Annotated in this window: 60 protein-coding genes and 1 pseudogene (2 of these 61 running past the window's edge); 40 read left to right on the forward strand and 21 right to left on the reverse strand. The window is 67.9% G+C overall.

The genetic code is table 11. The features are described from left to right. A protein-coding gene (locus tag BN4348_RS56130; protein WP_066917295.1) for a F420-dependent hydroxymycolic acid dehydrogenase crosses the window boundary here: on the reverse strand, window positions 1–28 show its beginning. The gene continues 1,064 nt to the left of window position 1, outside the view; only the first 28 of its 1,092 coding nucleotides appear in the window; it begins with the start codon at window positions 26–28; the stop codon falls past the left edge of the window. Window positions 29–80: 52 nt separating this feature from the next. Between BN4348_RS56130 and BN4348_RS56135 the strand changes: the two genes are divergently transcribed. Together BN4348_RS56135 and BN4348_RS56140 are read left to right on the forward strand one after the other, a co-directional pair. Next, a complete protein-coding gene (locus BN4348_RS56135; RefSeq protein WP_066917362.1) occupies window positions 81–686 on the forward strand; it encodes a GNAT family N-acetyltransferase in 606 nt (201 codons plus the stop codon). 46 nt (window positions 687–732) lie between these two features. Further along, window positions 733–1,089: a hypothetical protein gene (locus BN4348_RS56140; RefSeq protein WP_066917296.1), complete on the forward strand. Its 357-nt coding sequence runs from the start codon at window positions 733–735 to the stop codon at window positions 1,087–1,089. Between the two features lie 37 nt (window positions 1,090–1,126). Here BN4348_RS56140 and BN4348_RS56145 read toward each other — a convergent pair whose 3' ends face one another. Further along, complete coding sequence (locus BN4348_RS56145) at window positions 1,127–1,801, reverse strand: TetR family transcriptional regulator (protein ID WP_066917297.1); 675 nt, start codon at window positions 1,799–1,801, stop codon at window positions 1,127–1,129. A gap of 70 nt (window positions 1,802–1,871) precedes the next feature. On the opposite strand from BN4348_RS56145, the gene BN4348_RS56150 reads away from it, so the two are divergent. Genes BN4348_RS56150 through BN4348_RS56165 form a run of 4 tightly spaced genes read left to right on the forward strand, consistent with a single transcriptional unit; the run spans window position 1,872 to window position 5,718 of the window. Further along, entirely contained in the window at window positions 1,872–2,966 is a 1,095-nt protein-coding gene (locus tag BN4348_RS56150) for a ferredoxin reductase (RefSeq protein ID WP_066917298.1), read from the forward strand. 26 nt (window positions 2,967–2,992) lie between these two features. Then, window positions 2,993–4,099, forward strand: a complete 1,107-nt coding sequence (locus BN4348_RS56155) for a fatty acid desaturase family protein (protein WP_066917299.1) — start codon at window positions 2,993–2,995, stop codon at window positions 4,097–4,099. Window positions 4,100–4,153: 54 nt separating this feature from the next. Beyond that, complete coding sequence (locus BN4348_RS56160; RefSeq protein WP_211145786.1) at window positions 4,154–4,678, forward strand: SRPBCC family protein; 525 nt, start codon at window positions 4,154–4,156, stop codon at window positions 4,676–4,678. After that, the gene (locus tag BN4348_RS56165) at window positions 4,678–5,718 is read left to right on the forward strand and encodes an LLM class flavin-dependent oxidoreductase (RefSeq protein ID WP_066917301.1); all 1,041 of its coding nucleotides are present in this window, start codon (window positions 4,678–4,680) and stop codon (window positions 5,716–5,718) included. The genes BN4348_RS56160 and BN4348_RS56165 overlap by 1 nt, the downstream gene beginning before the upstream one ends. Here the strand turns inward: BN4348_RS56165 and BN4348_RS56170 are convergent. Together BN4348_RS56170 and BN4348_RS56175 are read right to left on the reverse strand one after the other, a co-directional pair. Further along, window positions 5,715–6,818 carry a DUF1214 domain-containing protein gene (locus BN4348_RS56170; protein WP_066917302.1) on the reverse strand — a complete coding sequence of 368 codons (1,104 nt, stop codon included), beginning with the start codon at window positions 6,816–6,818 and terminating at the stop codon, window positions 5,715–5,717. The genes BN4348_RS56165 and BN4348_RS56170 overlap by 4 nt on opposite strands. Then, entirely contained in the window at window positions 6,815–7,390 is a 576-nt protein-coding gene (locus tag BN4348_RS56175) for a TetR/AcrR family transcriptional regulator (protein WP_066917303.1), read from the reverse strand. Before BN4348_RS56175 ends, BN4348_RS56170 begins: the two co-directional genes overlap by 4 nt. Window positions 7,391–7,418: 28 nt before the next feature. Here BN4348_RS56175 and BN4348_RS56180 point away from each other — a divergent pair, with 28 nt between their 5' ends. Both BN4348_RS56180 and BN4348_RS56185 read left to right on the forward strand, forming a co-directional pair. Continuing rightward, window positions 7,419–8,654 carry a sulfotransferase family protein gene (locus BN4348_RS56180; RefSeq protein WP_066917304.1) on the forward strand — a complete coding sequence of 412 codons (1,236 nt, stop codon included), beginning with the start codon at window positions 7,419–7,421 and terminating at the stop codon, window positions 8,652–8,654. A gap of 33 nt (window positions 8,655–8,687) precedes the next feature. Next, window positions 8,688–9,578, forward strand: coding sequence for an alpha/beta fold hydrolase (locus BN4348_RS56185; RefSeq protein WP_066917305.1), 891 nt, complete (start codon window positions 8,688–8,690; stop codon window positions 9,576–9,578). A gap of 73 nt (window positions 9,579–9,651) precedes the next feature. On the opposite strand, the gene BN4348_RS56190 is transcribed toward BN4348_RS56185, so the two are convergent. Both BN4348_RS56190 and BN4348_RS56195 read right to left on the reverse strand, forming a co-directional pair. Continuing rightward, window positions 9,652–9,864: a TOBE domain-containing protein gene (locus tag BN4348_RS56190; protein ID WP_066917306.1), complete on the reverse strand. Its 213-nt coding sequence runs from the start codon at window positions 9,862–9,864 to the stop codon at window positions 9,652–9,654. Window positions 9,865–9,901: 37 nt separating this feature from the next. Then, window positions 9,902–10,516, reverse strand: a complete 615-nt coding sequence (locus BN4348_RS56195) for a TetR/AcrR family transcriptional regulator (RefSeq protein WP_066917363.1) — start codon at window positions 10,514–10,516, stop codon at window positions 9,902–9,904. 128 nt (window positions 10,517–10,644) lie between these two features. Here BN4348_RS56195 and BN4348_RS56200 point away from each other — a divergent pair, with 128 nt between their 5' ends. Continuing rightward, window positions 10,645–11,961: a cytochrome P450 gene (locus BN4348_RS56200; RefSeq protein WP_066917364.1), complete on the forward strand. Its 1,317-nt coding sequence runs from the start codon at window positions 10,645–10,647 to the stop codon at window positions 11,959–11,961. Window positions 11,962–12,014: 53 nt separating this feature from the next. Here BN4348_RS56200 and msrA read toward each other — a convergent pair whose 3' ends face one another. Then, a complete protein-coding gene (msrA, locus tag BN4348_RS56205; protein WP_066917307.1) occupies window positions 12,015–12,527 on the reverse strand; it encodes a peptide-methionine (S)-S-oxide reductase MsrA in 513 nt (170 codons plus the stop codon). Between the two features lie 83 nt (window positions 12,528–12,610). On the opposite strand from msrA, the gene BN4348_RS56210 reads away from it, so the two are divergent. From BN4348_RS56210 to BN4348_RS56220, 3 genes are all read left to right on the forward strand, one after another. Further along, entirely contained in the window at window positions 12,611–13,114 is a 504-nt protein-coding gene (locus tag BN4348_RS56210) for a nuclear transport factor 2 family protein (protein WP_066917365.1), read from the forward strand. Next, complete coding sequence (locus BN4348_RS56215) at window positions 13,115–14,146, forward strand: NAD-dependent epimerase/dehydratase family protein (protein WP_066917308.1); 1,032 nt, start codon at window positions 13,115–13,117, stop codon at window positions 14,144–14,146. Between the two features lie 74 nt (window positions 14,147–14,220). Then, window positions 14,221–14,601, forward strand: a complete 381-nt coding sequence (locus BN4348_RS56220) for a DUF427 domain-containing protein (protein WP_066917309.1) — start codon at window positions 14,221–14,223, stop codon at window positions 14,599–14,601. On the opposite strand, the gene BN4348_RS56225 is transcribed toward BN4348_RS56220, so the two are convergent. Beyond that, on the reverse strand, window positions 14,595–14,996 hold the full coding sequence (locus BN4348_RS56225; protein WP_066917310.1) for a nuclear transport factor 2 family protein: 402 nt from the start codon (window positions 14,994–14,996) through the stop codon (window positions 14,595–14,597). The two genes, BN4348_RS56220 and BN4348_RS56225, sit on opposite strands and share 7 nt — an antisense overlap. A gap of 60 nt (window positions 14,997–15,056) precedes the next feature. On the opposite strand from BN4348_RS56225, the gene BN4348_RS56230 reads away from it, so the two are divergent. Together BN4348_RS56230 and BN4348_RS56235 are read left to right on the forward strand one after the other, a co-directional pair. After that, entirely contained in the window at window positions 15,057–15,968 is a 912-nt protein-coding gene (locus BN4348_RS56230; protein ID WP_066917311.1) for a DNA-3-methyladenine glycosylase family protein, read from the forward strand. A 73-nt stretch (window positions 15,969–16,041) separates the two neighbouring features. Continuing rightward, window positions 16,042–16,590: a Dps family protein gene (locus BN4348_RS56235; RefSeq protein WP_066917312.1), complete on the forward strand. Its 549-nt coding sequence runs from the start codon at window positions 16,042–16,044 to the stop codon at window positions 16,588–16,590. On the opposite strand, the gene BN4348_RS56240 is transcribed toward BN4348_RS56235, so the two are convergent. Beyond that, entirely contained in the window at window positions 16,587–18,554 is a 1,968-nt protein-coding gene (locus tag BN4348_RS56240) for a chloride channel protein (RefSeq protein ID WP_084454660.1), read from the reverse strand. The two genes, BN4348_RS56235 and BN4348_RS56240, sit on opposite strands and share 4 nt — an antisense overlap. Before the next feature lie 237 nt (window positions 18,555–18,791). On the opposite strand from BN4348_RS56240, the gene BN4348_RS56245 reads away from it, so the two are divergent. The 8 genes from BN4348_RS56245 (at window position 18,792) to BN4348_RS56280 (ending at window position 26,776) form a co-directional block, all read left to right on the forward strand. After that, entirely contained in the window at window positions 18,792–19,754 is a 963-nt protein-coding gene (locus BN4348_RS56245; protein WP_066917314.1) for a pirin family protein, read from the forward strand. Window positions 19,755–19,756: 2 nt separating this feature from the next. Beyond that, on the forward strand, window positions 19,757–20,392 hold the full coding sequence (locus tag BN4348_RS56250) for a TetR/AcrR family transcriptional regulator (RefSeq protein WP_066917315.1): 636 nt from the start codon (window positions 19,757–19,759) through the stop codon (window positions 20,390–20,392). 83 nt (window positions 20,393–20,475) lie between these two features. Further along, window positions 20,476–21,417, forward strand: coding sequence for a class I SAM-dependent methyltransferase (locus BN4348_RS56255; RefSeq protein WP_066917366.1), 942 nt, complete (start codon window positions 20,476–20,478; stop codon window positions 21,415–21,417). A gap of 15 nt (window positions 21,418–21,432) precedes the next feature. Further along, window positions 21,433–22,374 (forward strand): class I SAM-dependent methyltransferase, encoded by a 942-nt coding sequence (locus BN4348_RS56260; RefSeq protein WP_066917316.1) that lies wholly within the window; start codon window positions 21,433–21,435, stop codon window positions 22,372–22,374. Further along, complete coding sequence (locus tag BN4348_RS56265) at window positions 22,375–23,301, forward strand: class I SAM-dependent methyltransferase (RefSeq protein ID WP_066917317.1); 927 nt, start codon at window positions 22,375–22,377, stop codon at window positions 23,299–23,301. Window positions 23,302–23,447: 146 nt separating this feature from the next. Then, the gene (locus BN4348_RS56270; RefSeq protein WP_066917318.1) at window positions 23,448–24,887 is read left to right on the forward strand and encodes an aldehyde dehydrogenase family protein; all 1,440 of its coding nucleotides are present in this window, start codon (window positions 23,448–23,450) and stop codon (window positions 24,885–24,887) included. 54 nt (window positions 24,888–24,941) lie between these two features. Beyond that, a complete protein-coding gene (locus tag BN4348_RS56275) occupies window positions 24,942–25,802 on the forward strand; it encodes an SDR family oxidoreductase (RefSeq protein WP_066917319.1) in 861 nt (286 codons plus the stop codon). 5 nt (window positions 25,803–25,807) lie between these two features. Further along, a complete protein-coding gene (locus BN4348_RS56280) occupies window positions 25,808–26,776 on the forward strand; it encodes an NADPH:quinone oxidoreductase family protein (RefSeq protein ID WP_066917320.1) in 969 nt (322 codons plus the stop codon). Between the two features lie 7 nt (window positions 26,777–26,783). Here BN4348_RS56280 and BN4348_RS56285 read toward each other — a convergent pair whose 3' ends face one another. The 4 genes from BN4348_RS56285 to BN4348_RS56300 form a co-directional block, all read right to left on the reverse strand. Continuing rightward, a complete protein-coding gene (locus tag BN4348_RS56285; RefSeq protein WP_066917321.1) occupies window positions 26,784–28,481 on the reverse strand; it encodes a PE-PPE domain-containing protein in 1,698 nt (565 codons plus the stop codon). 173 nt (window positions 28,482–28,654) lie between these two features. Next, entirely contained in the window at window positions 28,655–30,316 is a 1,662-nt protein-coding gene (locus BN4348_RS56290; protein ID WP_066917322.1) for a PE family protein, read from the reverse strand. A gap of 99 nt (window positions 30,317–30,415) precedes the next feature. Next, window positions 30,416–31,249, reverse strand: a complete 834-nt coding sequence (locus BN4348_RS56295) for a tyrosine-protein phosphatase (RefSeq protein WP_066917323.1) — start codon at window positions 31,247–31,249, stop codon at window positions 30,416–30,418. After that, window positions 31,242–32,462 carry an acyl-CoA dehydrogenase family protein gene (locus tag BN4348_RS56300; protein WP_066917367.1) on the reverse strand — a complete coding sequence of 407 codons (1,221 nt, stop codon included), beginning with the start codon at window positions 32,460–32,462 and terminating at the stop codon, window positions 31,242–31,244. Before BN4348_RS56300 ends, BN4348_RS56295 begins: the two co-directional genes overlap by 8 nt. Window positions 32,463–32,611: 149 nt before the next feature. Between BN4348_RS56300 and BN4348_RS56305 the strand changes: the two genes are divergently transcribed. Genes BN4348_RS56305 through BN4348_RS56320 form a run of 4 tightly spaced genes read left to right on the forward strand, consistent with a single transcriptional unit; the run spans window position 32,612 to window position 35,991 of the window. Beyond that, window positions 32,612–33,073, forward strand: coding sequence for a nuclear transport factor 2 family protein (locus tag BN4348_RS56305; protein WP_066917368.1), 462 nt, complete (start codon window positions 32,612–32,614; stop codon window positions 33,071–33,073). A 56-nt stretch (window positions 33,074–33,129) separates the two neighbouring features. Then, the gene (locus BN4348_RS56310) at window positions 33,130–34,233 is read left to right on the forward strand and encodes a Re/Si-specific NAD(P)(+) transhydrogenase subunit alpha (protein WP_066917324.1); all 1,104 of its coding nucleotides are present in this window, start codon (window positions 33,130–33,132) and stop codon (window positions 34,231–34,233) included. A 10-nt stretch (window positions 34,234–34,243) separates the two neighbouring features. Next, complete coding sequence (locus BN4348_RS56315) at window positions 34,244–34,570, forward strand: NAD(P) transhydrogenase subunit alpha (RefSeq protein WP_066917325.1); 327 nt, start codon at window positions 34,244–34,246, stop codon at window positions 34,568–34,570. Next, entirely contained in the window at window positions 34,567–35,991 is a 1,425-nt protein-coding gene (locus tag BN4348_RS56320) for an NAD(P)(+) transhydrogenase (Re/Si-specific) subunit beta (RefSeq protein ID WP_066917326.1), read from the forward strand. Before BN4348_RS56315 ends, BN4348_RS56320 begins: the two co-directional genes overlap by 4 nt. Before the next feature lie 3 nt (window positions 35,992–35,994). Here the strand turns inward: BN4348_RS56320 and BN4348_RS56325 are convergent, their stop codons facing one another. After that, a complete protein-coding gene (locus tag BN4348_RS56325; protein ID WP_096866230.1) occupies window positions 35,995–36,120 on the reverse strand; it encodes a hypothetical protein in 126 nt (41 codons plus the stop codon). 161 nt (window positions 36,121–36,281) lie between these two features. Between BN4348_RS56325 and BN4348_RS56330 the strand changes: the two genes are divergently transcribed. Beyond that, window positions 36,282–36,905 carry a TetR/AcrR family transcriptional regulator gene (locus BN4348_RS56330; protein WP_066917327.1) on the forward strand — a complete coding sequence of 208 codons (624 nt, stop codon included), beginning with the start codon at window positions 36,282–36,284 and terminating at the stop codon, window positions 36,903–36,905. Window positions 36,906–36,917: 12 nt separating this feature from the next. Here BN4348_RS56330 and BN4348_RS56335 read toward each other — a convergent pair whose 3' ends face one another. Both BN4348_RS56335 and BN4348_RS56340 read right to left on the reverse strand, forming a co-directional pair. Continuing rightward, complete coding sequence (locus BN4348_RS56335) at window positions 36,918–38,366, reverse strand: PE family protein (RefSeq protein WP_066917328.1); 1,449 nt, start codon at window positions 38,364–38,366, stop codon at window positions 36,918–36,920. 134 nt (window positions 38,367–38,500) lie between these two features. Further along, window positions 38,501–39,397, reverse strand: a complete 897-nt coding sequence (locus BN4348_RS56340; RefSeq protein ID WP_066917329.1) for an alpha/beta hydrolase — start codon at window positions 39,395–39,397, stop codon at window positions 38,501–38,503. 104 nt (window positions 39,398–39,501) lie between these two features. Here BN4348_RS56340 and BN4348_RS56345 point away from each other — a divergent pair, with 104 nt between their 5' ends. From BN4348_RS56345 to BN4348_RS56365, 5 genes and pseudogenes are all read left to right on the forward strand, one after another. Then, window positions 39,502–40,602, forward strand: a complete 1,101-nt coding sequence (locus tag BN4348_RS56345; protein WP_066917330.1) for an NAD(P)H-dependent amine dehydrogenase family protein — start codon at window positions 39,502–39,504, stop codon at window positions 40,600–40,602. 15 nt (window positions 40,603–40,617) lie between these two features. Then, the gene (locus BN4348_RS56350) at window positions 40,618–41,358 is read left to right on the forward strand and encodes a glucose 1-dehydrogenase (protein ID WP_066917331.1); all 741 of its coding nucleotides are present in this window, start codon (window positions 40,618–40,620) and stop codon (window positions 41,356–41,358) included. Between the two features lie 107 nt (window positions 41,359–41,465). Next, a pseudogene (locus BN4348_RS56355) lies at window positions 41,466–41,783 on the forward strand (WhiB family transcriptional regulator); the annotation flags it as partial. A gap of 126 nt (window positions 41,784–41,909) precedes the next feature. Beyond that, window positions 41,910–43,259 (forward strand): FAD-binding oxidoreductase, encoded by a 1,350-nt coding sequence (locus tag BN4348_RS56360; protein ID WP_066917332.1) that lies wholly within the window; start codon window positions 41,910–41,912, stop codon window positions 43,257–43,259. Window positions 43,260–43,293: 34 nt separating this feature from the next. Next, on the forward strand, window positions 43,294–43,644 hold the full coding sequence (locus tag BN4348_RS56365) for a PNPOx family protein (RefSeq protein ID WP_066917333.1): 351 nt from the start codon (window positions 43,294–43,296) through the stop codon (window positions 43,642–43,644). Between the two features lie 80 nt (window positions 43,645–43,724). Here the strand turns inward: BN4348_RS56365 and BN4348_RS56370 are convergent, their stop codons facing one another. The 4 genes from BN4348_RS56370 to BN4348_RS56385 are packed head-to-tail and all read right to left on the reverse strand — an operon-like array spanning window position 43,725 to window position 46,510. After that, window positions 43,725–44,264 (reverse strand): TetR/AcrR family transcriptional regulator, encoded by a 540-nt coding sequence (locus BN4348_RS56370; protein ID WP_066917334.1) that lies wholly within the window; start codon window positions 44,262–44,264, stop codon window positions 43,725–43,727. A gap of 31 nt (window positions 44,265–44,295) precedes the next feature. Continuing rightward, window positions 44,296–45,129 (reverse strand): thioesterase family protein, encoded by an 834-nt coding sequence (locus BN4348_RS56375; RefSeq protein ID WP_066917335.1) that lies wholly within the window; start codon window positions 45,127–45,129, stop codon window positions 44,296–44,298. 19 nt (window positions 45,130–45,148) lie between these two features. Then, complete coding sequence (locus BN4348_RS56380; RefSeq protein WP_066917336.1) at window positions 45,149–45,967, reverse strand: SMP-30/gluconolactonase/LRE family protein; 819 nt, start codon at window positions 45,965–45,967, stop codon at window positions 45,149–45,151. 51 nt (window positions 45,968–46,018) lie between these two features. Next, window positions 46,019–46,510, reverse strand: a complete 492-nt coding sequence (locus tag BN4348_RS56385; protein ID WP_066917337.1) for an SRPBCC family protein — start codon at window positions 46,508–46,510, stop codon at window positions 46,019–46,021. A gap of 97 nt (window positions 46,511–46,607) precedes the next feature. On the opposite strand from BN4348_RS56385, the gene BN4348_RS56390 reads away from it, so the two are divergent. From BN4348_RS56390 to BN4348_RS56400, 3 genes are read left to right on the forward strand one after another with little or no spacing between them, the layout of a single operon-like run. Beyond that, on the forward strand, window positions 46,608–47,498 hold the full coding sequence (locus tag BN4348_RS56390; RefSeq protein WP_066917338.1) for an acyl-CoA thioesterase: 891 nt from the start codon (window positions 46,608–46,610) through the stop codon (window positions 47,496–47,498). Between the two features lie 5 nt (window positions 47,499–47,503). After that, window positions 47,504–48,418 carry an LLM class F420-dependent oxidoreductase gene (locus BN4348_RS56395; RefSeq protein WP_066917339.1) on the forward strand — a complete coding sequence of 305 codons (915 nt, stop codon included), beginning with the start codon at window positions 47,504–47,506 and terminating at the stop codon, window positions 48,416–48,418. Further along, the gene (locus BN4348_RS56400) at window positions 48,419–49,567 is read left to right on the forward strand and encodes an acyl-CoA dehydrogenase family protein (protein WP_066917340.1); all 1,149 of its coding nucleotides are present in this window, start codon (window positions 48,419–48,421) and stop codon (window positions 49,565–49,567) included. Between the two features lie 69 nt (window positions 49,568–49,636). Here the strand turns inward: BN4348_RS56400 and BN4348_RS56405 are convergent, their stop codons facing one another. Continuing rightward, window positions 49,637–50,302 (reverse strand): DUF427 domain-containing protein, encoded by a 666-nt coding sequence (locus tag BN4348_RS56405; protein ID WP_066917369.1) that lies wholly within the window; start codon window positions 50,300–50,302, stop codon window positions 49,637–49,639. A 92-nt stretch (window positions 50,303–50,394) separates the two neighbouring features. Here BN4348_RS56405 and BN4348_RS56410 point away from each other — a divergent pair, with 92 nt between their 5' ends. From BN4348_RS56410 to BN4348_RS56430, 5 genes are all read left to right on the forward strand, one after another. Further along, window positions 50,395–52,032 (forward strand): HNH endonuclease signature motif containing protein, encoded by a 1,638-nt coding sequence (locus tag BN4348_RS56410; protein WP_066917341.1) that lies wholly within the window; start codon window positions 50,395–50,397, stop codon window positions 52,030–52,032. A gap of 23 nt (window positions 52,033–52,055) precedes the next feature. Then, entirely contained in the window at window positions 52,056–53,225 is a 1,170-nt protein-coding gene (locus tag BN4348_RS56415; RefSeq protein ID WP_066917342.1) for a CaiB/BaiF CoA transferase family protein, read from the forward strand. Window positions 53,226–53,348: 123 nt separating this feature from the next. Further along, window positions 53,349–53,900 (forward strand): hypothetical protein, encoded by a 552-nt coding sequence (locus tag BN4348_RS56420; protein WP_066917343.1) that lies wholly within the window; start codon window positions 53,349–53,351, stop codon window positions 53,898–53,900. Beyond that, entirely contained in the window at window positions 53,900–54,604 is a 705-nt protein-coding gene (locus BN4348_RS56425; RefSeq protein WP_066917344.1) for an NIPSNAP family protein, read from the forward strand. The genes BN4348_RS56420 and BN4348_RS56425 overlap by 1 nt, the downstream gene beginning before the upstream one ends. Window positions 54,605–54,612: 8 nt before the next feature. Beyond that, window positions 54,613–55,014, forward strand: the start of a protein-coding gene (locus BN4348_RS56430; RefSeq protein ID WP_066917370.1) for a cytochrome P450. Its footprint extends 810 nt past the window's final position; the window shows 402 of its 1,212 coding nt (coding positions 1–402); the start codon lies at window positions 54,613–54,615; its stop codon lies beyond the right edge, outside the window.

Here is a 55,014-nt window from a genome sequence, read left to right on the forward strand (position 1 = left end):
CGAACGCTCGCCGCGACATGCCGGTCACCGGGTCAAGATACCCATCTGACGGCCGACCACTCGCGCACTAGCCTGACGTGGTGACCCCGCGAGTGCGCCCCGCGCGCAAAGCCGACGTTCGCGATCTCTCACGCACCCTGGCGCGGGCCTTCTACGACGATCCCGTCATCATGTGGATCCTTCCCGACGAGCGCGCGCGCTCTGCGCAGGCGGCCCGGTTGTTCGCGGCGATGACCCGCCACCATCATCTGGCCGGTGGCGGTGTCGAGGTGGCGTGCGACGGCCCGGGCACCGGCGCGGCGGCCCTGTGGGACCCACCCGATCGCTGGCGGCATTCGCGCCGCGAGGAGTTGACGATGATGCCGAGCTTCATCCGGGTGTTCGGGTCGCGTTCGGCGCGGGTGCGCGGAGTGCAGGAGCTCATGAAGCGCACCCACCCCGAAGAACCCCACTGGTATCTGGCCGTCATCGGCAGCGACCCTACGGTCCGCGGCCGGGGCTTCGGGCAGGCCCTGATGCGGTCGCGGCTGGACCGCTGCGACGCCGAGTACTGCCCGGCCTATCTCGAGTCGAGCAAACCCGAGAACGTCCCGTACTACGAACGTTTCGGCTTCACGGTCACCCAGGAGGTGCGGCTGCCAGACGGGGGCCCACCACTCTGGGCCATGTGGCGTACGCCGCGGTGAGGCGTTCGCCGCGTTTAATCGCGGGGCACCGGGGCAACCGTTGCGTATGGCTAGCGACACTGGCGACTTTCCCGAAGAGGGCGGCCCGGGTGACACCCTGAGCGCGAGCGAGGGCACCGACTCCGACGAGCTGCGCAACGACGACGGCGACATAGTCGTCGACCCGCCCGATGACTGGAGCGAAGCGAATCGCTTCGGGATGACCGCGCGCGAGGAGCGCGAAGGCGAATCGCTCGACGATCGACTGGCCGAGGAAGAGCCGGACGTTTCCGCTGACGCAGCCCCCGGGGCCGGCGCGAGCGACGATGGTGGTCCCGGGCGCGCCCACCGCGGCCAGATCGACGGCACCCCCGAAGACGGCGATTCGCTGTACGACGTTGTCGACGAGCAGGCCGAGCAATGAGTGCTCGGTTGTTCACTCCACGGACATAGCGTTCGTCTTAGGGACTGCTCCGCCAGCCGGCGATCCCGATGGTGATCATCCGCAACTGCTTGACCGCCGCCCGCCGGATGTCTTCCAGCGCCTCGGTGGTCTGCGCGTCCTCGATGGCCTCGGCGATGACGATCATCGAGTTGACGAACAGGGTCGCCAGGATGTTCAGGTCCTCGGTGCTCCACGCGTTGAGCCCGGTGAAGCGGGCAAGGTCGGTGGCCAGCTCCGAGGTGATCAGCCGCAGCTCGGTGCGGATCGCGTAGCGCAGGACGGTCACCCCGCCCGAGCGTTCCCGGTAGATGAACCGCCAGTGCTCGCGGCGCTCGGTGATGCTGGCGACGACGATCTCGACCGACGACTCGATCACCCGGTTGGGATCCAGTTTCCCGGCGCGCGCCCCCCGCAAGGTGTCCCGCAGGGTGCGAAACGATTCGTCGATCAGGACCAGCCCAAGCGCCTCCATCGACTCGAAGTGGCGGTAGAAGGCCGCCGGCACGATCCCGACCTCGCGGGTCACCTCGCGCAGGCTCAGGCTGGAAAAGCTGCGATCCTGCAGCAGCTTCAGCGCCGCGGCGATGATCGCGCGACGCGTGGCCTCCTTGCGCTCCTCGCGCGATGGACTCTCGCGCGAGCGCTCGCGGCCCGACCGATGCGCCCGTGAGCTAGGAGCACGGCTGTTCACTGTGTGAACCCTACCACAAACAGGCACAAAACCCTTGACGACCAGGGCTCCGCAGTCGCACGGTGTACATATGTTCACTCAAACAGCGACTCGGAATCTCGCGCAAACATTGCGAAAGCGAGTGCTGGGTTCAGACCTGCTGGACCTGCTCACCGGTCCGCACGGCGTGGACCGCTACACCGAGCTGGTGGCGCCTACCTGGACGCTGGGCGAGGCCCGCGCCAAGGTCATCGACGTCCGCCGCACCACGCCGCGCAGCGTCACGCTCACGCTTGCCCCCAACGAGGCCTTCACGTCCAACCACACCGTTCAAGCCGGCCAGTACGTCAACCTCACGGTCGACATCGACGGTCGCCGGCACACCCGCTGCTACTCGCCGGCCAACGCCGAAGGCGGCGCCACCCTCGAGCTGACGATCGGCCGCCACGACGGCGGGCTGGTGTCGAGCCACCTGTACGAGCGGGCCCACCGCGGCATGGTGGTCGGCCTGGTCGGCGCCGGCGGCGACTTCGTCCTGCCCGCGGTGCGGCCGCGCCGGATCCTGCTCGTCTCCGGCGGAAGCGGCATCACGCCGGTCATGGCGATGCTGCGCACGCTGATCGCCGAGCGCCACCAGGGCGAGGTCGCCTTCGTGCACTACGCTCGCACGCCCGCCGAGGCGTGCTACCGCGACGAGCTGGCCGCCCACCAGGATCGGGCCGGCGTCCGCGTTCTGCGCGGTTACACCCGGTGCGATGCCGGTGACCTGGTCGGTCGCTTCGGGCCGGAGCACCTGGCCACCGCCCTGCCCAACCCGGACGCGGTGTTCGTCTGCGGGCCAACGGCTTTGGTCGAGGCGGTGCAGGACCACTGCGACAACGTCTACACCGAAAGCTTCGTGCCGCCGGTGCTCGACGCTCCGGCCGACCCGTCGGGCGGGCGAATAACGTTCGCCGACAGCGGGATCGACGCCGTCGACGACGGCCGGTCGCTGCTGGAGCAGGCCGAATCGGCCGGGCTGACGCCGCAGAACGGGTGCCGGATGGGCATCTGTCACACCTGCACACGGCGCAAGACCGCCGGAACCGTACGCAATTTGATCACCGGCGCGGTGTCGACCCAACCCGACGAGGACGTGCAAATCTGCGTGTCCGTCCCGGTCGGTGACGTCGACCTATCCCTGTAACTCTCACCATAGAGAGGAGAAATGCCATGTCAGACAACAAAATTACCCTCACCGCCGAGCAGGCCGAGGCATTCGGCCGCGAACTCGACGCCATCAAGGAACGCGTGATGGCGGACCTGGGCGAAGAGGACGCCGACTACATCCGCCGCGTCATCAAAGCGCAGCGCGCGCTGGAAGTCGGCGGCCGGGCACTGCTATTTCTGCCGCCGGCCTGGCCGCTGGGCACCGCGATGCTGGGCGTGTCCAAGATCCTGGACAACATGGAGATCGGCCACAACATCATGCATGGCCAGTACGACTGGATGCGCGACCCGGCGATCTCCGGCCGGTCCTTCGAGTGGGACACGGCCTGCCCCGCCGAGCAGTGGCGGCACTCGCACAACTACATGCACCACACGCACACCAACATCGTCGGGATGGACCGCGACATCGGCTACGGCATCCTGCGGATGAGCGAGGACCAGCGCTGGACGCCATACTTCATCGGCAATCCCGTGTACGCCTTCCTGCTGATGGTGCTGTTCCAATACGGGGTCGCGCTGCACGAGCTGGAAACCGAACGCATCCGCTCCGGGGAGATCCGGCTCGCCGACAAGCGCGAGGTGCTGCGCGAGATCTGGAAGAAGACCCGCCGGCAGACCCTCAAGGACTATGTCGCCTTCCCGCTGCTGGCCGGGCCGTTCGCCCCGTTCGTCTTCGCGGGCAACCTGTCGGCCAACCTGATGCGCAACGTGTGGTCGTACATGATCATCTTCTGCGGCCACTTCCCGGACGGCACCCAGGAGTTCACCGTCGAGGAGACCAAGGACGAGTCCCGCGGCATGTGGTACTTCCGCCAGGTGCTCGGTTCGGCAAACCTGACCGGGGGCAAGCTGTTTCACCTGCTGTCCGGCAACCTCTCGCACCAGATCGAGCACCACCTGTTCCCGGACATGCCGGCCCGCAGGTATGCCGAGATCGCGCCCGAGGTGCAGGAGATCTGCCAGCGGTACGGCATCCCCTACAACCGGGGCCCGCTGCTGCAGCAGTTTGGCACCGTCGTCCGCAAGATCGTCAGGCTGACCTTCCCGGACTCGTGGACGCGCAAGACCAGCCCTGACCAGCCCGCCGATCGGGTCCCGGTCGCCGCATAACGTATCTGTCCCGCTTCTGTCCGGAGCATTGCCTCGGGCCCGTTCCGGGGGACAATGAGGTGCGTGGAATGGACCGGCGCACGCTACGCGGACACCCCCACGGTGGAAGCCTCTACGTGGATCGACGCTGACCCGGCGCGGGTCTGGGATCTGGTCTCCGACATCCAGTTGATGCCGACGTTCAGCAACGAGCTCAAGGCGGTGGAGTGGGCCGAGGGATCCGACCGGCCCCGGGCCGGCGCCCGCTTCGTCGGCCATAACGAGCACGAGGCGTTCGGGCAGTGGAGCACCACCTCGCAGATCGTCGCGTGCGATCGCCCGCGCGAATTCGCCTGGGCGGTGGGTGAAATCGAAAATCCGTCGGCGACCTGGCGGTTTCGGCTGAAGCCCCGGGACGGCGGCACCCTCCTGAGCTTCTGGATGCGGATGGGACCGGGACGTTCGGGGCTTTCCGTGGCCATCGACTCGATGCCCGACAAGGAAGAAAAGATCGTGTTCGTGCGGATGCGGGAATTCGAGGCCGCGATCACCAAGACGCTCGCCGCGCTCAAGAGGCTGGCCGAACGCGGGGTCCGTTGATGCGGACGGCGACGACGGTCGAGTTGTCCGGCGCCGCAGACGAAGTCGTCACCTTGGTGCTCGAGGCGGAGAAGCTGGGTCTCGACGTGTGCTGGGTGGCCGAGGCGTGGGGTTCGGACGCGCCGTCGGCGCTGGGCTACCTCGCGGCGCGGACCGACCGGGTGCTGCTCGGTTCCGGCATCCTGCAGGTCGGCACCCGCTCGCCCGTCCTGGTGGCCCAGACCGCGATCACGCTGTCCAACCTGTCGAACGGGCGATTCCTGCTGGGCCTGGGGGCGTCGGGTCCGCAGGTGATCGAGGGCCTGCACGGCGTCTCGTTCAACCGGCCGCTGGCGCGTATCGCCGAGACCGTCGATGTCGTGCGGCAGGCGTTCGGCGGAGGCAAGATCTCGTACGCCGGGAAGGAATTCCAGATCCCAAGGCTCGGCGGTGAGGCGGTGCCGATGCGGCTGTCGACCCGGCCCGAGCACGCCGTTCCGATCTATTTGGCGGCGCTGTCGCCGGCGATGCTGCGCCTGACCGGGCGGATCGCCGACGGCTGGCTGGGCACCAGCTTCGTGCCGGAGGGCGCCGCCGATGCCTACTTCTCGCACCTCGACGAGGGCTTGGCCGCCGCCGGGCGCGGTCGCGCCGACATCGACATCTGCCAGGGCGCCGAGGTCGCCTTCGCCGCGGATGAAGACGAGCTGCGCGGGATGGTCGCGGGCCGCAAAAAGGAGCTCGCCTTCAGCCTCGGTGGCATGGGGTCGTCGAGCACCAACTTCTACAACCAGGCCTACAGCCGCCAAGGCTGGGCCGACGTGGCGGCCGAGGTCCGCCAGCGCTGGCAGCGCGGCGACCGCGACGGCGCGGCAGGGTTGGTGACCGACGAAATGGTCCTCGCCACCACGCTCATCGGGACCGAGGAGATGGTGCGGTCCCGGCTCGCTGTCTGGCGCGACGCCGGCGTCAACACCGTGCGGCTGTATCCCGCCGGCGAAACGTTGGATGCCAAACTGAGAACCCTGGGCCGCGCCATCGAGTTGGTCGGCGAGGTTTAAAGCACCGCGGTCGGCGCCTCGGACAGCTTGACGAGTTTCACGTCGGGGCGCTCGGGCACCCCGTCGGCCAGGAACCAGCGGAAGGCGAGGTTGCCTCGCGGATAGCCCAGCGTGGTCAGCGAATTCGGGTGGGCGGTCAGCATGTGGGACACGACGATGGTCACCGAGCCGTCGCTGTTGAGCGCGGCGCTGTGCCCATTGACCGAGCAGCGCGCATCTGACGCGCCGAAGGTGGCCATGAACTGGTTCCACACCACCATGTTCCAGAATCGGCACGCCGGCGGTCGGTGCGTGATCACCAGCGCCTCGTCGTCGTCGAGCACAAAGCTGCCGTAGGAGTAGCACGCATCGCGGGCCGACCAGCCGAAGTTGGCGTCGGGCACCTGATAGGGGTGGGCGAATTCGTTGGCAGCATGGGCGGTTTCGTGCCCGAGCGCGTGCTCGTCAGCAACGCGCTCACCGACGGCCAGCGGGACGATGGCAAGCATCGTGCGCAGCCAGGTGGCGGCCGCGCGCAGGCTCGCGGCCGTTTCGGCGTCGCCGTGCCGAATCGGATCCGGCTCGTCGAACGCCTCGATGTGCCAGACGACCGGGCGGCCGGTCAGCGGGTCGGCCTGGTAATCGCGGGTCATCAGCACGGCCGCGTCGGGGGTCGGGGGGAATTCGAAGCTGAAGTTGCCGTCGGCGTCGACGTCGAGGTCACTGTCGCGGATTATCGACACGACCCGGTCCGACCAGGCGCCCGGCGACGGCTCGTTGTAGGCCGTCACCGAAAAGTACACGCTGTCACCGCGATTCCCACTGATGTGGTAGCGCCGCTTCGGATCGACCGGGCACAGGAAGTAGTAGGCGTCGGTGTTGTCGCCGCCCCAGCGGCGGTCCCGGCGGAACGGCGTGTTCACCGCGACGAACTGCGGCCGGCCGGGCTCGGGGAACAGGTAGGCGTCCAGGGCGACGCCGAGCGTGGTGGCCAGCGTGCGGTAGCCGTCGGCGATGTGGCGATCGTCGGTGACCGCGCGGTCGCCCTCGAGGAAGCCGCGGTCGAGACCACCGAGGGTGGCCAGTAGCTCCTGCCACGCGGCCGTCGATTCGTGCGTCATGCGCGGATTCCTTTCAGAAGCAAGGTGGTGGTGCGGTCGACCCACGCGTCGTCGAGTTCGGCGACGCGGGTCAACAGGCCCATGAGCGTGATGCCGGCGATCGCCTCGGTCAATTCGGCGGCGGTGACGTCGGACCGGACCTCGCCGCGGCCCGCGGCCCGCCGCAGCAACTCTGCGAGGCCGCCGCCGACGACGCCGGCGAATCGCTCCAACAGCGCCGAGTGCAGCGTCGGGTCCGCGGCCATCTCGGCCACCAGCCCGGGCAGGGCCGCCCTGGCGGGTGGTGTCGTCAGGAAAGCCATTGAGCGGCGGACCATTTCGCGCAGGTCGTCGGGCAACGTTCCGGTATCGGGCAACTCGGTCGCCGCGCCGATAGGAAACACCGCCTCGTGGACGAGGTGCGCCTTGCTCGGCCAGCGGCGGTAGATCGCGGGCTTGCTGGTGCCGGCCCGTTCGGCGATCGCGGAGACCAACAGCCCGGCATAGCCCGTCTCGGCGAGCAGTTCGACGGTGGCGCTCAGCACCGCGCCGTCGATGCGTGGGTCGCGGGGTCGGCCAAAATCCACTACCATTACGAAACTGAGAGTAACATAAGTCGCCGTGACCGCCGCCGTTCGCCTTGACGACCTCGCCCAGCCCCGGTTCAGCCCCGAGGCGCAGCAAATTCTCGACATGGTGGCCACGCTGGCGCCGGACTGTCCGTTGGACGCCGGCGCGCTGCACGCCCGGGCCGCCGCCGATACCGGCCTCACCGATTTCGGCTCCGAGGACTACCGAGAACGGCTCGACGTCTACCTCGCCGCGCTGCGCGAGATCGACGGGTTGCACGCGGCAGGCGCGGTCAACTTCTACGCGCAGCTGGTGCAGTTGCTCAAGAACCGGCTCCTGTTCACCGACCTGGTGAGCAGGCATCCCGACATCGACGACATCGAGCTGGTGCCGCCGATCGTGATCGCCGGCCTGCCCCGCACCGGCACCACCCATCTGCACAACCTGCTGGCGGCGCCGCCCACCTTCCGCACCATGCCGTACTGGGAAAGCGTCGAACCGTTTCCGCTGCCGCAGGAGGCGGGCCTCGAGCCCGACCCGCGGCGGGTCCGGATGGACGTCGGGATCGGCGCGATCAACACCGTGATGCCGTATTTCCCGCTCATGCACGAGATGACCACCGATCACGTCCACGAAGAAATCCAGTTGCTGGCCAACGACTTTTCGACGATGCTCTTCGAGACGGTGGCCGACGTGCCGCGCTGGCGCGACTACTACCAGGCCCACGACCAAACACCGCACTACGAATACCTCGCCCGGCAACTCAAGGCCATGCAGTTTCTGCGCGGCGGGCGGCGCTGGCTGCTCAAGTCGCCCCAGCACCTCGAGCAGGTGCCGGTGTTGGACCGCGTCTTTCCCGGCAGCATCGTGGTGTTCACCCACCGCGACCCTGTCCCCGTGGCGCTGTCGATGATCGCGATGATCACTTACTCGGCGCGCATGCACCGCTCGCCGGTGCCGGTGCCGCAGATCGCGCAATACTGGGTCGACCGCCTCGACCAGATGCTGGCCGCACTCGTCCGCGACCGCGACACGATCGGTCCACAACGCTCGATCGACATTCGCTTCGACGATTTCATGGCCGACGAAACCGGCGTCGCCGAGCGGGTGTACGCGCTGGCCGGCGAGCCGTTCACCGAGCCGGCGCGTCGGGCGGTCGCCGACTACCTGGCGGGCCACCAGCGCGGCCGGCTCGGAAACGTCGAAACGTCCTACGAAATGTTCGGCCTCACGGAGGACAGCCTGCGGTCGCGCTTCGCGCCCTATGTGAAACGGTTCCTGGCTTAATCATCGTCGCGGCGTCGAGTACCTTCTCAACACATGGTCGCTATGCCCGCGCTGGACGGTGTCGAACACAGGTACATCGAGCTCGGGGATGGCGTCACCATCCACGTCGCGGACGCCGGTCCGGCCCATGGGCCCGCGGTGATGCTGGTGCACGGCTTTCCCCAGAACTGGTGGGAGTGGCACGAACTGATCGGTCCGCTCGCCGCCGACGGCTATCGCGTGCTGTGCCCCGACCTGCGGGGCGCGGGGTGGAGCTCGGCGCCGCCGTCCCGATACCTCAAGAACGACATGGCCGACGACTTGGCCGCGGTGCTGGACCGTTTGGGCGTCGCGACCGTCAAACTGGCCGCCCATGACTGGGGCGGCCCTGTCGCGTTCACCATGATGCTGCGCCATCCGGAGAAGGTCACCGGATTTTTCGGGATGAACACCTCCGCGCCATGGACCAAGCCCAACCTCAAGCTGCTGCGCAACGTCTGGCGGTTCTGGTACCAGGTCCCCATAGCGCTGCCGGTGATCGGCCCGCGCGTGGTCGGCGATCCGAAGGCCCGGTTCTACCGGTCGCTGGCCTCGTGGGTCGGCGGGGACTACCTGGTGCCCGAGGACGACGTCCACTTCTACATCGAGTGCATGCGCCAGCCCGGGCATGCGTTGGCCGGCTCGCGGTGGTACCGCACCTTTTTGAGCACGGAGCTGTTGCGCTGGCTGCGCGGCGAATACAACGACGCCCACGTCGAGGTGCCGGTCCGTTGGCTGAGCGGGACGAAGGATCCCGTGCTCACCGTGGACCTGTTGGACGGATACGCCGACCGCATCAGCGATTTCGAGGTCGAGGTCGTCGAGGGCGCCGGCCACTGGATCGTCGAGGAGCGCCCCGAGCTGGTCCTCGACCGCCTCCGGGCCTTCCTGCGCGCCGAAACGTAAACTGCTGCGACGTTTTTCGGGGCGTGTCGTGCGCGTAGTTTCAGTGTCGCGAGGGCCGAACGCGGCCGCCGCGTCACTCGACGCCGATGGTGACCTCGGTGGACTTGATGAACACCGTCGCCGGCTGACCGACCGCCAGGCCGAGGTCGGTCGCCGCGTCCTTGGTGACCGAGGACGTGACGATCTGGTCGCCGCCGTCGAGCTTGACCTTGACGATCGCCATCACGCTGCCGAGATCGACCTCGGTGATAGTTCCCTTGAGCTGGTTCCGCGTCGACAGCCGCATCGCAATCCTCCAAGTCCATTTGGGGTCCGCGACGAGCCTAACTTCGCGGGCCCAGCAGGGCTATGGAGGCGTCGACGGCCGGTTCGACGATTTCGCGGACGGGCCGGCCGTCCTCGACCGACAGCGCGGTCAGCTCCCGTAGACCGCCCAGCAGGATCACGGCCAGCGGCGCGGTCAACGGCGGCAGCTCCGCGCGGCGAAATCCCGGGCTCGCACTGAGGTCGATCAGCAGGTTGGACAACAACTGCACGCCGCGGCGCTGGACCGGCCGGGCGACGGCGCCCAGCGACGGGAGCTCGCGAATCAAGCTCAAGGTGATGGCCGGGCGGGCCTCCATGTGTTCGACGTAGGCCTCGACGGCCTGACGAATCTGTCGGTGCCAGTCCGCCTCGGGATCGACCGCGGCGACGATGCTCTCGCCGAGCTTCTCGATGTCGGCGCGCAGCAACTCCAGGAAGCACTCCTCCTTGCTGGCGAACTGGTCGTAAAACGTGCGCTTTGACGTGCGGGCGTGGCGGACCACGTCGGCGACGGTGCTGGCGCGGTAGCCACGCTCGCCGATCGAAGCGGCGAGACCGTCGAGCAGCCGGAGCCGAAAGGGATCCGATTCGTCCAGGGCATCGGCGAGGACCGCGGTGTCGACCGTTGATATCACAGGCGGCGCCCCTTCGCGAACACGGACCTTGTCAGGTTTGGTACCACAGAGTACCGTATCGGGAAAGGTTTTGGTACACCGTGGTACCAGCCCCGAATCGGGGAGAAATGGGGAGCATCACCGCCATGAGCGACGTCGTCACCGCCCCGCCGGCCGTTCGGTTGCCGCCGGCCACCCGGATGCCGAAACTGCTGCAGGGCATTTTCTTTGCGATCTCGCGCCGGCGGATGATCCAGCGGCTGGCGCGCCGACACGGCAACGTGTTCACCGTCAACATCCCGATCTACGGCCGCGTGGTGGTGGTCGGCGACTGGCGGCTGGCGAAGCAGGTCTTCACCACCAGCCCGGAAGAGCTGGGGAACATCCAGCCCAACCTGAGCAGGCTGTTCGGCTCCGGCTCGGTGTTCGCGCTCGACGGCGACGATCACCGCCGGCGTCGACGCCTGTTGGCGCCGCCGTTTCACGGCAAGAGCATGAAGAACTACGAACGGATCATCGAAGAGGAGACCCTGCGGGAGGCGGCCGGCTGGCCGGAGGGCAGGCCCTTCGCCACGCTGCCGTCGATGATGCACATCACGCTCAACGCCATCCTGCGCGCGGTGTTCGGGGCCGAAGGAGCGGAGCTCGACGAGCTGCGTCGGCTGATCCCGCCGTGGGTCACCTTGGGTTCGCGCATGGCGGCGCTGCCGAAACCTGAACGGAACCTTGGCCGGTTGAGCCCGTGGGGTCGGTTGGACCAATGGCGCCGGCAGTACGACGTCGTCATCGACAAGCTGATCGACGCCGAGCGGGCCGATCCCCATTTCGACGAGCGGACCGACGTGCTGTCGCTGATGCTGCGCAGCACCTATGAGGACGGTTCGGCAATGTCCCGCAAGGATATTGGCGACGAGCTGCTCACGTTGCTGGCGGCCGGGCACGAAACCACCGCGTCGACGCTGGGCTGGGCTTTCGAGCGATTGAGCCGCCACCCGGGTGTCCTGGCCGCGTTGGTCGAAGAGGCGGAGCAGGGCGGCTCCGAGCTGCGCCAGGCGACGATCCTAGAGGTCCAGCGGGCGCGGACGGTCATCGATTTCGCCGCCCGACGCGTCTACCCGCCGGTCTTTCAACTCGGCGAGTGGGTCCTTTCCCGCGGGGATTCGATCATCATCAGCATCGCGCAGATCCACAACGACGCCAGCGTTTTTCCCGAGCCCGAGCGCTTCGACCCACAGCGCTACATCGAAAGCAAGCCGTCCTCGTTCGCGTGGATTCCGTTCGGCGGCGGGACCCGTCGCTGCGTGGGTGCGGCATTCGCCAACATGGAGATGGACGTGGTGTTGCGAACGGTGTTGCGCAACTTCACCATTGAGACCACCACGGAACCCGGGGAACGATGCCACAACCGCGGCGTCGCGTTCACCCCGAAGGACGGCGGACGCATCATGGTCCACCGGCGCTGAGCGCGTTGACTATCCGATAGTGGCGACCCGCTGCGCCGCGCTTGCGATCGCCACTATCCGGCGGTGGCGCGGCGCGGCAACTTCCAACCGGGACGCACGAAGTGGCAGGTGTACCCGTTGGGGTAGCGCTGCAGGTAGTCCTGGTGCTCGGGCTCGGCCTCCCAGAAATCACCGGCCGGGCTGACCTCGGTCACGACCTTGCCGGGCCACAGGCCCGACGCCTCGACGTCGGCGATGGTGTCCAGCGCGATCCGCTTTTGCTCGTCGTTCAGATAGAAGATGGCCGAGCGGTAGCTGGTGCCCCTGTCGTTGCCCTGACGGTCTTTCGTTGTCGGATCGTGGATCTGGAAGAAGAACTCCAGCAGCGTGCGGTAATCGGTGACGGCCGGGTCGTAGACGATTTCGACGGCCTCGGCGTGGGTGCCGTGATTGCGGTAGGTCGCGTTGGGGACGTCACCACCGCTGTATCCGACCCGCGTCGATATCACGCCGGGCTGCTTGCGGATCAAATCCTGCATGCCCCAGAAACAGCCGCCGGCGAGAAGCGCCTTTTGAGGATCTGTCATTGCCTGCCTTTCTGATCGGCCACAGCCGTGCCCAGATGGAGCCCAGGCTACACTCCGCCGATGAGCTGCAACGGTGCCGCAAAATGACAGGGCCAGCGTTCTCCCGTAGCGAGCTGGCTTCCGCGTTCGCGACGTTCGAGGCGACGGTCGCCCGGGCCGCCGAAACCCGGGACTGGGACGCCTGGGTCGAGCAGTACACGCCCGACGTCGAGTACATCGAGCACGCGGCGGGCACCATGCGCGGCCGCGACGAGGTGCGCGCGTGGATCAAGCAAACGATGACGACGTTCCCGGGCAGCCATATGGTCGCGTTCCCGACGTTGTGGTCGGTCATCGACGAGTCCACGGGACGGGTCATCCTCGAGCTGGACAACCCCATGCGCGACCCCGGCGACGGCAGCGTCATCAGCGCGACCAACATCACGATCATCACGTACGCCGGCGACGGCCAGTGGAGCCGTGAAGAGGACATCTACAACCCGCTGCGCTTCCTGCGCGCGGGAATGAAATGGTGCCGCAAGGCCCAAGCCCTGGGCACGCTCGACGAGGACGCGGCGCGCTGGATGCAGCAATACGGAGGAGCTTAAGTGAGCACCAAACCCAAGCTGGTCATCGGCGCCAACGGCTTTCTGGGGTCACATGTGACCCGCCAGCTCGTCGCCGACGGGGCCGAGGTGCGGGCGATGGTGCGCCCGACCGCCAACACCCGCGCCATCGACGATCTCGAGCTCACCCGCTTTCACGGCGACGTTTTCGACACCGACACGTTGCGCGACGCGATGGACGGCGTCGACGACGTGTACTACTGCGTCGTCGACACCCGCGCCTGGTTGCGCGACCCGGCGCCGCTGTTCCGCACCAACGTCGAGGGCCTGCGCAACGTCCTCGAGGTCGCCGTCAAGGAACCCGACCTGCGCAGGTTCATCTTCACCAGCACCTACGCGACGGTGGGCCGGCGGCGCGGGCACGTGGCCACCGAAGAGGACCGGGTCGGCTCGCGCGGGCTGTCCGCCTATGTCCAATCCCGCGTTCAGGCAGAAGACCTGGTGATGCGGTACGTGGCCCAGGCCGGGCTGCCCGCCGTCGCGATGTGCGTCTCAACGACCTACGGCAGCGGCGACTGGGGCCGCACCCCGCACGGCGCGTTCATCGCCGGCGCGGTCTTCGGCAAGCTGCCCTTCCTGATGGACGGCATCGCACTGGAAGTCGTCGGCGTCGACGACGCCGCCCGGGCCATGATCATCGCCGCCGAACGCGGGCGCATCGGGGAGCGCTACCTGATCTCCGAGCGGATGATCCCGCTCAGCGAGGTGGTGCGGATCGCGGCCGACGAGGCCGGTGTGCCGCCGCCCCGGCGCTCGATCTCGGTACCGGTGCTGTATGCCCTGGGCGCGTTCGGCAGCCTCCGGGCGCGGATCACCGGCAAGGATGCCGAACTCAGCCTCGAGTCGGTGCGCATGATGCGCGCGGAGGCCCCCGTCGACCACGGCAAGGCGGTCCGCGAGCTGGGCTGGCAGCCGCGCCCCGTGGAGGAATCCATCCGCGAGGCGGCCCGGTTCTGGGCCGCGCTGAAGGGCGGGCAGAACCCTCGAAAAGACAAGGCCGCGCAGTCCGAATAGGCCCGGGCGTGCCGGTCGGGAAGCGTTGGGTGCCGGGCGTTGTTGCACCCTCTATCCGCGTCCGAGGAGGAACCGTGAGCCACCCCGAAATCAAAGAACCCAGCGCCGGGCATCCGATCACCATCGAGCCGACGAAGGCGCGCGTGCAGGTGCGCGTCAACGGCGAACTCGTAGCCGACACCACCGCGGCGCTGGAGTTGCGCGAGGCCACTTTGCCTGCGGTGCAATACATTCCGATGGCTGACGTGGTGGGTGACCGGCTGACCCGCACCGACACCAGCACCCACTGCCCGTTCAAGGGGGATGCCAGCTACTACAGCGTGACCACCTCGGCCGGCGACACCGTCCACGACGTGATCTGGACGTACGAGCAGCCCTACCCCGCCGTCGCGGCGATCGCGGGGCACGTCGCCTTCTACCCCAACAAGGCGGAGATCAGCGTCTCGGCTCAGTAGGGCGTCCAGCCGGGAAGCGCAGCCTCGTGCGCTCGGGTGTCGCTGTATAGGCGCATGGCGACGATCAGGCCGTCGCGGGTGTCGAAAATGCACACGAACGGGCTGTCGTATCCGACGCCGCCCACGGTGGTTCCACTGGCTTGGGCCTCGACGACGACCGTGTCTCCCTCGTTGACACAACGCACCAAGTCGATGGTGAGCTCGAGGTCTCGTTTGCGTCGCTCGATCGCGTGCCGAAACGTTTCCTTGTCGCACGCCGTGCGCGTGGCCAGGGTCCAGTAGGTGAAGTCGTCGCTGAGCAGCGCGAAGCCTTCATCGAGGTCCCCGCCCTCGCTCGTGCTCTGCAGGAACATCCAGGCCAGTTCGCCCTGCGGGTCATCGAACGGCGTCGCCACATCGCAATATTGTCTTGGGACACGGTTGACGGTCAATCAGGGCGTTCCGGAGAGGATCTCGTGAAGAGCGCGCGCACGGTCACGTTTCCCGGGGCCGCCAGCTTCGGGCACACCCTGGCACCGCTGCGCCGGGGTCCCCGGGATCCGTGCTTCCGGATGCCCGGCGACGGCGCCATCTGGCGGACCAGCCTGCTGCCCACCGGCCCGGTCACCGCGCGGATCACCCGCGCGGCCGCCAACGCCGCCCATTGCGTGGCGTGGGGCGGCGGTGCGCAGCAATTCGTCGAGATGCTGCCGGCATTGCTGGGCGCCGACGACGATGCGTCGAACTTCGTACCGTGCGATCCGACGGTCGCCGCCGCGCACCAGCGCGTCCCCCACTTGCGGCTGGGCCGAACCGGACTGGTGCTGGAAGCCTTGATTCCGGCGATCATCGAGCAGCGGGTGCCCGGCGCGGACGCGTTTCGGTCGTGGCGTCTGCTGGTGTCCAAGTACGGCGCGCCGGCGCCCGGGCCGGCCCCGGACGGGATGCGGGTGCCGCCGTCGGCCGAGGCGTGGCGGCACATCCCGTCGTGGGAGTTTCATCGCGCCAACGTGGATCCCAGGCGGGCGCAGGCCGTGGTGGGCTGCGCGCGCCGGGCATCCTCCCTGGAACGGCTGGTGTCGCGGCCTGCGGAGCAGGCCCGCCAAGCGCTGACCTCCCTGCCGGGAGTCGGTGAGTGGACCGCAGCCGAGACCGCGCAGCGCGCTTTCGGTGACGCCGATGCCGTCTCGGTGGGCGATTACCACGTCCCGAAGATGATCGGCTGGACCCTGCTGGGGCGCCCCGTCGATGACGCGGCGATGCTCGAATTGCTCGAGCCCATGCGGCCGCACCGCCACCGAGTGGTTCGGCTGCTGGAAGCCAGCGGGCTGGCGTACGAACCCCGGCGGGGGGCCCGGCTGCCGGTGCAGCACATCAGCGAGCTCTAGCCGGGGTTTCCGGCAACTGCCATGGGGTAACCCACCGGGGAGACGTGACCGTGTGCGAACCAGGGAGGGATCGATGACACAGTTCACCATTCCGGGACTGACCGACAAACAGGCAGCGCGGCTTACCGAATTGCTGCAAAAGCAACTGAGCACGTACAACGACCTTCACCTGACGTTGAAGCACATCCACTGGAACGTGGTGGGCCCCAACTTCATTGGCGTGCACGAGATGATCGATCCGCAGGTCGAGGCGGTCCGCGGGTTTGCCGACGACGTCGCCGAGCGGATCGCCGCCCTGGGCGCGTCACCGCAGGGCACGCCGGGAGCGATCCTCAAGGACCGCACCTGGGACGACTACTCGGTGGGCCGCGATTGCGTTCAGGCACACCTGGCCGCGCTGGACCTGGTCTACACCGGTGTCATCGAAGACATCCGCAAATACATCGAGGAGACCGAGGAACTCGACCCCGTCACCCAGGACCTGCTGATCGATCAGGCCGGGCACCTGGAGAAGTTCCAGTGGTTCGTCCGGGCCCACCTGGAGAGCGCCGGCGGGAAGCTGACCCATGAGGGCTCGTCCACCGAACGGGACGCCGCGAGCAGCGCGCGCAGCGCTTCCTAGCGGGACGTCAATCCGTCCGATTCCCTCGTGTCTGCGCCGTTTCTGGGCACGAGAATGCTGAGTCGATCACCCGCGGACAGTCGCACGGCGGCGTCGGCGTCGACGAGTTGTCGGTTGTGGAGCACCGACACCGGAAAGTGGCCGGCCGGCCAATCCAGCTCGCCGACAAGCCGGCCGACGGCCGCGGAAGCAGGGGTCAGGGTGTGTTCGACGATCTGGTACCCGGCGAGCTGGCTATGGAGGTCATGCTCGGCCGTACTCGCGCGTGGATCGGCCCATTCAGCGGCTCGGTGGCTGGCGGCGATGTCGGGTTGCACGTCGGCGAGGTAGGCGTCGACGGCGCGCAGCACATTTTGGTTGGTGAGCCAGCCTTGGATGTGCCGGGCCTCGGTGTCGATGACCGGAAGCCCGTCGCGACCGTAGAGGACGAGCTGCCGGAGCGCCTGGGCCAGGCTGTCGTTGGCGAAGAGCGCCTGCGGTTGACGAACTCGCGTGACGGGGCCGAGCAGGGTCGTCCAGTCCCGGTCAGCGTCGCCGCGCTGGCCCGCGAGATCGAGCGGAACGCTGAACGGGTGCATGGCGTCGGCCGCCGTCAGATTGGCAAAAGCATGGGTGGGAGTGGGGCGCTCGATGTCGATGCCGCGGCGCAGCAGCTTGGTGGTGTAGATGGTGCCGTAGGAGAGCGCGCGGGAAACGGTCGTGCCCACTGCGACGGCCAACATGACCGGCAGCGTGAGGGTGAAGTCCCCGGTCATCTCCACCGTGCTCGCCAGTGCGGTGAGCGGGGCTCTCGCCGCCGACGCGAACACGGCGCCCATTCCGACGATTGCGTAGAGCGCGGGGTCTCCCGCCCCGGGACCAATCAACTGATGGACGATCAGGCCGAAGGCCATGCCCGACGTAGCGCCGACGAACAATGAGGGCGCGAACACACCGCCTGAGCCGCCGATGCCGATGGTCAGGCTGCACGCCAGCATCTTGCCGGCGGCGAGTATCACGAGAAACCACAGCGCGTAGTGACCGGCGAAGGCGGCATACATCACCGGATAGCCGACCCCGTACAGCTGCGGCACCGCGAGCAGCAGCAGGCCCAGCACGACTCCGCCGACCGCCGGGCGCGCCCAGTCCGGGCGCTGGCCCCAGACGCGGTCGCAGAGATCCTCGGTCTTGTACAGCACGCTTTTGAACAAGACCCCGATCGCGCCGGCGATCGCCGCCAGCAGGGCCACCAAGACGTAATTGGCGATATGGTCCAGCGCAATGCCGGTGGGCAGTTGCGTGAGGAAAGGGGCCGAGCCGAAAAACACCCGCGAGATCACGTCGGCGACCATCGCCGACAGCATGATGGTGAAGATCGCTTCCACCGAGAGCTCCCGCAGGATCAGCTCCACCGCAAAGAAGACACCGGTGATGGGCGCGTTGAACGTCGCCGAGATACCACCGGCAGCGCCGCACGCCACCAGGACACGCAGCCGGTTCTCCGGCATCCGCACCCACTGGCCGAAACTGGACGCCAGCGCCGCGCCGATCTGCACGATCGGCCCCTCCCGGCCGACCGATCCGCCCGTGCCGATGCACAGCGCCGACGCGAGCGCTTTGACCACCGTGACCTGGGGACGGATGCGGCCACCGTTTTCGGCCACCGCGATCATGACCTCCGGCACGCCGTGGCCCCGGGCCTCGCGGGCGAACCGTGATATCAACGGCCCGTACAGCAACCCGCCGATGACGGGGATGGCCACAAAGAATCCGATTCCCAACCAGGGCAGGTGGTCGCTGGCCACCCAGCCCTGCTGGCCAAACTCATCGTGTCCGGTCGCCAGCCAGGTGAAGCCGTAGATCAAGTAGCGGAACGCTGCCGCGCCAAGCCCGGCGCCAATTCCCACCACGATCGCCAGACAGAACAATCCCAGGCGGTTTGCTCGCAGCCAGCCGGCTCCCCGCCTGAGTGTGTTGGACAGCATCCGCGTCACCCTTCCCGCCATCGACCTTCTCGCTTTGCACCATCTCAGGGTTGGGCATGCACGGCGACCCTACACCTCAGCAAATATTGCTTTATACAACAATTGGCGATCCTTAAACATAGGGGGTCGGGACGACGGCCGAGCGGACACCGTCGGGGAACACCGGCGGAGGCTGCCATCGGAATAAACGGACCGAAGTCCGGTTATATCGGTCAGCACTTATCGAAGGAGTCAGACATGCCAGCCGTCACCGCAGACACCCTCACGCTGCCGCGCGTCGGCGCCGCAGGCCCCGGCGACACCGACCGGCCGGTCCGCTCGATCACCACCGGCCCGCGGGGCTACGAAGGTGAGGGCTTCCCGGTGGTCCGCGCGTTCGCCGGGGTCAGCGCGGCCGCGCTGGATCCCTTTGTGCACATGGACCAGATGGGGGAGGTCGAATACCAGCCGGGCGAGCCAAGGGGCACCGATTGGCATCCCCACCGCGGCTTCGAAACCGTCACCTACATGATCGACGGCAAATTCGCACACCAGGATTCGCATGGCGGCGGCGGCCTGATCACCGACGGCGCGACGCAGTGGATGACGGCCGGATCGGGCATCCTGCACATCGAAACCCCGCCGGCCGAACTGGTGGAAAGCGGTGGGGTCTTCCACGGCATCCAGCTCTGGGTGAATTTGCCGAAGAGGGACAAATTCGCTCCGCCCTGGTATCAGGCGATCGACGGCGCCGACGCCGCGCTGCTCGCCTCGGACGACGGCGGGGCCCTGGTCCGCATCATCGCGGGCGAGATCGACGGCCACCGTGGACCGGGCATCACCCACACGCCAATCACATTGGCGCATGCGACGATTGCCAACGGAGCTCGGCTCGACGTCCCGTGGCGGCGCGACTTCAATGCGCTGGTCTACGTGCTGTCCGGGAGCGGATCCGTCGGTCCCTTCGCCCACCCGATTCGCTCGGGGCAACTGGCCGTGCTCGGGCCGGGCGATTGGATTACCGTGGGGGCCCCTCGGGAGGCAATTGATGTGCTGCTGCTGGGCGGGAGGCCGATTCGCGAGCCGGTATTCCACTATGGGCCTTTCGTGATGAACAGCCGCGCGGAATTGGTCGAGGCGCTGCAGGACTACCAGGCCGGAAAGTTCGGCACCATTCCGCCAAATGCGTTAATGCCGCACCATGGCGGTGGCACACTTTAGCAATGTCGGCAACGGCGCGTCGCAGGCCGGGGCGCCCGCCTGCCGCCAAGGCGGACGAGACGCGTCAACGGATTATCCAGGCCGCTCGTCTGGTGTTCAGCGAACGCGGTTACGACGGCGCGACGTTCCAGGCGATCGCGGCCCAGGCGGACCTGACCCGGCCCGCGATCAACCACTACTTCTCCAGCAAACGGGTGTTGTTTCGCGAGGTGCTGGACGAAACCAACAAATTCGTCATCGGGGTCGGCATCAAACAGGCGGAGCGCGAGACCACTCTCATCGGGCGGCTGACGGCGTTCATCTCGGCCGCGGTGCGGGCCAATTCCGAGAATCCCGCCGGATCGGCGTTCTTGATCACCGCCGTGCTGGAATTTCAGCGGCACCCGGAACTGCGCAGAACCGAGAACGATTCCGTCCTGCTCAGTCGTGAATTCCTGATGCGCGTCGTCAACGACGCGATCGAGCGCGGCGAGGTCATCCCCGGTACGGATCCGTCGGCCCTGGTCGAGACGCTGCTCGTGGTGATCTGCGGCGTGGGCCTCTACTCCGGCTACGTCCGCAGCTACCAGGCGATGTTGGCCGTCACGGGAATGCTGCGGCAGCTTCTGGAAGGCGCTCTCTGGCGCCCTGAGGCCTGACCGCCTGGCGCCGGTCCGGGCGCAGTGAAGTTGCGCACAAAGCGTATAGGCTAACTAACTTATTCGGTAGCATGGTTCGGGTCATGACTGATCTGGATGCGTCGTTACCGCCTTCCTTACGCACGGCCGGCGACAGCTGGGCCATCACCGAACTGGTCGGCGCCACCGCATTGGGCGTCGCCGCGGCGCGCGCGGTCGAGACCGCCGGAGCCGATCCGCTGATCCGCGACGAATTCGCCCGCCCGTTGGTGTCTTCGGCCGGCCCGGCCTGGGCGCGGCTGGCCGACGCCGAGTTGGCCTGGCTGGACGGCGATCCGCACGGGAAGCGCGCGCATCGGATTGGCATCGACTACCAGGCGGTGCGCACGCACTTCTTCGACGAGTACTTCGAGAACGCCGTCCGCGCAGGGATTCGGCAGGTGGTGATCCTGGCCGCGGGGCTCGATTCGCGGGCCTACCGGTTGAATTGGCCGCCGGGCACCGCGGTATACGAGATCGACCAGCCCAAGGTGCTGGAGTACAAGACCGGAATTCTCGAGCAGCATGGCGCGGCCCCCACCGCGAGCAGGCGCCCCGTTCCGATCGATCTGCGTGACGACTGGCCGGCGGCCCTGACCGACGCCGGATTCGACCGCGCCCGACCGACGGCGTGGCTGGCGGAGGGCCTGCTGCCCTACCTGCCGAGCGACGCCCAGGACCGGCTCTTCGAGACGTTCACCGCGCTCAGCGCGCCGGGCAGCCAGGTCGCCGTCGAGGTGTTCGGCATGAATTCGCGCAGCAACTCGCAGCGCTGGCTGCGGATGCGGGAGCGGCTCGGCCTGGACGTCAACGTCCAGGCGCTGACCTTTCACGAACCCGATCGCACCGATGCCGTCCAGTGGCTGTCCGACCACGGCTGGCAGGTGAGCGCCGTGGACAACCGCGACGAGATGGCCCGGTTGGGCCGACCGGTTCCCGACGACCTGGCCGACGAGGCCGTTCGCAGCACCTTGCTGCGGGCGCGTCTCGACCAGCCGAACACCTGATAGAGGAGCAACCCGATGAGCTCACTGCGCACCCACGATGACACCTGGGACATCAAGACCAGTGTCGGCAGCACCGCGGTCATGGTGGCCGCCGCCCGCGCCGTCGAAACCGAGCGGCCCGACCCGCTGATCCGCGACCCGTACGCCAGGCTGCTGGTCAGCAACGCCGGCGCCGGGGTGTTGTGGGAGGCCATGCTCGACCCCGAGATCGCGGCCAAGGTCGAATCGCTCGACGAGGATTCCGCGGCCCACCTGCACCACATGCGCGGCTACCAGGCCGTGCGGACGCACTTCTTCGACACCTATTTCACCGACGCCGTCACCGCCGGGATCCGCCAGATCGTGATCCTGGCGTCTGGGCTGGATTCCCGCGCCTACCGGCTGGACTGGCCGGCCGGCACCACGGTCTACGAGCTCGACCAGCCCGAGGTGTTGGCCTACAAATCCACCACGTTGGCCGACAACGGCGTGAGCCCTTCCGCCGATCGCCGCGAGGTGGCCATCGACTTGCGTCAGGACTGGCCGGCGGCGCTGCGTGCCGCGGGCTTCGACCCGACCCAGCGCACGGCTTGGCTGGCCGAGGGGCTGTTGATGTATCTGCCCGCCGAGGCCCAGGACCGGTTGTTCACCCTGATCGGCGAGCTGAGCCCGGCGGGGAGCCGGGTCTCGGCCGAGACCGCACCCAACCACGCCGAAGAGCGGCGACAGCAGATGCGGGAACGGTTCAAGAGGGTGGCCGACGAGATCGGGCTCGAGGAGACCGTCGACGTCGGCGAGTTGATGTATCGCGACGACCACCGCGCGGACCTCACCGAGTGGCTCAACGAACACGGCTGGCGCGCGACGGCGGAGCACTCGATCGATGCGATGCGCCGGCTGGGCCGCTTCATCGAGAACGTCCCGCTGGCCGACGACAAGGACGCGTTCTCCGACTTCGTCGTCGCGGAACGGTTGTAAATGCCGCGCACCGCGGACGATTCCTGGGACATCGCCACCAGCGTCGGGGCGACCGCGGTGATGGTCGCGCTGGCCCGCGCCGCCGAGACGGCCAGCGCCGAGCCGCTGATCTCCGACCGGTTCGCCGAGGTGTTGGTGTCTACTCCCGAACTCGAGGGGGTTCGGGAGCAGGTCGCCGCCTGGTGGACGCCGGAGCCGGACGATGAGGCTGCGGACTTCACCGTGGACTCCCGGCACATGATCAATTACCAGGCGGTGCGCACCCATTTCTTCGATGCCTACTTCGCCGAGGCGGTGGCGGCCGGCGTTCGCCAAGTGGTCATCCTCGCCGCCGGCCTGGACTCGCGCGCCTACCGGCTGGACTGGCCGGCCGGCACCGTCGTCTACGAGATCGATCTGCCCAAGGTGCTGGAGTACAAGGCCGAGACGCTGGCCGCCCACGGGGCCGCCCCGGTCGTGGACCGGCGGCCGGTGCCGGTGGACCTTCGCCACGATTGGCCGCAGGCGCTGCGCGACGCCGGTTTCGACGCCACGAGTCCGGCCGCGTGGCTGGCAGAAGGGTTGCTGCCTTTCCTGCCGGCGGCGGCGCAGGAGGCCATGTTCGCCTCTATCGACAAGCTGAGCGGATCCGGCAGCCGGCTGGCCGTCGAGATCTTCGGGGTCGACCGGGAAAAGCGTCGCGAGGCGGAGCAGAAGTGGCAGGAACTGCGGGCCAAGCGCGCGGCGCGCGGCGAGGACACCTCGTTCAACCCCTTCGACCTGTGGTTTGACGACGAGGGCCGCCCCGACTGCGCGGACTGGTTCGCCGCTCACGGCTGGACGACTCGCGTGACGAGCGCGCTCGACGAGGGACTGCGGCTGGGCCGCGCGCCGCAGTCGGAGGAGAGGCCGTTCACGAACAGCTTTGTGACGGCCGCCAAACCCTGACCTGAAATGCCGCCCGCGGGATCGAGTGGATCCGGCCGGGGCGGATCCTTCCTATTGCTCTCCCAACCGGATGGTTAGGATCGCGGTTAACACCGATGAGCGGCCACCCGCATTGCAGCGGGCAACTCTGCTCGGGAAGGACAACGATGACCACCGAATCGGTTGCACCGAAGACATCGGAATCCACGAACGGCTCTCCCTCGAAATCCGGGGCTCGGCCCGTCGACATCCCGGCCACGGTGGCTCGGCTTCGCAAGACCTTCGCTACCGGCCGCACCCGCGACATCGAATGGCGCAGGCGGCAGTTGCTCCAGCTGGCGACGTTGATGGAAGAGAACGAGGCGGCCATCGCCGCCGCGCTCGCCGAGGACCTGGACCGCAGCCCGTTCGAGTCGTTCATCGCCGACGTCGCCACGACCGCCGGGGAGGCGAAGTTCGCGGCCAAGCGCGTGCGCAGGTGGACGCGCCGCAAGTACCAGCTGCTCGAAATGCCGCAGCTGCCCGGCCGCGGCTGGATCGAATACGAGCCCTACGGCACCGTGCTGATCATCGGCGCGTGGAATTACCCGTTCTATCTGACGCTGGGCCCGGCGGTGGGGGCGATCGCCGCGGGAAATGCCGTCATTCTCAAACCGTCGGAGATCGCCGCGACGTCCGCACACTTGATGGCCGAGTTGGTGCCGCGCTATCTCGACAACGACGCGATCGCCGTGGTCGAGGGCGACGGTTCGGTGAGCCAGGAGCTCATCGCGCAGGGCCTGGACCGCGTGCTGTTCACCGGCGGCACCGAGATCGGCCGCAAGGTGTACGAGGGCGCCGCACCGCATCTGACCCCGTGCACGCTGGAGCTCGGCGGCAAGAGCCCGGTGATCGTGGCGGAGGACGCCGACGTCGAGGTCGCAGCCAAGCGGATCGCCTGGATGAAGCTGCTCAACGCCGGGCAGACTTGCGTCGCACCCGATTACGTGTTGGCGGACGCAAAGATTCGCGATGAGCTGGTCAGCAAGATCGGCGCCGCCATCACGAAGTTCACGTCGGACAAGCCCGACGGAATGCGGATCGTCAACCAGCGCCAGTTCGACCGCATCAGCGGCTACCTCTCCGGCGGTGATGGCAAGGTCGTCGTCGGCGGTAAATGTGACCCGTCGAGCCTGCGCATCCAGCCCGCGGTTGTCGTCGACCCCGATCCGGACGGCCCGCTGATGCAAAACGAGATCTTCGGGCCCGTGCTGCCCGTGATCACGGTCCAATCCCTGGACGACGCAATACGTTTCGTCAATTCGCGGCCCAAGCCGCTGTCCGCCTACCTGTTTACCAAGACTCGCGAGACCCGCGAGCGGGTGATCAAGCAGGTGCCGGCCGGCGGCATGCTGGTCAACCACCTGGCCTTCCAGGTGTCGACGGCCAAGCTGCCCTTCGGCGGCGTCGGCGCATCGGGCATGGGCGCCTACCACGGCCGCTATGGCTTCGAGGAGTTCAGCCACCGCAAGTCGGTGTTGACCAAGCCGACCCGGCCGGACCTGTCGAAGTTCATCTACCCGCCGTACACTGCGCGAGCCATGAAGATGGCTCGCAGAATGTTCTGACACAACCCCAATTCCCTTAACACCCAAGTCCTTTGAACAGGAGAGAGGAACCTGATGCCTGGAGTGCAGGACCGCGTCATCGTCGTCACCGGAGCCGGTGGGGGCTTGGGCCGTGAATACGCCCTGACCCTCGCCCGCGAGGGCGCCAGCGTCATCGTCAATGACCTCGGCGGGTCTCGCGACGGCACCGGCGCCGGCCACAACATGGCCGACGAGGTGGTCAAGGAGATCAAGGACGCGGGAGGCCGGGCGGCCGCCAATTACGACAGCGTCGCGGACCCCGAGGGCGCCGAGAACATGATCAAGACCGCGCTCGACGAATTCGGCGCCGTGCACGGCGTGGTGAGCAACGCCGGGATCCTGCGCGACGGCACCTTCCACAAGATGACGTCCGAGAACTGGGACGCCGTGCTCAAGGTGCACCTCTACGGCGGATACAACGTGATCCGCGCCGCCTGGCCGCATTTCCGGGAGCAGAGCTACGGCCGCGTGGTCGTCGCCACCTCCACCAGCGGTCTGTTCGGCAACTTCGGGCAGACCAACTACGGGGCGGCCAAGCTCGGCCTGGTCGGCCTGATCAACACGCTGGCGCTGGAAGGGGCCAAGTACAACATCAAGGCGAACGCGGTCGCCCCGATCGCGGCCACCCGGATGACCGAGGACATCCTTCCGAAGGAGGTGCTCGAAAAGCTCACCCCCGAGTACGTCGCACCGGTGGTGGCTTACCTGTGCACCGAGGAATGCCCCGACAGCGCATCGGTTTTCGTCGTCGGCGGCGGCAAGGTGCAGCGCGTCGCGCTCTTCGAGAACCAGGGCATCAACTTCGAGAAGCCGCCGTCAGTGGACGACGTCGCCTCGCACTGGACTGAAATCACCGACCTGTCCTCAGCACAAAAGGCCGGCTTCAAGCTGTAGGGGCCATGAAAGCCTGCGTGGTGCAAGAGCTGTCCGGCCCGGACGGCATGGTCTTCACCGATATCGAGGACGTCGCCGAGGACGGCAACCACGTCGTCATCGACGTCCGGGCGGCCGGGGTGTGTTTTCCCGACCTGCTGCTGGCCAAGGGCGAGTACCAGCTGAAACTGCCGCCGCCGTTCGTCCCGGGCATGGAAGCCGCGGGTGTGGTGCGTTCGGCGCCGGAGGGGTCGGGTTATCGGGTGGGCGAGCGGGTTTCGGCGTTCGGCATCCTGGGCGCCTACGCCGAGCAGGTGGCCGTTCCGGTGCCGAACGTGATGCGCAGTCCCGCGGAACTCGATGATGCCGAAGCGGTTTCGCTGCTGGTCAACTACAACACGATGTACTTCGCGCTGGCCCGCCGCGCCGCGATGCGTCCCGGCGACACGGTGCTGGTGCTGGGCGCCGCCGGCGGGGTGGGCACGGCGGCGATCCAGGTCGCGCAGGCGATGGGGGCGAGCAAGGTGCTGGCCGTCGTGCACCGCGAGGCCGCGGCGGACTACGTCGCTTCCCTGGGCGCCGACCTGGTGGTGCCGCTGGTCGACGGCTGGGCCGACCGGGTGCGTGACTACACCCAGGGCCGCGGGGTCGACATCGTCGTCGACCCCATCGGTGGCCCGGCCTTCGACGACGCGGTTCGGGTGCTCGCGATCGACGGCAAGCTGCTGGTGATCGGCTTTGCCGCCGGCGGCATTCCGACGGTGAAGGTCAACCGGCTGCTGCTGCGCAACGTCAGCGTGGTGGGCGTCGCCTGGGGCGAGTACCTGAACAAGGTTCCGGGTTCGGCCGCCTTGTTTTCCTGGGGGCTGAGCCAGTTGGTTTTCCTCGGGCTGAAACCGCCTCCGCCGCAGCGCTATCCGCTGTCGGAGGGCGCGGTCGCGCTGCAGAGCCTGGCCGACGGCGGCGTGCTCGGCAAGGTGGTGCTGGAGCCCTAGCGTTCGATCACTGGGGGCCGGGGTTCGGCACCCCGGTGAAGATCGTCTCACCCGCGTTCACAAAGTTGATGAGCTCGAAACCGCCCGCGAGCGTGACCAATCCGACATCGGCGGCGATCGGACGGCCGAACGCGTTGACCAGCCCGCCGACCGGATCGCCGTTGATCGCTTGCGTGATGCCGTCGAGGAACAGGTTGACGTCGTACGACGGGAGAGTGACCACCACGGCGGTCGCAATGTCCGCGGTCGGGAGCAGGGTCCCGTAGGCCGTCGAGACATCGGCCGTCAACGTGCCGACGATATTGGTGTTGGCGGACTCGATGGCCTGGATGATGCCGGTGGGCGTCGTCGGAAGCGACGCGGACGGTGGCAACGCCAGCTGAGCGAAGCCCGATGTGGCGGCTCCGGGAAGCGAGGCTGCCAAGTTCGACAGGTCGTTGCTGAAGGCGCTGACTCCCTGTGCGGTGGCACCGGGGAAGAGCGATACCAATTCGGTGGTTGCGCTCAGCGGCGGCAGGAAGCCGAACGGGGTCTGGATATCGGCCGGGCTGGTCGACCAGCCGTAGTTCGGGTCCCCGTAGCCCCAGTTGACGAGGAGCTTCAGGTCCGGCTGGATCAGGTCCGCGAGCGGGTTGCCGATGACGGGGAGTAAACGCAGCGGCGCCAGCAGCGGCAGATTCTCGGTCGGGATCATGTTGTACGTGGTCATCGAGGGGTTCCCGGACTGTCCCAGCGTGATGGCCGTATTGAGCGTCGCTTGCGTCAGATGCGGGTAGGAGCCGTGGATGAACACGATGCCGGCGAGGGCGTTGAGGTCCGAGAAGATGTCGATCGGATAGCGCGGGAAGTCGGCGAAGCCGTCGTACTCGAGCGACCAAATGGTGGTCGGGAAGTCGTTGCTGGGCGTCGAGGTGCCGAAGGTGACTCCCAGGCTCGGGAAGCTCAGGCCGGGGAAGCGTGAAAGTAGGCCGCCGTTCGGATTGGCCGGGTCGCCCAGCAGGGTGAAGTAGGCATTGGACGAGGTGTAACCCTGGGCGAGGAGCTTCGGCATTTCCAGTGAAGCGATGATCGAGCTCTGCGAATAGCCCAGAACGGAAACGACTTTTGCGCTGGGTGCAACGCCGAGCACGCCAGTGATCGCGTTGTTCAGCGATGTGACGCCGCGGGCAAGGGAGATATCCAGCGTCAGGTCTTTGACACCAGTGAAGGGATACAACCCCTCGGCCGTGGTCACGGGGATCGTGAGGGCGCTGGTGAAATTTTGCAGGTAGAGGTTGGTGACGTTGGTGACGTAGCTCGGTGGGGGATTGGCGGTGCCGCTGCCCGTCATGATCAAGATGGCATCGACCGCCGGGTCTGCCGCGTGTTGCACCGCGGCGAACGGCACGCCGCCCGCCGCGCCGGTGAGCCCGAGCGTGCCGGCGATCTGGGCTTCCGCTTGCGCGTAAGCGTTTCCGGCGCCGGCCAGTGTCGCAACGAACTGTCCGTGGAACGCGGCCGCCTGCTGGAGCAGCGCCTGATACTCCTGACCGAACGAGCCGAAGAGCTGGGCGGTGATCGCCGACACCTCGTCTTCGGCCGCTGCCGCGAGATTGGTGGTGGAGCCGGCGGCGGCCACCCGGGCGTCGTTGATCGCCCAGCCAATGGTGGAAGCGTCCTGTGCGGCCGTCGCAAAAATCTCGGGCTGCGCAACCAAATTCGTCATCGCTTCTTCCCTTCCGAACAGAGGGGTACGCGTGTTGGCCCCGCCGACGCCGCCAACCTGATGACCAGGCGCATCGCCGTAACCGGCACGCAGTCAGCATAGGAGCGATCGCGTCCTGCTGTTGGCGTTTTGCGCCGCTGTCTTTGGGGCAATCCGCCTGGCGCGGGGGCGCGTTAGGGAATGAGGCTTTCGATGTCCTTGACGTTGCTCGAGAGCGCCGAAACGATCGTCAGGAATTCGACCCCGCCCGCCACCGTCCCCAACCCGACGTCGGCGGCGATCGGATAGCCGATGGCGTTGATGAGGTTGCCCTGCCCGAGTTGGCTCAGGAAAAGCTCGGAGTCGTAGAAGGGCAACTCGGTGGCGAGGGAGTAACCGATGTCGGCTGTCGGAAGCACGACCGCGTAGTCGGTCGAGACGATCCTGTTGACGGTGTCGAAGACCTGTTGCGGTGAGGGCAAGTTGGGCGGCGTCGTCGTCGGGCCCGGCGCGGTCGGCAGGGTGAACTGCGGAACGACCGCGGTCGGCTGCGACGCGATCTGCTGCACGTCGAGCGAGAAGTCGTGGATTCCCTGCTGGGTGCCGGCGGCCAGCGCGTTGAAGACGGTGACCGGGTTGGCGTCCGGGAACAACCCGAACGGTGTCGGCACGTCGGCGTAGCTGGTGGAGTACCCGAGGGTGGGGTCGGGACCGTAGCCCAGATTCACCAACACCTTCAGGTCCGGTTGGATCAGGTCGACCAACGGCTTGCCGATAACCGGTATGGCATCCAGCGGCTTGAGGAGCGGCAGGTCCGCCGTGGGAATCATGTAGTAGGTGGTGTTGCCGGTGTAACCCGGAGACGTCGGCAGCTGGATGGCGTTGTTGACCTGGGTGGGCGTGAGATCCAGATAGGTGGTGTGCACGAACACGATGCCCGCGACCGCGTTGAGGTCGGAAAGCAGATTGATCGGATAGCGCGGGAAGTCGGCGAACCCGTCGTATTCCAGCGTGTAGTTGGCCACGTGGTATGGCGTGTTGGCGTTCATCGCGGGATAGAAGTCCAGGCCCAGGGCGGGCAGGGACAGGTTCGGGAACCGCGACAGCAGGCCGCCGTTGGGGTTCACCTCGTTGCCGGTCAGCACGAAGTTGAGCTGGTTGACGTTGGGAGGGTTCGCGCCGAACAGGGACGTGCCGTTGGCGAGGTTCTGCATTTCCAGCGAGGAGATGATCGCGCTCTGGGAAATGCCGAAGACGGTGACCGACTGCCCCTGGTTGTGGATCGTGTTGTACAGCGTGTTGTCCAGGATGGTCACGCCCTCGGCCACCGACTGATTGAGGGGCAGGCTTTTGACGCCGGTCAGCGGGTACAACTGCTCCGGCGTGTAGAGCGCCGCCAGGGCGTTGACCGAGCGGACGTAGAGGTTGTTGGCCCGGGTGACGAACGACGTCGACGGGATGGGGACCCCGGTGCCGCCGATGAAATACGACACCTGGTTGGCCGGAAACGGAGGAATCGTGGCGGCCGGCAGCGGCGCGGTGGGCGAGGCCGCCCCCAGCCCCAGGGTGGCGGCGATGGCGGACTCGGTCTCCGCGTACGCGAGCCCGGCGGACGCCACCGTCTGCTGGAACTGGGTGTGAAACGCCTCGAACTGCGCGACGCCGGCCTGATATTCCTTGCCGACGGCGCCGAACACGTCCGCGATGGCCGCCGACACCTCGTCGCCGGCCGCTGCCGCCACGCCCGATGTCGGAGCGGCGGCGGCGGCGGTCGCGGCACTGAATGCCGAACCGATCCCTTCGATCTCCGTCGCGACCGACGCCAGCGCCAGCGGCTCAGCAATCACATACGACATGGGCCCCATCCTTTCCAAAGACGCGGACCCCGTCAGCGTAGGGTGCTCTCGCGATCCTGTCCGGCGTTTGGGCCCAGCGTGCGACCGGCGGCGGTCGGCTCAGCCGAGCAGCGCGGCGCGCAGGCGGTCGAGGTCGGCCTCGGTGATGCCGGCATCCTTGAGATAGGCGCCCAGCGAACCGAATTCGTCGTCGATCGCCTGGCGGGCGGCGGCGAGGTAATCCGGCCGGACGCCGAGCACCCCGTCGGATAGCCGCGCCTCGGTGAAGGTCACCACCTCCGGGGTCAGCTCGGTGTCGCCGCGCTGCTGGATCATTTCGTAGATGTGCGTCCGCAACTCGGGCACGGCGTCGTTGCTGCGCAGGAAGTCGGCGACGATGGCGTCGCGATCGATGCCGACGGCCTCCAGCACCGTCGCGATGACGAAGCCGGTGCGGTCCTTGCCCGCGAAGCAGTGCGTGAGCACCGGGCGCCCAGCGGCCAGCAGCGTAATGACACGGTGCAGCGCGCGCTGCGCCCCGTTGCGCGTCGGGAATTGGCGATACTCGTCGGTCATGAAGCGGACGGCGGTGTCGTTCACCGACTCCTCGGAGCCGTCGGATTCACCCCGCAACAGCCGCTGGAAGGCCTCTTCGTGCGGCGCGGCCCCGTCGGCCTGCTCATCGTCGGGTTGGTCGGACAAATCGGGAACCGGCAGCAGGTGGATCTCGACGCCGTCGGGCACCAGCCCCGCGCCGCGCCGGGCAACCTCGCGGGACGCGCGCAGGTCTGCGACGTCGGTGATCCCGAGCCGTCGCAGCGTTGCCCGGCCCTCGTCGTCGAGGCGGCTCAGCTCACCGGAACGGAACAGCCGTCCGGGCCGCAGCGCGGCAACACCGTCGGCGACGTCACGAAAGTTCCACGCGCCGGACAGTTCTCGGACGGCTTCAGGCATGCGTGGTGACCGCCGCGGCGAGCCCGGATTTCTCCCGGCCGATCTCGGCGCGCGCGATGGTACGCATGTGCACCTCGTCGGGACCGTCGAAGAGGCGCATGGCCCGGTGCCAGCCGTACGACCGGGCGAGCACCGTGTCCTCGCTGACGCCGGCGGCGCCGTGCACCTGGATCGCGCGGTCGATCACGTCGCAGGCCACCTGCGGCGCCACCGCCTTGATCTGCGAGACCAACGTGTGGGCAGCCTTGTTGCCGTGCTGGTCGATCGTCCACGCCGCCTTGTGGCACAGTAGGCGGGCCTGATCGATCTCGTTGCGGGACTTGGCGATTGCCTCGCGCACCACACCCTGCTCGGCCAGCGGACGGCCGAACGCCACGCGGTTGTTCGCCCGGTCCACCATCAGGGCCAGCGCGCGTTCGGCGCCGCCGAGCGCCCGCATGCAGTGGTGGATGCGGCCCGGACCCAGCCGGGCCTGGGCGATCGCGAAGCCCCCGCCCTCCTCGCCGAGCAGGTTGGTGACCGGAACGCGGACGTTGTCGTAGATGATCTCGCAGTGCCCGGGCTGGTCCTGGTAGCCGAAGACGGTGGTCGAGCGGACGACGGTCACGCCAGGGGTATCGATGGGCACCAAGACCATCGACTGCTGCTGGTGGCTGGCCGCCTCCGGATTGGTGCGGCCCATCACGATGAGGATCTTGCAGCGCGGGTCGGCCGCCCCGGACGTCCACCACTTGCGGCCGTTGATGACGTAGTCGGCGCCGTCGCGCTGGATGGAGGTCTCGATGTTGCGGGCGTCGCTGCTGGCGACCGCCGGCTCGGTCATCGAGAAGGCGCTGCGGATCTCGCCGGCCAGCAGCGGCTCCAGCCACTGCTGGCGCTGCTCCTCGGTGGCGAACAAGTGCAGCGTTTCCATGTTGCCGGTGTCCGGCGCGGCGCAGTTGAGCGCCTCGGGCGCGATCTCGAGGCTCCAGCCCGTCAGTTCGGCCAGCGGGGCGTATTCGAGGTTGGTCAGGCCCGACTCGGCCGGTAGGAACAGGTTCCACAGTCCCTGTTGTTTGGCCTTCCGTTTGAGTTCCTCGATGACCGGCGGAACGGTGTGGTCAGTCGGGCCGGCCTCGTGACGGTATTTGTCGTATGCGGCCTCGGCCGGGAAGACGTTCTCGATCATGAAGTCGGACAGTCGCTTGTGGTAGTCGCTGGCTTTGGCCGACATCGCGAAGTCCATGACCGTCACGATAGGACACGCGGGGTGACGCGTTCTTTCAGGTCGCCGGCGCGCGAGAGATCAGCGGTTGCGAGTGGCGCCGGCGTGTCGTCGCAGACGTTTATGTGTCGGGATTCCCGTCGAGCACGATGTACGTCATGACCGAATCCCGCCCGCCGTTCCCGCCGTTCACCTATGAAACGGCGATGCAAAAGGTCCAGGCAGCCGAGGACGCCTGGAACACCCGCGATCCCGAGCGGGTCAGCCTGGCCTACACGCCCGACTCGCACTGGCGGAACCGCGGCGAACACGTCGTCGGCCGCGAGGAGATCGTCGCGTTCTTGACCCGCAAGTGGGAGCGTGAACTCGACTATTCGCTGCGCAAGAGCCTGTGGGATTTCCACGGCAACCGCATCGCCGTGCGGTTCCAGTACGAGTGCCACGATCACAGCGGTCAGTGGTACCGCAGCTACGGGAACGAGCTGTGGGAATTCAGCCCGTCGGGGTTGATGGCGCGCCGCGAAGCCAGCATCAACGACGTGCCGATCGATGAGTCCGAGCGCCGGTACTTCGGCTCCCGCCCCGCATCCGAGCACGGGCAAGATATCCCGCTTTGGTGACGGCGGTTAGGGTGTCTGCGGCAAGCCAAAGACATAAGGAAGTGGATGTAGGCGCCATGACAGATGCGCAGACGACGGTGGGGGTGGTCGCCGAGTCCGGGACCGACGAGCGGCGCGTCGCGTTGGTCCCCAAGGCGGTCGCGTCGCTGGTCGACAGCGGTGTGGCGGTGGTGGTCGAGGCGGGTGCGGGCGAAGGCGCCCTGCTTCCCGACGAGCTCTACACCGAGGCGGGGGCCAGCATCGGCGACGCCTGGGCCGCCGACGTGGTCGTCAAGGTCGCACCGCCGACGGCGGACGAGGTCGGCAGGCTGCGCCGCGGGCAGACGCTGATCGGCTTCCTGGCTCCGCGGAATCCCGACAACCTGATCGGCGCGCTCACCGATGCCGGTGTGCAGGCGTTCGCGCTGGAGGCCATCCCGCGGATCTCGCGGGCCCAGGTGATGGACGCGCTGTCGTCGCAGGCCAACGTGGCCGGCTACAAGGCCGTGCTGCTGGCGGCCTCGGAGTCGACCCGGTTTTTCCCCATGCTGACGACGGCGGCGGGCACCGTGAAGCCGGCCTCCGTGCTGGTGCTCGGTGTCGGGGTCGCCGGGCTGCAGGCGCTCGCCACGGCCAAACGGCTGGGCGGGCGAACCTCCGGGTACGACGTGCGTCCGGAGGTGGCCGATCAGGTGCGGTCGGTGGGTGCGCAATGGTTGGACGTGGGCATCTCAAAAATCACAGCGGCCGGGGAGGGCGGGTACGCCCGCGAGCTCACCGAGGACGAACGGGCCCAGCAGCAGCAGGCGCTGGAAAAGGCGATCAGCGGTTTCGACGTGGTGATCACCACGGCGCTGGTGCCGGGCAAGCCCGCCCCGCGGCTGGTGACCGCCGCCGCCGTGGAGGCGATGAAGCCGGGCAGCGTGGTGGTGGACCTGGCCGGGGAGACCGGCGGCAACTGTGAACTCACGGAGCCGGGGCGGACGGTGGTCAAGCACGACGTCACCATCGCCGCGCCGCTGAACCTGCCGGCGACGATGCCCGAGCATGCCAGCGAGCTCTACAGCAAGAACATCACCGCGCTGCTGGACCTGTTGATCACCGACGGCAAGCTGGCGCCCGACTTCGACGACGAGGTCGTCGCCGCGGCCTGCGTCACCCGGACCCCCGCGGCCGGTTAGAGAGGACTAAATGTACGACGAGCTATTGGCCAACCTGGCGATCCTGGTCCTGTCGGGATTCGTCGGGTTCGCGGTGATTTCCAAGGTGCCCAACACCCTGCACACGCCGCTGATGTCGGGTACCAACGCCATCCACGGCATCGTGGTGCTGGGCGCGCTGGTGGTCTTCGGGGAAGTCGAGCACCCCTCGCTCGCCGTGCAGATCATCCTGTTCGTCGCGGTGGTGTTCGGCACGCTGAACGTCATCGGCGGTTTCATCGTCACCGACCGGATGCTCGGCATGTTCAAGGGCAAAAAACGCGCCCCGGCGAAGATTGAGGAGCCGGCGGCGAAATGAACTACCTCGTCACCGTCCTCTACATCATCTCGTTCGCGCTCTTCATCTACGGCCTGATGGGCCTCACCGGCCCGAAGACGGCGGTGCGGGGGAACCTGATCGCCGCGGTGGGCATGGCCATCGCGGTCGCCGCAACCCTGATCAAGATCCGGCACACCGAGTCGTGGGTGCTCATCATCGCCGGCCTCGTCGTGGGGGTCGTGCTCGGCGTGCCGCCGGCCCGGCTGACGAAGATGACGGCCATGCCGCAGCTGGTGGCGTTCTTCAACGGCGTCGGGGGCGGCACGGTCGCGCTGATCGCACTGTCGGAATTCATTGAGACGAACGGCTTTTCGGCCTTCCAGCATGGCGAGTCCCCGACCGTGCACATCGTGGTGGCGTCGTTGTTCGCCGCGATCATCGGGTCGATCTCGTTCTGGGGGTCGATCATCGCTTTCGGCAAGCTGCAGGAGATCATCTCGGGATCACCGATCGGCTTCGGCAGGGCCCAGCAACCGATCAACCTGCTGCTGCTGGCGGGCGCGGTGGCCGCCGCGGTGGTTATCGGCTTGGGTGCGCATCCCGGCACCGGTGGGGTGTCGCTGTGGTGGATGATCGGCCTGCTGGCCGCCGCCGGCGTGCTCGGCCTGATGGTGGTGCTGCCCATCGGCGGCGCCGACATGCCGGTGGTCATTTCCCTGCTCAACGCGATGACCGGGCTGTCGGCCGCCGCGGCCGGCCTGGCGCTGAACAACACCGCGATGATCGTGGCGGGCATGATCGTCGGCGCCTCCGGTTCGATCCTGACCAACCTGATGGCCAAGGCGATGAACCGGTCGATCCCGGCGATCGTGGCGGGCGGATTCGGCGGCGGCGGCGTGGCGCCCAGTGGCGACGGCGGCGGCGACAAGCACGTCAAGTCGACGTCGGCCGCCGACGCGGCGATACAGATGGCCTACGCCAACCAGGTGATCGTGGTTCCGGGGTACGGCCTGGCCGTCGCGCAGGCCCAGCACGCGGTCAAGGACATGGCGTCGCTGCTGGAGGACAAGGGCGTGCCGGTGAAGTACGCCATCCACCCGGTCGCCGGCCGCATGCCCGGGCACATGAACGTGCTGTTGGCCGAGGCCGAGGTCGACTACGACGCGATGAAAGACATGGACGACATCAACGACGAGTTCGCGCGCACCGACGTCGCCATCGTCATCGGCGCCAACGACGTCACCAACCCCGCGGCCCGCAACGAGACGTCCAGCCCGATCTACGGCATGCCGATCCTCAACGTGGACAGGGCGAAGTCGGTGATCGTCCTCAAGCGCTCGATGAACTCGGGCTTCGCGGGCATCGACAACCCGCTGTTCTATGCCGACGGCACGACGATGCTGTTCGGGGACGCGAAGAAGTCGGTGACCGAGGTCGCCGAGGAACTCAAAGCGCTATAGCGGTTAAACGGGCGGGTAGGCCGGCGGCGGGTACCCGTTGCCGTCGATGACGCCGCGCAGACCCCACGGCACGTACTTGAAGAAGAACTCGATCTCGTCGCTTGCGTCATAGTCCGGACTCGGATCCATGTCCCCACCTCTCGACTCGCGACCAGTTCGACACATCATCGTAGTCGCAGAGGCGCCGAAGCGATAGGCGCCGGTGGCCTTAAACTGTCCAACTAGTTGATTGGTACTTTGCCTTATCCGGGCCTGACACCGGGCCCCGGCAGCGACGATAGAGAGTACGAATGCCATCCGAGAACGGGCTGACCCGCCGCGAGGAGTTGCTGGCCGTTGCCACCAAGCTGTTCGCCGCGCGCGGCTATCACGGCACCCGGATGGACGACGTCGCCGATGTGATCGGCCTGAACAAGGCGACCGTCTATCACTACTACGCCAGCAAGTCGCTGATCCTGTTCGACATCTACCGCCAGGCGGCCGAGGGCACCCTGGCCGCCGTGCACGACGATCCGTCCTGGACGGCCCGCGAGGCGCTGTACCAGTACACCGTCCGCCTGCTCACCGGGATCGCGGCCAATCCGGAGCGGGCCGCCGTCTACTTCCAGGAGCAGCCCTACATCACCGAGTGGTTCACCAGCGAGCAGGTCGCCGAGGTCCGCGAGAAGGAGGCCCAGGTCTACGAGCACGTGCACGGGCTCATCGACCGCGGCATCGCCAGCGGGGAGTTCTTTCAGTGCGACTCGCATGTGGTGGCCCTGGGCTACATCGGGATGACGCTGGGCAGCTATCGATGGCTGCGGCCCAGCGGGCGGCGCACCGCCAAGGAGATCGCCGCCGAGTTCAGCACCGCGCTACTGCGGGGGCTGATCCGCGACGAGTCGATCCGCAACAGTTGCCCGCTCGGGCCGTAGTTCAACCGAGAGTCAGCCGAAATTGGGCGGCGGAATGAGGTGCAGCACATTGCCGGTCGCTCCGCTCAACAGAGATAGCAGCGTCGTGCTCGACTGGCCGAACGAGACATTGAGGCCGGGATCGATCGACGGGACCCACGGGTAGGTGTTCGGGAAGTACGACGGCGACAACAGTCCCGCTTCCACCCCGATTTCGACCGCGGCGCCGTAGGGACCCTGCACGGCGCCCAGGGCCAGGTCGGGGATGACCGTGAAAGGATTCGGTAGGTCGAACAGCCCGGCGGGGGTCGGAACGTTCGCATAGTTGGCGCCGGGTCCGTAGTCGCCGTAGCCCAGGTCGACGAGCACCCGCAGATCCGGCTGGAAGATGTCGGCGATCGGCGGGCCGGCGTAGGGGATGGCGCGGATCGGCTCCAGCAGCGGCAGGTTCTGGGACATGAGCATGTAGTACTTCGTGCTGCCGGTGTAGTCGGGCGAGGTCGGCAACTGGACAGCGGTGCCGACCGAGGTGGCCGAGAGGTCCGGGTAGCTGCCATGGACAAAGAAGTAGCCCATGAAGGCGTTGAGATCGGAGACGAGGTTGAGCGGGTACTGGGGCAGGTCGGCGATGCCGTCGTATTGGAGGGTGTAAATCGACGTCGGATACGGGGAATTCGGCGGGGTCGCGCCGTTGAACGCCACGTCCAGGAACGGGATGTAGAAGCCGGGGAAGCGCTCCAGGATCCCGCCGACGGGGTTGTTGGGATCGCCGATCAGCGTGAAATTCAACTGACCCTGATAGGGCGAGCCCGCGGCCATGAGGTTCCGTATTTCATTGGTGGCGATCGTGGCGCTCTGCGAGTAGCCGAACACGACGGCGTGGTTGTTCGATTGGTTGAAGAGCGTCGAGTTGATCGCGTTGTCCAGCAGCGTGACGCCCTTGGCGACGGACTGGCCGAACGTCAGGTTGCCAAGGCCCGGCGTCACCGGCCAGAACTGTTCGGGCGTGAACACGCCTTGGACGATCGCTGAGCCGAAAACCGGTTTGATGTAGGAGTTGTAGACGCTGTTTGCGTAGAAGGGGTCCGGTTGGGGGTTGTTGGTGCCGCCCATGATCAACGCGTACAGCGGGTCCCCGGGGGCCAACTGCACCACCGTCGGCGAGCCGGTGCCGGTGGACGTGCCCGTGAGAAGCGCCGCGTTGGCGGCCTCGGTTTGGGCGTAGGTGCTCGCCGCGGCCTCCAGGGCCCGGGTGAATTCGGCCTGGAAAGTGATGGCGTGGGAGAGGGTCGCTTGATAATGCCGGCCATAGCCGCCGAAGAGATTCGCGATGGCCGCCGACACCTCGTCCTCGGCCGCCGCCAGCAAACCGGTTGTCTGGCCCGCCGCGCCGGCGCGGGCGGCGTTGACCGCCGACCCGATTGTTTGCACATCTGCGGCCGCCGAGGCCAGCGTGTCCGGGGTGCTGATTAATTGCGACATCTCCCCGTCCTTCCCCACAGACTGGGACCCCGACCGGTCACACGGGACTTACCCGCGACCGTGGGTATTAGGTACTGACCGAGACTAGAGCCGTCCCGCCGGGAAATCCCGCGTTTTGCGCAAGTTTGCCCGGGCTACATTGGCGCGTTTTTCAAATGCCGGTCGAGGAACGCGAGCTGGTCTTCCACCACGCGCTCGAACGCGTCGTCGACATAGATCGCAAAGTGGCCCTCGGGGTACATCCTCACCTCCCCGCGCGGCGCCTTGGCCGCGTAGCGCAAGGTGGGGACCGGGGGTGCCACCGAGTCGGCTTCGCAGACGCAGAACAGGATCGGGCAGCCGATCTTCGCGGCGGCGCGCCCCGGCCGGTAGGTGATGACCTTCAGGGCCAACCGCGCGGCGACCTCGTTCGGCACCGTTTTGCCCTCGGGGACCAGCCGCATGTAGCCGGGGTAGACGTCGGGGGCGTTCATCAACGCGACCTCACCCGGCTTGCCCGCCGCGGCCACCATCACCGGTGACCGGCCGAACCGGGCCGCGATGAGGTCGCGCGCCGCCAGGGCACCGATACGCGCGAAGATCACCGGGCTGAGCGTGCGCGCGGACGCGACGCCGTCGGTGAACGGGCACTGTGCCACGACGGCCTTGATGCTTGGCAGCCGCGCCGCCGTCGCGATGACGTGGCCGCCGCCAAACGAGGTGCCCCACAAGCCGATTCGATCCCGATCGATGCCCTCCAGGGCGCGCCCGTAAGCCACCGCCGCCGCCCAGTCCGCGAGCTGCATCTTGATGTCGAGCAGTTGGCGCGGCCGGCCCCCGCTATCGCCGAAGTTGCGGTAGTCGAACACCAGGCAGGCGTAGCCGGCGGCGCTGAATCGCTCGGCATAGGCGTCCAGTCGCATGGTGCGCACCGCGCCCAGCCCGTGCGCCATCACCAGCAGAGGCGCCGGATCGGCGCTCGCGGGCCTATAGAGCCACGCGCTGATCCGGTCGTCGCCGGATGCGAATTGGACGTCCTCGCGGTGTGCCACAGCGCTTCAATTCTGCCCGGTGCCGGGTCGGGCTCGGTAGGCGCCTGAGAAATAGTGGACTACTGTCTAGAAACGTTTCGAGCGTTCGAGGGACGGAGACTCTGATGGCCATCCGCGTCGCGCACGTCGGCACCGGAAATGTCGGGGGCCTGGCCCTGGCCGAACTGGTCACCAACCCGCAGTTCGAACTGACGGGCGTGTGCGTCTCCACGCCGGAGAAGGTCGGCAAGGATGCCGGGGAACTGTGCGGCGTCGGCCTGGACGCCGCGACCGTGACGGGCGTCGCCGCCGTCGGAGACCTCGACGCGATCCTGGCCACCACGCCGGAGTGCGTCGTCTACTGCGCGATGGGCGACACCCGCCTGCCCGACGCGATGGCGGACGTGATGCGCATCTTGGCCGCCGGGATCAACGTCGTCGGATCGTCGCCGGGGTTGCTGCAGTACCCGTGGGGTGTGATGCCCGGCAAGTACATCGCCCGCGTCGAAGACGCTGCGCGGCAAGGAAATTCGAGCGTCTTCATCACCGGCGTCGATCCCGGTTTCATCAACGACCTCATTCCGTTCGCGCTGGCCGGCACCTGTCAAAGCATCGAGCAGGTGCGCTGCATGGAGATCGCCGACTACGCCACCTACGACGGCGCCGAGGTCATGCACTACATGGGATTCGGCAGGCCGCTGGACGAGATGCCGATGCTGCTGCAGCCCGGGGTGCTCAGCATCGCCTGGGGGACGGCGATCCGGCAGCTGGCGGCCGGCCTCGGCATCGAGATCGACGAGATCGCCGACTCGTGCCAGCGCGAACCGGCGCCCGAGGACTTCGAGATCGCGGTCGGGCCGGTGGCCAAGGGCACCATGGCCGCGCTGCAGTTCGAGATCCGCGGCATGTCCGGCGGCCGCCCGGCGATCGTCGTCGAGCACATCACCCGGTTGCGCCCCGACCTCCGACCCGACTGGCCGCAGCCGGCTTCCGGCGGCGGCTCCTATCGCGTCGAAATCACCGGGGAGCCGTCCTACGCCGTCGACGTCGTTCCGAGCAGCCGCAAGGGCGACCACAACCACGCCGCGATCGTCGGCGCGGCCGGGCGCATCGTCAACGCCATCCCGTCGGTGATCGCGGCCCCGCCCGGCATCCGGACCACCCTCGACCTGCCGCTGGTCACCGGCAAAGGTCTTTACGCACCGAACAACCTGATAGTCACGTAATCGAAAGGAGTCCCGGTGGGACGGGTCGACGGCAAAGTTGCGCTCATCAGTGGTGGCGCCCGGGGGATGGGCGCCTCGCACGCCCGGATTCTCGTGGAAGAGGGCGCCAAGGTGGTGATCGGCGACATCCTCGATGACGAGGGCAAGGCGCTGGCCGACGAGCTCGGTGACGCGGCGCGCTACGTCCACCTCGACGTCACCCAGCCCGACCAGTGGGACGCCGCGGTGGCGACGGCGACCGGCGAATTCGGCAAGCTCAACGTGTTGGTCAACAACGCCGGCATCGTGGCGCTGGGGCAGCTGAGGAACTTCGATCTGGGCAAGTGGCAGAGGGTGATTGACGTCAACCTGACCGGCACCTTCCTGGGCATGCGGGTGGCCGTCGATCCCATGACCGAGGCCGGGGGCGGCTCGATCATCAACGTCTCGTCGATCGAGGGACTGCGCGGCGCGCCCGCGGTGCATCCGTACGTCGCGTCGAAATGGGCGGTGCGGGGCCTGGCCAAGTCGGCGGCGCTGGAACTCGCGCCATTCAACATCCGGGTCAACTCGATACACCCCGGTTTCATCCGCACCCCGATGACCGCCAAGCTGCCCGAGGACATGGTCACCGTTCCGCTGGGCCGCCCGGGCGAGTCGCGGGAAGTGTCGACGTTCGTGCTGTTCCTCGCCAGCGACGAGTCGTCCTACACGACCGGCAGCGAGTTCGTCATGGACGGCGGGCTGGTGACCGACGTGCCGCACAAGCAGTTCTGAAACCTTCCCCGATCCCGCCCCTATTCGACGTGTGTTTAGGCCCCGCGATCGCGGGGAATCACGCATTGACCTGCGGGGGCCCTCGGGCCGGAAGAAGGGATCAGCTCATGTCGGTGTCAACCCTTGCCGGTCGCAGACGCTACGGCACGGGTGTCCGGGGGGTGGTCCGCAGCGCGGACGCGGACGACCCGGCTCGGTGGGTGTCGAGAGCGTTGTGCACCGATACGGACGCCGACGGCCTCTTCGTCACCGGTGCCGCCCAGCGCAAGGCCGCGGCGTTCTGCCGGCACTGCCCGGTCATGCGGGAGTGCGCGGCAGAAGCGTTGGACAACAATGTGGAATTCGGTGTGTGGGGCGGCATGACGGAACGCCAACGGCGAGCCCTACTGCAGCGGCACCCCGAGGTGGCGTCCTGGTCGAACTTCCTGAGCACGGTGGAGTCCGCTGAATTGCGCCGCGTGCTGCGGGTCGGGGGACGCCCGGCCGTGGCGTCCGGCGCGGAAGACATGTCGCTGTTCTGGATCTAGCCCGGCGGTGCTATAACCGCGAGCATGCCTGGCAGCCTCGGGGACCTGAAGGGGATCGTCGGTTCCAAGCACGTCATCACCGATACCGACGTGCTGGCCGGCCGCAGCGTCGACCACACCGGCCGCTATCGCGGGCGGGCCAGCGCGCTGGTGCGGCCGGGGTCGGCCGAGGAGGTCGCCGCGGTGCTGAGGGTGTGCCGCGACGCCGGGGCGCACGTGACGGTGCAGGGCGGCCGCACCTCGCTGGTGGCCGGCACCGTCCCCGAGCACGACGACGTGTTGCTGTCCACCGAACGGCTTTGCGCCGTCGGCGACGTCGACACCGTCGAACGCCGCGTGGAGGCCGGCGCCGGCGCCGCGCTGGCCGCCGTTCAAAGCGCCGCCACCGCGGCGGGTTTGGTGTTCGGCGTGGACCTGGCCGCCCGCGACACGGCGACCGTCGGCGGCATGGCCTCGACGAACGCCGGCGGCCTGCGCACGGTCCGCTACGGCAACATGGGCGAGCAGGTCGTCGGCTTGGCGGTGGCGCTGCCCGACGGTTCGCTGATGCGCCGCCACAGCCAGGTGCGCAGCGACAACACCGGCTACGACCTGCCGGCGCTGTTCGTGGGCGCCGAGGGCACCCTCGGCGTGATCACCGCGCTGGACCTGCGGTTGCACCCCACGCCGTCGCATCGGGTGACGGCGGTCTGCGGGTTCGCCGACCTCGAGGCGCTGGTCGAGGCCGGCCGCTGCTTTCGGGACGTCGACGGGATCGCGGCGCTGGAGCTGATCGACGGCCGGGCCGCGGCGCTGACCGCCGAACACCTGGGGGTCGGCGCACCGGTCGCCGGCGACTGGCTGCTGTTGGTGGAGCTGGCGGCCGACCACGACCAAACCGATCGCCTCGCCGACCTGCTGGACGGCGTGCGGCCGTGCGGCGAACCCGCCGTCGGCGTGGATACCGCTGCGCAGCAACGGTTGTGGCGCGTTCGGGAAGGCCTCGCCGACGTGCTCGGGGTATACGGGCCGCCGCTGAAGTTCGACGTCTCGTTGCCGTTGTCGTCCATAGCCGAATTCGCAAGGCAGGCAGCCGATTTGATCGGCACGCGTGCTCCCGAGGCGCTGCCCGTGCTGTTCGGCCACGTCGGAGAGGGCAACCTGCACCTCAACGTGCTGCGCTGCCCGGCCGAGCGCGAGCGGGATCTGTACGAGCCGATGATGGACCTCATCGCGCGGTGCGGGGGCAACGTGAGTTCCGAGCACGGCGTCGGCACCCGCAAGCGCCCCTACCTGGGCATGTCGCGGGAGCCCGCCGACATCGCCGCGATGCGGGCGGTCAAGGCCGCCCTGGACCCGACCGGCTACCTCAACGCCGCGGTGCTGTTCGACTGATCGTGGTTGTGCCGTCTGACATACGCTGGGATTCATGGCATCCGGAATCTTCGACACGCCCATTGTCAGGATCGTCAACAACTTATTCGGCGGACTGATCGACGCGCCCATCGTCGGGCCACTGGTACGACGCGGGATGATCAAAATTCGCTATGTCGGCAGGCGTTCGGGTAAGACGATCCAGACCCCGGTCGGGTACCGCCGCTCCGGTGACGGCATCGTCATCAACGTCATGTCGCCCGATAGCAAGACATGGTGGCGAAACTTCCTCGGCGCGGGCGGGCCGATCACGCTGCTCAACTTCGACGGCGCCGACCGCACCGGACACGCGATCGCCGGCCGCGACGAGAAGGGCCGGGTCAAGGTCGCGGTGCAGCTCGACTAGTCCTCTTCTTGCCGCGAGGGTGCGCAGTTGTACGCGTACGACGGCGTGTCGCCGTACAAACACGCTCGCGGGGGATGGGGCTAGCTGGAGCCCTTGATCCCGACGGCGTGGCGCAACTGCTCCAGGAACTGGTCGGCGTCGTCGCTGCGGACGATGTAGTGCGAGATCGCGATCCGGATGACGGTCGCGGCCTTCACCGCGGCGTTGGGTCCCGAGAGGTGCCGTTGCAGGCCGGCGCGCATCTCCGGGATGACGCGACCGAACTGGGCCACGGTGTGCTCGGGCTCGACGTCGACCATGCGTACCCCCGAGTACGAATGCTGGAACTCGACGATGAATCGCAGCACGGCGTCGAGCTTGTCGACTCCCTTCAGCCCGGCGGTGGCCCTGACCAACCCACTCTCGAAGGCCTGCCGTTCGTATTGCGAAAACGCCGACAGCAGTTCCTCTTTGGACGCGAACCAACGGTAAAGCGTGGGGCGCGACACCCCCGCTTGCGCGGCCACCTCGGACAGGCTGAGCTTGGTCTGACCGTTGCGGCCGAGTACTTCGGCGGTGGCGTCGAGGATGCGCTGACGCGTGGAGGTGTCGATCTCTGCCGCTTGGGCCGGCTGGCTCATAGCAGAAACTTTACGAAGTATCGCCAACGTGTCACGGCTTTTTCTTTTCCCGGCCAGGTCGCGCGCGCACCAGCACGGACTGCTGGATGGCGCCGACGGCGCCGCGCTCGTCGAACAGGGTGCCGACCGTGGTCCCGATGCCGTCCGGCCCGTAGCTGGTCTCCGCGCGGATGCCGATCCAGTCACCGTCGGGGATCCGGAACACGTGCACGGCGAGGTCGGTGTTGAGGAACGTCCACTTGGTGATGTCCAGCTTGCTGCCGATGCCGTTGGCGCAGTCGGCCACCGCGAACAGCCGTTCCAGCGGCGTCATGGTCTCGCCTTTGACCAGGTCCACGGTCGGGTTGATCCAGGACTCGCCCGGGCCCGCGCTCAGCGGTTCGGTCAGCCAGAGCCACTCGAGGCTGTGCACGTAGTTGCGGTCCCAGTCCCTCGCCTTGAGGTTGCGGTTGCGGGCCTCGGTCCGCGGGCGCGGCAGCGGGGCGGCGGCGTGAGCGATCGCAAGCGTGTCCTGCTGCTGCAGGCGCCATCCGCTGGCGCGGGCCACCGGCCGCGGTTCGCCGTCGGGGCCCGGGGCGAGCATCTCGGCGCTGACCAGTTCGATCTGCTTGCCGCCGCGCTGCACGTGAGAGCTGACCCACAGGTCACCCTCGGCCGGCACCCCGCCCAGCAGGTCGATGACGACCCGGGACAGCCGGGTGTCGTCGCGCCGGTCGCACCGTTCCAGCGCCCGGACCAGCAGCGCCGACACCGGCCCGCCATGCTGGATCGCCGCCGACCAGGTGCCGCGCGCCAGGTCGGTCGCCCGGAACTTCTCGCCCGGCGCCCCGGCGTCGTCGATCAGCTCGTAGTAGCAATCCGTCACTCGTCCACCTCTCGGGGTGTCAGGGTAGGCCCGCGCCGGGCGTCTCGACCGTCACGGCGTCCAGCCGCGACTGCTTGGTCCCGATCAGGCGCCGGGGATACGCGTCGGTGCTGGACAGCAAGAACAGCGTGCGGCGCGAGGGGCCGCCGAGCGCGCACGCGATGGCGACCCGCTCGCCCATGTCAATGCGGTCGGTCACCACGCCGCCCTCGGTGATCCGCTCGAACTGGTGCGCCAGCGTCATGGACGCCCACACGCCGCCCTCGGCGTCGAGCGCGATCCCGTCGGGCGGCCCGTCGAGGCCGTCGGCGAAGACCCGGCGGTCGCCGAGCCCGCCGTTGGCGTCGATGGTGAACGCGGTCAGCCGGCGCGCGGTCGACTCGGCGACGATCAACGTCTTTCGGTCGGGGGTGATCACCATGCCGTTGGGAAAATCCAGGTCTTCTGCGACGACGGTGGCGGTGTCGTCGGGATCGAGGCGGATGATCGCGCCGCCGGAGAACGCCTGGCATCCGATGTAGGCCCGCCCGGTGTCGTCGACGACCATGTCACCCAGATTGGCCGGCGTCAGATAAGCCAGATCGGCGATGGGGACGACCGTGTCGCCGTCGTAGCGCAGCACCTGCCGGTCTTCGCTCGAGGCGATCAGCAGTGACCCGTCGGGGCGGAACCCCAGGCCGGACGGGGAGCGCCCGGGCAGCGGCAACGTGGTCAGCGAGCCGCGCATGTCCGCGGTGTGAACGGCCTCGCCGAGCATGTCGGAGAACCACAGCAGTCCCTCGAACCAGCGCGGGCCCTCCCCGAAGCAGAAGCCGTTGGCCAGGGGCTCGGGAATCATCCTGCTAGGCCTTTCGACAAACTTTCCGCCTTACAAAACATCGCCGAAGTGTCATGCAGGACGTGCGCCGGTGTCAATCTCGCCCAGTTCGCGCGCCACGGCCTCGTGGTAGGCGTCGATGCGCGCCGGGTTGGCCTGCTGGAAGAGCTGATCGGGCAGCGGGGCGTGCTTGTGCGCCTCGATCGTCATCGTCCGGGAGAACAAGGTGATGTCCCGGCCCGGCCGGGTGAACCGGTAGGTGACGGTGATCCGGCCCTCGAGGCCGCCCTTCCCGTCGCGGTCGTGGCCGAGGCGGCCGACCGAATTGAACACGAACAGCGTGGGCCGGTCGGCGATGGCCAGTCGCCAGCTGAAGATCCGGTCGCCGTCCGGGCCGGCCTCCTCCCAGGTGTCGCCGACCTTGAGCGGCAGCTCGGGCAGCTTGCCGACGTGTGCGCTGCCGGGGTAGGTCCTCGTCCAATTCGCCGGATTGGTCACAAAGTCGTACACCGCCTCGGCGGGATGGGCAAAGGCGGTCTCCGAGGTGCTCGTCACGATGCCCAATTGCGTTGCCTCCCTGCGTCTGTTAGCCAAGCTTTACAAATCCTACTCAAAGTGTCACGCTGAGCCGTGAGCTGCTAGCGCGAGAGATGGAGCGGACTTGACCAAAGCTTCCGAGGAATCCGAGCAGACCGAGTGGACGGTGCAGGGCCTGCTGGATCTCTTCGACGTGCGGGCCGACGGGCAAGATCGGTTCACCGGCGACACCGGGATTGCCGTCGGCGACGAACGGCAGGTGGTGGAGGGCACCCAGGTGCTCGCCCAGGCGATCGTCGCGGTGGCCAAACGATTCCCGGACAAGTCCGTGCGCTCGGCGCACGCGGTGTTCTCCCGCGCGGTCACCGTCGGGCCGCCGATCGAATTCGTGCTCGACGTGGTGGCCGAGGGCCGGTCCACCGCGACCGCCGTGGTCGCCGTGCACCAGAACGGTCGGCGCTGCCTGAGCATCACCGTGCTGGCCGACGTCCCGACCGCCGACGTCATCCGTCACCACCTGCCGCGTCCCGACGTGGCCGCGCCCGCGGAGGCCAACCACTCGCCGATGCCGATGGTCGGACGCGAACTGCGCCTGGTCGACGTCGTCGACGTGAACAGCCCCGACGAGGTCGGGCCGCCGGAGCTCTACGCGTGGCTGCACTACGAACCGATCCCCACCCGGGACGACCTGGCCAAGGCGTTGCTGGCGTATTTCACCGGCCACCTTGGGATTTCGACCACCATGCGCGCGCACCCGGGCATCGGCACCGCCCAGGCGCACCTGACCGTGTCCACCGCGCCGATGAGCATCTCCGTCGCGTTCCACGAACCGGTGCGCTGGGCGGGTTGGCTGCTCTACACCCACGAGAGCACCCAGGTCGGCGCGGGAATGTCGTACGTGCGCGGCACCGTGCACTCGCAAGAAGGCGAGCTGCTGTGCTCGTTTGCCCAGGAGGCGCTGATCCGTCCGCTGCGCACCAGCGACACGGCGATCGATTCCCGCGCGCGATTCTGACTGCTATGCGTTTTACGATCACGCACCCGATGCACAGCCATCCGTACAACCCGGAGCTGGTGAGCGGGCAGGGCATCGCCACGGTGGCGGCGGCCGCCGAGGCGGCCGGGATTCACGGGTTCGGCTTCACCGACCACCCGGCACCGTCGCAGCGATGGCTGGAGGCCGGCGGACACGACGCCCTGGATCCTTTTGTCGCGCTGGGTTATGCGGCCGCCGGGACGACGACGCTGCGGCTGATCCCCAACATCGTGGTGCTGCCGTATCGAAACCCGTTCGTGGTGGCCAAGTCCGGGTCCTCGCTGGACCTGCTTTCGGGCGGCCGCTTCACCCTCGCCGTCGGCGTGGGTTACCTCAAGCGTGAATTCGCGGCGCTGGGCGTGAATTACGACGAGCGCGCCGAGCTGTTCGATGAGGCGCTGCGGGTGATCCGGGCGATCTGGACCGGTGACGACGTCACCTTCGAGGGAAAGCATTTCACCGCCCGGGGCATCACGGCGCACCCACGACCGGCGAGCTGCCCACCGATCTGGATCGGCGGCAACACCACGACCGCGCGCCAGCGCGTCGCGCAGCACGGCGACGGTTGGTGCCCCTTTCCCGCTCCGCCGCAGCTCGCTCAGACCGCGGGCACCGCGGTGATCGACTCCGTGCAGCGCCTCACCGAGGGCATCGACGATCTGCGCCGGCGCTGCGACGCGGCGGGCCGCGACTGGTCGGCGATCGACGTCACCTTCACCAACTTCGAAGGCGGCAGCCCCGCGTCCGATGAGTTCAACGCCGACGCGTACCTCGATGGACTGGAAAAGCTTGCGGCAGTGGGGGTGACGTGGGTGAGCGTCGGTCTGCCCGGCGACAGCGTGGCCCATGCGCTCGACACCCTCGACCGGTTCCGCACCCTAGTCATCGACGCGATGTAAATGGACTTCTCGCACGTCGAACTCTCCTACCAGGACCAGAAATTTCTTGACGAGACCCGGGCCTTCATCGATAAGCACGTCACCGACGAGGTGCTCGCCCGTCAGCTTGAATTCGGCGAAAACTTCGACGAGCAAGTGCATTTGGCGCTCGGCGAGGCCGGTTATCTGGCCTCGGACTGGAAGGCAGAAACCGACGGCGGGTTCAGCCCGGTTCGGCGGCGCATCTTTGCGCTCGAGATCGCCCGGGCCCACACGCCGTGGTACCACTGGGGCACCACGTCCGTCGTCGCGCGGCTGGTGCAGCAATTCGGCGCCCCGGAGCTCGCCGGCAAAGTCGTGCCCGGCGTGCTGTCCGGCGAGATCCGGCTGTGCCTGGGGTACACTGAGCCGGAGGGTGGCTCCGACGTCGCCACCTGCAAGACCCGGGCGGTGCGCGACGGCGACGCGTGGGTCATCAACGGCTCCAAGATGTTCACCTCGAACGCGCAGAACGCCCGGTACGTCTTTTTGCTCACCAACACCGACCCGCAGGGCCCGAAGCACAAGAACCTGACCATGTTTCTGGTTCCCCTGGATTCGCCTGGGATCGAGATCCAGGGCATCCGCACCTTGGACGGCGACCGCACCAACATCGTCTACTACAGCGACGTTCGCGTCGACGACCTGCACCGCATCGGCGAGGTGAACGGCGGCTGGACGGTGATGCGTGCGGCGCTGGACTCCGAGCACGGCATGGTTGATCCGGAAGACCATGGCTTGCAATACATTGCGGCGATGGCCGGTCACGGCGACGTGATGGCCGAGGTGGTCGACACGGTAGCGGCGCTGGTTGCGAAGGTGGACGACCGGTCGGTGAAATACCGGCTCGGGCGCGCCGTCGCGCGGATGGAGGCGGCGCTGTCCACGCCCGGGATGTTCGGGCGCGTGGCGATCGCACAGACGATGCGCGACATCGCCCCGGACCTGATGGACATCTTGGGGGCGGCGTCGGCGCTGCCCACCGACGCTCCGAGCGCCGCGAGCGACGGTGCGGCAGAACACCTTTACCGCCTTTCGTTGCCGCTCGGGATCTACGGCGGAACCCTCGAGGTGTTCCGCAACATGATCGCGCAGCACGCGCTGGGGCTCGGGCGTCCTCATTACGGCTAGCTTTCCCGCGAAAGTGCAACTACCGGCGGCGGTAATCGGGAAATGCGTCGCCAGTTGAACTTTCGCGGCTTAAGTGAGCGGTAGCTCGGCGACGACGTCGACGCGTGCGGCGTCGAAGCTCAGGAACCCCTTGATCGGCAGGCTCTCCGGGGGCGGGTCTTCATAACTCCACGCAACGTCCTCGATGGGGCCCACCGACCAGTAGGTGGCAAAGCCCTTGTAGTTGCAGTAGCTCGCTGTCTCCGATCGCCGCAGCAGGTCGGTGCGCACGTGTTGTGGGTTTATGTAGAGGCGAGGTTCCAGCGCGGTCTCGAACAGGATCAGCGTGTCGTCGGTGTCCACCAGCGTGGTGTCGCCCACCGAGACGCGCAGGTGTCGCCGCGTCGGGCGGCAGTCGACGCGGTGGTACGGATTCGGCGGGTAGTGCACCAGCTCGCGGCCTTCCTCCAGCCAGGTGTCGACCCCGTCCCAGGGCACGTGAACGTAGCCCGGCGCCTCGGGCTCCGGCTCGGCGGGTAAGTCGCCGACCTCGTCGGCCGGAAACACGTAGCTGAGCGGGCGGCCCCGTCGGTGCAGCATGAGCGCCCGCTCAGTGTCGATCACCGGCCGGCCGCCCTTGATGCCCTGGACGCGCCGTGGGTGCGGCTCGATGTACACGACGTCGTCGGGAATCCCGGGCGAGAACCGCCCGGCCGGGTCGCTGCTGAGCGGACCGCGTCCGGCTACCAGGCTCATGGTGATCACCTTTCCAGCCGCCCTGCCGGATATCCACAGGCGGCTCGGCTGCATCGGACGTTATGTCGGGGCGGTCTGGCATACTCGAACACATGTGCGAAGATCTGATCGAATGCGAGCCCGCCGCCCTGGTGGCGGTCGTCGAGTCCACCCACCGCGAGGAGTCGGTGTTGGTGGCGCGGCGACTGGCGGCGGTGGCGGCGTTGCTGCGGCGCCGGGTCGCCGCGGTGGAGAGGTCAGAGGTCCGGCGCGAGCACGCCGCGATCGACGGCTTTGAGCAAGCCGCCGCCGAGGTGGCCGCGGCGATGAATCTCTCGCCGTCGGCCGCCTGCTATGTGGTGTCGTACGCGGAGGCGCTGGATGTTCGGTTGCCGCAGGTCGCGGGCCTGCTGGCCGAGGGGCGCACAGACTGGAGGACGGTGCGGTTGATCATCGGCCGGACCGACCTGATCACCGACGAGGGCGTGATGGCCGACCTCGACCGTTCGTTGGCCGCGCGGATCCGCAGCTGGCAGGGCTGGTCCAAGCAGCGGATCGTCAATGCCGTGGATGCCGCGGTGCGGGCCGCTGATCCCGACGCCGCCCGGGAGGGCCGCGAGGCAGCCGACAAAGACCGCCACATTGCGATCAGCCCGCAGGGCAATGGGATGGCCGCCGTCTACGGTTCGGTGGCCGTCGCGGCCGCGACCGCGTTCGATCAGCGGCTGTCACAGCTGGCCAAAGACGTGTGCGCGGCTGACCCGCGGACGCTGGATCAGCGCCGCGCCGACGCGCTGGCGGCGCTCGCCGAAGGTCGCCGGCTGGGGTGCGCCTGCGGGCGCCCCGATTGCCCGAACCGGGCCGGCGGTGCGCAGAAAGAGCCGGGCGGGGCGCAGGTGCTGATCAATCTCATCGCGAGCGAGCGGACGGTATACGCCGGCGCGGATCAGCCCGGCTACCTGGCGGGCTACGGCGTCATCGACGCCGAGCAAGTTCGTCAGCTGGCGGAGGCCGCTTCCGTCCTGACGGCGAGTCCGGTGACGAGCCCTGCTGCGGCGCTGCGTTACCAACCGCCGGCGGCCTTGGAGCGCGCGGTGCGATGCCGGGATTTGACATGCAGATTTCCGGGTTGCAGCCGTCCGGCCATCGCCTGCGATGTCGACCACACGATCCCGTTCAACCATCGAGATCCGGCGGCCGGCGGACTGACGGTGTACGACAACCTCAAATGCCTGTGTCGGCTCCACCACCGCCTCAAAACTTTCGGTGGTTGGCGAGATACGCAACTCGCCGACGGCACCGTGGTGTGGGTCTCGCCAGCCGGTCGAACCTATCGGACGTTTCCGGCCGGTGCGGACCTGTTTCCGCAGCCCCGCGGTCCGGCATGNTTTCCGGCCGGTGCGGACCTGTTTCCGCAGCCCCGCGGTCCGGCATGCGGCCCGCCGCCACCGACCACACCGCGGCGGTCTGCGCGGCGAAGCGCGCGGATTGCGAAGGCGCGCAAGCACAACCGTGAGCAGCGGCCTGTCAACCAGGCCCGCCGGCGACTCGAGCAGGCGCGCAAAGAAGAAATCGCGGCGCGCAAGTTCCGAAACCACATGCGCGACATGCTGTTTGTGTTCAAGGGCACGCCGAGCACCAGCCCGTTCTGCACTTGGGTCAACGACCCGCGCGAGCCGGAAGAGCTGCCGGAGGACTGGACACCCGAGTATCCAACCCACGAACCCCTGCCCGGCGACCCGCCCTTCTGACGAAGCTGGTTATTGTCCCAGGCATGGCTGGACCGGTGGAAGGCATCAAGGTCGTCGAACTCGGGGTCTGGGTGGCCGGGCCGGCCGCCGGCGGGATCCTGGCCGACTGGGGCGCCGACGTGATCAAGATCGAACCGCCGACCGGTGACCCGGGCCGCCTGTTCGGCCGGATGCTGGGGTGCGACCTCGGGATCAACCCGCCGTTCGAAATGGACAACCGTTCCAAGCGCAGCGTCGTCTTGGACCTCACCACCGACGAGGGCCGCGACACCGCCCTCGAGTTGCTCGACGACGCTGACGTTTTCGTGACGAATGTGCGGCCCGGCGCGCTAGGACGGCTCGGGCTCGACTTCGAGTCGGTGTCGGCCCGCAACCCCCGACTGGTCTACGGCCTGATCACCGGGTACGGCGAGACGGGACCCGATGCTGACCGCGCCGCCTACGACGTGGCCGCGTTCTGGTCGCGGGCGGGGGTGGCCCACCTGCTCACCCGGCCCGGCGACACGCCCCCGTTCCAGCGCGGCGGCATGGGCGATCACTCGGCCGGGATGACCCTGGCCGCGGCGGTGTGTGCGGCGCTGCTCGCCCGCGAACGCACCGGCGCGGGCCAGCTGGTGACCACCTCGTTGTACCGCCAGGGCGCCTACACGATCAGCTTTGACCTCAACACCTACCTGCTGACCGGCCAGCCGATCGCGATCGGCCAGCGGGAATCGATGGGTAATCCGTGCATGAACAACTACGCCGCCGGCGATGGGCGGCGGTTCTGGATCGTCGGGCTGGAGGCCGATCGGCACTGGCCGCCGCTGTGCCGCGCCGTGGGCCGCCCCGAGTGGGCCGACGACCCCCGGTTCGCCGACGCCCGGGCCCGCGCCGCCAATGCGGTGCAGCTGATCGCCGAGCTCGATCAGATCTTCGCGACCCGCCCGCTCGACGAATGGGCGCAGACCTTCGCCGGCGAACCCGACCTCTTCTGGTCACCGGTCAACGCGCTCGAGGACGTCGTGGCCGACGAGCAGTTCCACGCCGCGGGCGGCATCATCGACGTGCCCGACGGGCAAGCCTCCGTTGCGATGGTGGCCACACCGGCGGATTTCCATGGCACGCCGTGGGCGCCGCGTTCCGCGGCGCCGCAACTGGGGCAGCACACCGACGAGGTTCTCGCCGAACTCAAGGCCCGGCGCGGGTCGTGACCGGCCCGCGGGACCTTTACAAATTTGGCCAGAAGTGTCACGCTGTCCGGTGACAACAAGCCCATGACGAGCGCCGCAGGTAGCGCCCTCGCACCGTGAGGTGCGGCGGTGAGGAACGGATTGATGGTCACTCCCACGTTCAACATCGGCCACCAGAGCCGGGTCAGGTCTGCACGATCGACCCGCGCCGACGGAGAGTTCCTGCGGTACCGGCTGGACGTCGTCGCGGCCAGCACCGCCGACGTCGTGCAGTCCGCCGGGGGTTGGCTCTACGACCGCGTGATGGCCGGTTGGGAGGTGACCGTGCTGCTGCCGCACGGCTGCGACACCCGCGCGCTGCGAATCCTCGGGGTGCGCCCGCTGGACTCCGACGGGCAGCCGGACCCGGCGGGCGCAAGGAGCCACAGCCTGGCGGTCAGCGCCGAGGCATTCACCGCCGACACGCGCGTGCGGGAGCAGGTGCTCGGGGCCATGGGTGACCGGTTGACCGAGGTCGCGTTGTGGGGCGACGGGTGGCCGTTGGCGGTCGACCGTGGGATGACCCGGACACAGCACGTACTCACCGCCGCGGCGCGCAGGTTCAAGGGCTACGCCCTGGCGGCGGCCGGAATAGGTTGCGACACAGTCGATCCCACCGAGACGCTGCTGTGCGACAGGGCGACCCGGCTCGACTGATGAAGAAGTACTACCACCACACACTGCTCTACCTGCACGAGACGATCTCTCTGGGATCCGCGCGAGGCGACGGCTTCACCGAGGCGTTCACCGACACGTACCTGCCGATGATGGACGACCTCGGCGCCCGGCTGTTCGCGATCTGGGAGACCACCCCCTACAACGGCCACTGGCCGCAGGCCACGATCATCTGGGAGATCGACGGCTTCGCCGACTACGCCCGCGTCGGGGCCGCGCAGGCGCGCGGCGGCAGCCATGAGGCCGCGGCCGGCAAGTGGGCGGCCTACCTGTCCGACATCGGCGCCTCGGGGGAGGGGCGGATCATGTACCCCGGTCCCAGCAACAAGACGCTGGCACAGCTGCGTGAGACGAATTTCGCTGCGCCGCTGGTGATCCAGGAGATCATGCAGACCAAGCCGGGGCGCCAGGACGACTACATCCGCGAGCTGGAGCGCCTGTATGTCCCGTGGTCGGAGCGCACCGGCAAGCGGTGGCTGGGTTCCTTCACCACGACGTTCCGCTACAACGAGGTCATCCACTACTGGGCGCTGGACGGCGGCTGGGAGGGCTTCGCCAATCACTACCCGTCCTGGAAGGACACTCCGCCGGCCGAGATCGTCACCTGGATGAGCGTGGCGCCGGCCCTGCGCGACGGCTGGGAAGACTCCATCCTGCAGGCCCTACCGCCATCGCCACTGCAGTGAGCGATCACGTGGATTTCAGCTACGACCCGTTCGACGCGAAGGTGATGGCAAACCCGTTGCCGTACTACCGGATCCTGCGCGATCGGCATCCGGCCTACTACATGCCCCAGTGGGACACCTTCGCGCTGTCCCGCTTCGACGACATCTGGCGGGTCCTGGAACTCAACGACGGCACCTTCGTGGCGTCGGAGGGGACCCTGCCCGCGGCGGCCGTGCTGGCCAAGCACAACACCGGGCCGGTCGACGACCCGCCGCTGCATCCGCTGCCGTTCCACGCGGTGTTCGACGCGGATCTGTACGGCCAGATCCGTCGGGCGCATTCGGCGCCGCTGCGCCCCCGGGCCGTCGCCGGACTGGAGGACCGGATCCGCGCGCTGGCCAACGAACGCCTCGATGCGCTGCTGCCGCGC

Origin of the sequence: Mycobacterium interjectum (genome assembly GCF_900078675.2) — a bacterium.
Taxonomy (GTDB): domain Bacteria; phylum Actinomycetota; class Actinomycetes; order Mycobacteriales; family Mycobacteriaceae; genus Mycobacterium; species Mycobacterium interjectum.

Excerpts from the sequence above, each read along its gene's own strand:
- BN4348_RS56150 (WP_066917298.1), top strand. The coding sequence starts at position 1,872 with ATGTTCACTCAAACAGCGACTCGGAATCTCGCGCAAACATTGCGAAAG.
- BN4348_RS56200 (WP_066917364.1), top strand. The coding sequence starts at position 10,645 with ATGAGCGACGTCGTCACCGCCCCGCCGGCCGTTCGGTTGCCGCCGGCC.
- BN4348_RS56265 (WP_066917317.1), top strand. The coding sequence starts at position 22,375 with ATGCCGCGCACCGCGGACGATTCCTGGGACATCGCCACCAGCGTCGGG.
- BN4348_RS56305 (WP_066917368.1), top strand. The coding sequence starts at position 32,612 with ATGACCGAATCCCGCCCGCCGTTCCCGCCGTTCACCTATGAAACGGCG.
- BN4348_RS56310 (WP_066917324.1), top strand. The coding sequence starts at position 33,130 with ATGACAGATGCGCAGACGACGGTGGGGGTGGTCGCCGAGTCCGGGACC.
- BN4348_RS56335 (WP_066917328.1), bottom strand. The coding sequence starts at position 38,366 with ATGTCGCAATTAATCAGCACCCCGGACACGCTGGCCTCGGCGGCCGCA.
- BN4348_RS56280 (WP_066917320.1), top strand. The coding sequence starts at position 25,808 with ATGAAAGCCTGCGTGGTGCAAGAGCTGTCCGGCCCGGACGGCATGGTC.
- BN4348_RS56360 (WP_066917332.1), top strand. The coding sequence starts at position 41,910 with ATGCCTGGCAGCCTCGGGGACCTGAAGGGGATCGTCGGTTCCAAGCAC.
- BN4348_RS56160 (WP_211145786.1), top strand. The coding sequence starts at position 4,154 with ATGAGGTGCGTGGAATGGACCGGCGCACGCTACGCGGACACCCCCACG.
- BN4348_RS56185 (WP_066917305.1), top strand. The coding sequence starts at position 8,688 with ATGGTCGCTATGCCCGCGCTGGACGGTGTCGAACACAGGTACATCGAG.
- BN4348_RS56300 (WP_066917367.1), bottom strand. The coding sequence starts at position 32,462 with ATGTCGGCCAAAGCCAGCGACTACCACAAGCGACTGTCCGACTTCATG.
- BN4348_RS56260 (WP_066917316.1), top strand. The coding sequence starts at position 21,433 with ATGAGCTCACTGCGCACCCACGATGACACCTGGGACATCAAGACCAGT.
- BN4348_RS56245 (WP_066917314.1), top strand. The coding sequence starts at position 18,792 with ATGCCAGCCGTCACCGCAGACACCCTCACGCTGCCGCGCGTCGGCGCC.
- BN4348_RS56315 (WP_066917325.1), top strand. The coding sequence starts at position 34,244 with ATGTACGACGAGCTATTGGCCAACCTGGCGATCCTGGTCCTGTCGGGA.
- BN4348_RS56365 (WP_066917333.1), top strand. The coding sequence starts at position 43,294 with ATGGCATCCGGAATCTTCGACACGCCCATTGTCAGGATCGTCAACAAC.
- BN4348_RS56405 (WP_066917369.1), bottom strand. The coding sequence starts at position 50,302 with ATGAGCCTGGTAGCCGGACGCGGTCCGCTCAGCAGCGACCCGGCCGGG.
- BN4348_RS56270 (WP_066917318.1), top strand. The coding sequence starts at position 23,448 with ATGACCACCGAATCGGTTGCACCGAAGACATCGGAATCCACGAACGGC.
- BN4348_RS56295 (WP_066917323.1), bottom strand. The coding sequence starts at position 31,249 with ATGCCTGAAGCCGTCCGAGAACTGTCCGGCGCGTGGAACTTTCGTGAC.
- BN4348_RS56290 (WP_066917322.1), bottom strand. The coding sequence starts at position 30,316 with ATGTCGTATGTGATTGCTGAGCCGCTGGCGCTGGCGTCGGTCGCGACG.
- BN4348_RS56320 (WP_066917326.1), top strand. The coding sequence starts at position 34,567 with ATGAACTACCTCGTCACCGTCCTCTACATCATCTCGTTCGCGCTCTTC.
- BN4348_RS56395 (WP_066917339.1), top strand. The coding sequence starts at position 47,504 with ATGCGTTTTACGATCACGCACCCGATGCACAGCCATCCGTACAACCCG.
- BN4348_RS56170 (WP_066917302.1), bottom strand. The coding sequence starts at position 6,818 with ATGACGCACGAATCGACGGCCGCGTGGCAGGAGCTACTGGCCACCCTC.
- BN4348_RS56275 (WP_066917319.1), top strand. The coding sequence starts at position 24,942 with ATGCCTGGAGTGCAGGACCGCGTCATCGTCGTCACCGGAGCCGGTGGG.
- BN4348_RS56345 (WP_066917330.1), top strand. The coding sequence starts at position 39,502 with ATGGCCATCCGCGTCGCGCACGTCGGCACCGGAAATGTCGGGGGCCTG.
- BN4348_RS56380 (WP_066917336.1), bottom strand. The coding sequence starts at position 45,967 with ATGATTCCCGAGCCCCTGGCCAACGGCTTCTGCTTCGGGGAGGGCCCG.
- BN4348_RS56190 (WP_066917306.1), bottom strand. The coding sequence starts at position 9,864 with ATGCGGCTGTCGACGCGGAACCAGCTCAAGGGAACTATCACCGAGGTC.
- msrA (WP_066917307.1), bottom strand. The coding sequence starts at position 12,527 with ATGACAGATCCTCAAAAGGCGCTTCTCGCCGGCGGCTGTTTCTGGGGC.
- BN4348_RS56325 (WP_096866230.1), bottom strand. The coding sequence starts at position 36,120 with ATGGATCCGAGTCCGGACTATGACGCAAGCGACGAGATCGAGTTCTTC.
- BN4348_RS56255 (WP_066917366.1), top strand. The coding sequence starts at position 20,476 with ATGACTGATCTGGATGCGTCGTTACCGCCTTCCTTACGCACGGCCGGC.
- BN4348_RS56250 (WP_066917315.1), top strand. The coding sequence starts at position 19,757 with ATGTCGGCAACGGCGCGTCGCAGGCCGGGGCGCCCGCCTGCCGCCAAG.
- BN4348_RS56285 (WP_066917321.1), bottom strand. The coding sequence starts at position 28,481 with ATGACGAATTTGGTTGCGCAGCCCGAGATTTTTGCGACGGCCGCACAG.
- BN4348_RS56420 (WP_066917343.1), top strand. The coding sequence starts at position 53,349 with ATGGTCACTCCCACGTTCAACATCGGCCACCAGAGCCGGGTCAGGTCT.
- BN4348_RS56415 (WP_066917342.1), top strand. The coding sequence starts at position 52,056 with ATGGCTGGACCGGTGGAAGGCATCAAGGTCGTCGAACTCGGGGTCTGG.
- BN4348_RS56235 (WP_066917312.1), top strand. The coding sequence starts at position 16,042 with ATGACACAGTTCACCATTCCGGGACTGACCGACAAACAGGCAGCGCGG.
- BN4348_RS56370 (WP_066917334.1), bottom strand. The coding sequence starts at position 44,264 with ATGAGCCAGCCGGCCCAAGCGGCAGAGATCGACACCTCCACGCGTCAG.
- BN4348_RS56140 (WP_066917296.1), top strand. The coding sequence starts at position 733 with ATGGCTAGCGACACTGGCGACTTTCCCGAAGAGGGCGGCCCGGGTGAC.
- BN4348_RS56210 (WP_066917365.1), top strand. The coding sequence starts at position 12,611 with ATGACAGGGCCAGCGTTCTCCCGTAGCGAGCTGGCTTCCGCGTTCGCG.
- BN4348_RS56240 (WP_084454660.1), bottom strand. The coding sequence starts at position 18,554 with ATGCTGTCCAACACACTCAGGCGGGGAGCCGGCTGGCTGCGAGCAAAC.
- BN4348_RS56165 (WP_066917301.1), top strand. The coding sequence starts at position 4,678 with ATGCGGACGGCGACGACGGTCGAGTTGTCCGGCGCCGCAGACGAAGTC.
- BN4348_RS56155 (WP_066917299.1), top strand. The coding sequence starts at position 2,993 with ATGTCAGACAACAAAATTACCCTCACCGCCGAGCAGGCCGAGGCATTC.
- BN4348_RS56400 (WP_066917340.1), top strand. The coding sequence starts at position 48,419 with ATGGACTTCTCGCACGTCGAACTCTCCTACCAGGACCAGAAATTTCTT.
- BN4348_RS56175 (WP_066917303.1), bottom strand. The coding sequence starts at position 7,390 with ATGGTAGTGGATTTTGGCCGACCCCGCGACCCACGCATCGACGGCGCG.
- BN4348_RS56330 (WP_066917327.1), top strand. The coding sequence starts at position 36,282 with ATGCCATCCGAGAACGGGCTGACCCGCCGCGAGGAGTTGCTGGCCGTT.
- BN4348_RS56425 (WP_066917344.1), top strand. The coding sequence starts at position 53,900 with ATGAAGAAGTACTACCACCACACACTGCTCTACCTGCACGAGACGATC.